Raw genomic sequence first — 55,194 nt, 5'->3', positions numbered from 1 at the left:
TGGTCGCGTGGCGCGACAAGTTCAAATATGGCTGCGCATTCGCCAAGCCGCTGCATCCGGCGGTGTTCGATCATATCGTGGCGTTGTCGCAGCGCTGAGTCGCGCCGCCGTCGTGACAGTCCCGCGCGGGATTACGCCGTAAACCGCTGCCGCAACGCCAGCATTGCCAATGCCGCCTGTGCCGCGCCGCCGCCCTTGTCGCCCTCCGTCGGACGGGCACGGGCGAGCGCCTGTGCTTCGTTCTCGGTGGTGAGGATGCCGTTGCCGATGCACAGCCCCTCCATCGTCAGCGCCATGATGCCGCGCGCGCTTTCGCCGGCGACGATCTCGAAATGATAGGTCTCGCCGCGGATCACGACTCCCAGCGCGACGTAGGCGTCATACGCTTCGCTCTCTGCGGCGAGCACGATGGCGCCCGGTACTTCGAGCGCACCGGGTACGGTGATGATCTCGTGGGTATGCCCCGCGGCCTCGATCGCAGCGCGGGCGCCCTCGACCAGCAGGTCGTTGAGATGGTCGTAGAAGCGGGCTTCGACGATCAGGAGATGTGCCATCAGAGGTCCTCGATCTTGCGTTCGCCGACGATCGACAGGCCGTAGCCGTCGAGCGCGACCAAAGTGTGATGCGTGTTGGTGAGCAGGATCATGTCGTGGACGCCCAGTTCGGTCAGGATCATCGCGCCGACGCCGTAGTCGCGCAGCTCGTCCATGTCAGGGGTCGTCTCGCCCGCCTTGTGCCGGATCGCGGCGGCGACGCCGTCGGGACGCGGCTTGTTGATCACGACGATTACGCCTGAGCCCTCGGCGGCGATCTGGGTCATCGAGCGCGCCAACAGCTGGCCGCGATCGCCGGTCTCGCCGAACAGATCGGCGAACGGCGACATTGCGTGCATCCGCACCAGCGTCGGCTTGGCGGGATCGACCTCGCCCTTGACCAGCGCGACCTGTTCGGTGCCGGTCGCCTTGTTCCAGAAGGTGTAGGCGGTCCATTCGCCGCCCCATTGGCTGGTGAACCTGGCTTCCGCGCGGCGCTCGACCAGATGGTCATGGCGGCGGCGATACGCGATCAGGTCGCGGATCGTGCCGACCTTGATATTGTGGAACTGCGCGAATGGCAGCAGATCGTCCATCCGCGCCATCGTGCCGTCATCGTTCATGATCTCGCAGATCACGCCCGAGGGGTTGAGCCCCGCCAGCCGCGCAACGTCGACAGCGGCCTCGGTATGCCCGGTGCGGACCAGCACGCCGCCGTCGCGCGCGACCAGCGGGAAGACGTGGCCGGGCGAGACGATCTCCGACGCGCCGTTGTTGGCATCGATCGCCACCGCGATCGTCCGCGCGCGGTCGGCGGCGGAAATCCCGGTGGTGACGCCCTCGCGCGCCTCGATCGAGGTGGTGAACGCGGTTTCGTAGACGGTGCCGTTGTTGCGGCTCATCAGGTCGAGGCCGAGTTCGTCGACGCGGCCCTTGGTCAGCGCCAAGCAGATCAGCCCGCGGCCGAACTTCGCCATGAAGTTGATCGCGTCGGGCGTCGCCATCTGCGCGGGGATGACCAGGTCGCCCTCGTTCTCGCGATCCTCGTCGTCGACCAGGATGAACATCCGGCCGTTGCGCGCCTCGTCGATGATCTCTTCGGGCGACGACAGGAACGCGTGTTTCAGGCGCGAGAGTTCAGCCGGCTTTGGCACGATAATGCTCCATGCGTTGCAGATAGCGGGCGAGCACGTCGATCTCGATATTGACCGACTGGCCCGGCGCCAGCGCGCCGAGTGTCGTCGCGCCCTGCGTATGCGGAATGATGTTGACCGCGAAATGGGTGACGTCGCCGTGATCCACAACCGCGTTGACGGTCAGCGATACGCCATCGACGGTGATCGAGCCCTTTGGCGCGAGGAACGGCGCGATCGCGGCGGGCACCGCGAAGCCGATCCGGAGCGAATCGCCGTCGGGGTCGACGCCGAGCACGTCCGCCACGCCGTCGACATGGCCGGTGACGATGTGGCCGCCGAGCTCCTCGCCGAGCTTCATCGCGCGTTCGAGGTTGAGCTTGCGGCCCTGCGTCCACTGGTCGGTCGCGGTGCGGCTGATGGTTTCCCCGGACACGTCGACCGCGAACCAGTTGGGGCCCTTATCGACCACGGTAAGGCAGACGCCCGAACAGGCGATCGACGCGCCGAGATCGATGGTCGCGGTATCATAGGCGGTATCCACGACGATGCGGGTGTCGCCGCGCGTCTCGACGCGGGCAATGGTGCCGATATCGCTGACAATTCCGGTAAACATTAATCGCTCCTCGCGCGCTCGTAGACTTCGAGACGGTCACTGCCAAGTTGCCGCGCGTCGACCGCCGTCCAGCGGCCATGCGCGGCGGCAAGGTCGATGCCGATGTCTCCGATCGCGGGCTTGCCGCCGCCGATCAGGATCGGGGCGCGGTAGAGCAGCAGGCGATCGACCAGGTCCGCGGCGAGGAAGGCGGATGCGGTCTGCGCGCCGCCTTCTACGAGGATGTGGTCGATGCCGTCCAGGGTGGCGATGTCGGCGGGGGATGCAATCACCGTCCACCCCGGTTCGGTGCCGTCATGTGGCGTCTCGGATTCGCGACCTTCCCTCGACCCGTCACCCCAGCGAAGGCTGGGGTCTTCCGGTTGGCGAGAGCGACGCTGTTCCACGGGGAGACCCCAGCCTTCGCTGGGGTGACGGATGGGGGTGGGGGCTGGGCTGAGTGTTCCGAGCGTTGCCGACAGCATCACCCGGTGCGGCGCCCGTGCCTCGAGTCCGGCGAGTCGGACATCGAGCAGCGGGGCATCGGCGTCGTAGGTGCCCCGCCCGACCAGAATCGCCTCGTGGCGGCTGCGCTCCAAATGCGCATGTGCGCGTGCTTCGGGACCGGTGATCCAGCGGCTGGTGCCGTCGGCCATCGCGATGCAGCCGTCGAGCGAGGTGGCGAGCTTCAGCGTCACCTGCGGTCGTCTGAACCGGCGGCGGGTGAGGAATCCCGCCATCGACCGCCGGGCTTCGGCTTCGCGAAGTCCGGTATCGACCGTGATCCCTGCCGCCCTCAGCCTTGCCAAGCCTGCGCCCGCCGTCCTCGGATCGGGATCCTGGATCGCCGCAACGACTCGCTTCACGCCCGCGGCGACCAGCAGGTCCGAGCACGCCGGTCCGCGCGGCGAGACATGCGCGCAGGGTTCGAGCGTCACATACGCCGTCGCATCGCGCGCCGCGGCGCCAGCCTGCGCAAGTGCCATCGCCTCGGCATGCGGGCGGCCGCCGGCTTGCGTCCAGCCGCGCCCGACGACGCGGCCGTCGCGGACGATCACGCAACCGACATTGGGGTTGGGCGCGGTGCGGCCGCGGGTCCGTTCGGCCAGTGCCAGCGCGACACCCATCCAGCCCACGTCGATTTGCGTGTCGTTCAGAGCCCCATCGCCGTCATCTTGTCGTCCAGCCGCTTGAACGATGCGCGGGTCTCGTCCTCGCGCTTCTTCTGTTCGGCGAGCGCCTTTGTCTTGGCCGGGGCGTCGATCTTTTGCTGCGCGACGATCTGAGCGTCGGTGCGATCGGCCGGCCATTGCTCGACGTACACGATGTTGCGCCGATAGACCGGCTCGACATAGGAATCCCTGACGAACGCGTAGATCAGGAAGCTGGTGACGCCCAACGCCGCGATCATGAACCAGAGTTGGTGCGGCTGGCGGTTGCCGAGGAAGAACCGCAGATCCCGGTAGGCCGCTAGCGGCGAAAAACGACTGAACATTCCCATCGCCACAAGATAGGCGCGCGGAGCGGCACAGGCCAGCCCCGCGCACCAAACTCAGTTCTCGCTGAGCACGAAGCGCAGCGTCATGCTCCGCCATGCCTCGACGGCGACGCCGTCGCGGGTGCCGGGGGTGAACCGCCATTTGCCGAGCGCACGATCCAGCGTGGCGCGGTAGAAGGCGTCGTTGGTCGCGCTGACCCGCTCGACCTGCTTCACCCGGCCATCGGCGCCGATCAGCACGCGGACGACGACTCGGCCCTCATGTTCGGCGCGACGTTCGCCGGCCGGATAGCTGGGCTGGAAGTCGGCGGCGTAGCGCGGGTCGATTCCCGGCTGCACCATCACCGGTGCAGGCTTTGGCGGATCGAAGGGCAATGCGACCAGTCCCGTGCCGGTGCCGGCGGAGCCGTCGATCGTCGGCGGGGTATAGGGCGTGGGATCGACGGTGACGCCGCGGTCGATCGTCGGGGTAAGGACCAGCGGGGTCGGTGTGCGCAGCCGTGGCGTCGGGCTCGGCTCGGCGGCGATCTGCGGTTCGGGGGGCGGCGGCTTGGGCAGATCGACCTGATAGGTGACGAGCGGGGGATCGGGCCGGAGAATCGTCGGCACGACCCCCGGCGCGGCGTAGAACAGCGCACCGATCACGATGCCGTTGACGCCCATCGCCACCGCGAAGCTTCCGGGGTTGAACCGCCCGGTCCGTCTCTCTGCGTACATGCTCGCTCTCCTTCGCATCTCCTCGAGGATGGCGGCGTAACGATGATACCGCCTGGCCAGATGCTACGCCGATGGAGGGGCGTAGCAAGCGGTGTTTTCGAGAGATCGGAGGCGGTTAGCGTTACCTTTGGCGTAATCGTGCCAGTGCGCGGTCGCGGCCGATCAGCGGGAGCAGCGCGGCCATCTCCGGACCATGATCGCGGCCGGTCAGCGCGCGGCGCAGCGGCAGGAACAGCGCCTTGCCCTTGCGTCCGGTGGCGTCCTTCAGGCGGCCGGTCAGCGCGTGCCAGGGGTCGCCGGTCCAGTCGATTTCGGCCGCGATCGTCACCGCCTGATCGAGATACGCCGCGTCGAGGTCCGCATCGACCGGCACCGGCCCTTCGATCACCTGCCACCAGTCCGCCGCGTCGGCGACGATGGCCAGGTTCGGGCGGACCGCGGCCCATTCCGCCTCGCCCATCCCCGCGGGCACGCGGTCGGCAACCGTCGCATAGTCGAGCGTGTGGAGGATCCGCGCGTTCAGCTGCGCCAGTTCCGCCTCGTCGAACCGCGCCGGCGCGCGTCCGAACCGCGCGAAATCGAAGCCTGCGATCAGCGGCGCGGCGTCGGCGATCGGTTCGACCGGGTCGCTGGTGCCGATCCGCGCGAGCAGTGCGCGCACCGCCTGCAGCTCGATCCCCACGTCGCGGAAATGATCGACGCCGAGCGAGCCGAGTCGTTTCGACAGCTTGCCCTCCGCACCGGTCAGCAGCGCCTCGTGCGCGAACCGCGGCGGGGTCACGCCGAGCGCGTCGAACATCTGCAACTGGAGCGCGGTGTTCGAGACATGATCCTCGCCGCGCACGACATGGCTGACGCGCATCTCGGCATCGTCGATCGCGGAGGGCAGCATGTAGAGCCACGACCCATCGGCGCGCCGCACCACCGGGTCGCTCATCGTCCGCGCGTCGAACGCCTGCGGCCCCCGGATCAGGTCGTCCCACGCGATCGGGGCGTCGTGATCGAGTTTGAACCGCCAATGCGGGCGCACCCCGTCCGCCTCCAGCTTCGCGCGGTCGGCATCGGACAGCGCGAGGGCGGCGCGGTCGTAGATCGGTGGCAGCCCGCGTCCGGCCTGGATCTTGCGCTTGAGGTCGAGTTCCTGCGTGGTTTCGTACGCAGGATAGACGTGCCCGCTCTCGGCCAGCGCCGCGAACCGCGCCTCGTACAGCGCGAACCGTGCCGACTGCCGCTCCTCCGCGTCGGGCGTCATCCCGAGCCAGTCGAGATCGGCGCGGATCGCATCGACGAACCGCTCTTCGCTCCGTTCGGGATCGGTGTCGTCGATCCGCAGCACGAACCGCCCGCCGTTCGCGCGCGCGAACATCCAGTTGTGGAGTGCGGTGCGGATGTTGCCGACGTGCAGCCGGCCGGTCGGGGAGGGCGCGAAACGGGTCAGGATTGTCATGTTGGCGCTTTAGGTGGCGCACGCCGCAGCGGCAAACCTCTTCCACCAACCCGAGTCGCAGCCTAAGGGCACCGCGTTAGCGGGAGCGCACCAATGAAACTGATGACCGGCAATTCGAACCTGCCCCTCGCGCAGGAGATCGCCGCCTATCTCGAGACCCCGCTGACCGATGTCAGCGTGCGGCGGTTCGCCGACGAGGAGGTGTTCGTCGAGATCAACGAGAACGTCCGCGGCGAGGATGTCTTCGTGATCCAGTCGACCGGGTACCCCGCCAACGACAATCTGATGGAATTGCTGATCATGATCGACGCGCTGCGGCGGGCGTCGGCGCGGCGGATCACTGCGGTGATCCCGTATATGGGCTATGCGCGGCAGGACCGGAAACCGGGTCCGCGCACGCCGATCTCGGCCAAGCTGGTCGCCAATTTGATAACGGTCGCGGGCGCCAACCGGGTGCTGTCGGTCGACCTGCATGCCGGGCAGATCCAGGGCTTCTTCGATATCCCGACCGACAACCTTTATGCGGCGCCGGTGATGTCGGCGGATATCCAGGCGCGGTTCAAGGGCCGCAACCTGATGGTGGTATCGCCCGACGTCGGCGGCGTGGTCCGCGCACGGCAGCTGGCCAAGCGGCTCGACAACGCGCCGCTGGCGATCGTCGACAAGCGCCGCGAACGCGCCGGCGAATCGGAAGTGATGAACATCATCGGCGAGGTCGAGGGGCGGTTCTGCATCCTGATCGACGATATCGTCGATTCGGCGGGGACGCTGTGCAACGCGGCCGCCGCGTTGAAGGAAGCGGGCGCGGAGGACGTCGTCGCCTATGTCACGCACGGCGTGCTGTCGGGCGGCGCGGTGGCGCGGGTCGAGGGATCGGAACTGCGCGAGCTGGTGATCACCGATTCGATCGGCAACCACGAGGTGATCAAGGGCGCCGGCGGCAAGATCCGCCACCTGCAGATCGCGCCGCTGCTGGGCGAGGCGATCAAGCGGATCGCCGACGAAACCAGTGTGTCGAGCCTGTTCGACTGACGCTTTGCTTCAGTTCGCTGCGGGGTCTCGGTCGAGAGGCCGCGCTTCCTCGGCCAGCATGACGGGCACGCCGTCGCGGACCGGGTAGGCGAGGCCCGCCGCGTCGGAAATGAGTTCCTGCGCGGCGTCGTGATAGCGCAGCGGTTTGCGTGTCACCGGGCAGACCAGGCGTTCGAGCAGCCAGGGGTCGATCATGGCCGGCCCCTCACTGCAGCGTCACCTGTTCGTCGCCGTCGTGGCGGCCGAAGAACTGCATGAGCTGGATGATCAGTTCGGCGCGAGTCTCGACATCGCGGGCTTCGAGCAGCGCCTGCTTGGCGGCGGCATCGAACGGCGCGATCTGGGCGATGCCGTTGACGAGGCTTTCATCGTCGAGCCGACCGACGGCGTCCCAGTCGACCGCATAGCCCTGAGAGTCGGCGAAGCGGCGCGATTCGAGTTCGAGCGAGGACCGGCGGCCGAGCGACAGTGTGTCGTCCGCGATCATCGGCAGCAGATCGGCCTCGACCTGGCGGAACGCGGTGGTGACGTCGAGTTCGCGGACGATGCGGTAGAGCGCGACGCCCTCGAGCACCAGATTGTAGCGGCCGTCCTCGAGCGCCTCGACCTCGGAAATCTTGCCGATGCAGCCGATGTCGTAGAGCGCACCCGCCTCGTCATGCGGGCCGTTGCGGGGCTGGATCATGCCGATGCGACGGTCGCGCGCCATCGCGTCGCTGACCATCGCGCGGTAGCGGGGCTCGAAGACATGCAGCGGCAATTGCATGCCGGGGAACAGCAGCGCGCCGGGCAGCGGGAAGATCGAGAGGCGGGTGGTCATCCGAACAGGATCGCGGACAGGCGCCGGCGCTGTGCCGAGACCCAGGGATCGACCAGCCCGACGACTTCGAACAGCTTGAGCAACTGGGCGCGGGCGGCGCCTTCGTTCCAGTCGCGTTCGGCGGCGATGATCCCGAGGAAACCGTCGGCGGCAGCGTCGCGGTCGTTCGCGGCCATCTGCGCGTTGGCGAGCGCGAAGCGGGCGGCGAGGTCGTCGGGATTGGCCTGGACCGCGGCGATCAGCGGGGTGAGGTCCTCGACCGGCGGCGCGGACTGCGCGAGCGCGAGCGCGGCCTGGGCGCGGGTGACGGCGGGGTCCTGTGCGATCGCGGGGTCGAGATTGGCGAGCCAGTCGGCGGCCTCGTCGAGCTGGCCGGTCATCACCAGCGCGCGGACGAAGCCGGCATGGACTGCGGGATGGTCGGGCGCCATTTCGGCGATCTGGCGGAAGATGCCGAGCGCGCGCTCACCGTCACCCTCGGCCAGTACCTCTTCGCCCATCGCGATCAGCGGTTCGACGTCGGCCGCGGGGTCGGCACCGGCGGGTTCGATCGGGAGTTGCTTGAGCAGCTGATCGAGCATCACGCGGATCTGCGATTCGGTGCGCGCAGGGGTCAGATCGGCGACCAGCTGGCCCTGAAACATCGCATAGACCGTCGGGATCGACTTGATCTGGAATTGCGCGGCGATGAACTGGTTCTTGTCGGTGTCGACCTTGGCCAGCACCACGCCCTTGTCGGCATAATCGGCAGCGACTTTTTCGAGGGTCGGGGTCAGCGCCTTGCAGGGGCCGCACCATTCGGCCCAGAAATCGATGATCACCAGGCTCGTCATCGACGGTTCGACGACGTCGCGACGGAAGGCTTCGACGGCGTCCTTCTCGGCAGGTGACATTCCAAGCGTGGCCAAAACAGACTCCTTCGTGGCGTAGGCACCTATTTGGGCGCGCGTAGCCGGTAATGCCAGCCTCCGGCAGCGGGCTCAATGAAAGTCCCGCGACTTCGGTAGCACGCGAACGTTCCGGGGATGGGAGGCGCGGGGATCCGGACCGCGGGGTAGGACAGGGCGGATCACCTCGTCGACGCGTGCGAGCGGCGGGTCGAGTACGTGATCCTCCGACAGCAGCCGCAGCATATCGCTGCGATCCTGGACGCGGGTGGTCATCAGGTGGGTGACGCCCTCTTCGCTGCGCTGGATCACGCCCTCCAGCACCATGAGCCGCGAGGCCATCACCGCGCGGCGGTTGGCCTCGAAATCGCGCGCCCACATCAGGCCGTTGGTGACCCCGGTCTCGTCCTCGATCGTGACGAAGATCGCGTTGCCCTTGCCGGGACGCTGGCGGACCAGCACCACGCCGGCGACTTTCGCGCGACGGCCGTCCTTGGTGGCGTTGGCTTGCGCGGACGACAGGATGCCTTCTGCGGCGAAGTGGGGGCGCAGGAACGCCATCGGATGGCCCTTGAGCGACAGCCGCGTGGTCTGGTAATCGGCTGCGACCTCTTCGCTGAGCGGCATCGCGGGCAGGCGCGCGTCGGGTTCGGCGCCGAGTTCGGGCGCGTCGGCGGCGGCGAACAGCGCGAGTTGCTTTGGCGGCGTGCGGCGGACATCCCACAACGCCTCGCGCCGGCCCTTGTCGATCGATCGGAACGCATCGGCATCGGCGAGCAGGTTCATCGCACGCTGGGGCAGGTTGGCGCGGCGGGCGAGGTCTTCGATGGACGCGAAGGGGGCGGCGTTGGCCATTTCCGTTGCCCAGTCCTCGCGGAACCCGTCGATCTGGCGGAAGCCGAGGCGGATGGCGAGGCTGGTGGTAGGGGGGGTGCCCTCAAGCGTGTTGTCCCATTCGCTCGCGTTGACGTCGATCGGCAGCACCGGGACATCATGCTCGACCGCATCGCGGACCAGCTGCGCCGGCGCGTAGAAGCCCATCGGTTGCGAATTGAGGATCGCACAGCCGAACACCGCGGGGTGGAAGCATTTGATCCACGACGACACGTAGACGAGGCGTGCGAACGACAGCGCGTGGCTTTCTGGGAAGCCGTACGAGCCGAAGCCTTCGATCTGCTTGAAACACCGTTCCGCGAACTCGCGGTCGTAGCCCCGCGCGGCCATGCCTTCAACCAGCTTGGTATGGAGGTTGCCGATCGTGCCGACGTTGCGGAACGTCGCCATCGCGCGGCGCAGTTCATTGGCTTCGTCGGGCGTGAACTTGGCGGCGACGATCGCGAGCTTCATCGCCTGCTCCTGGAACAAGGGCACGCCGAAGGTCTCGCCGAGCAGGTCGCGCAACTCGTCCTTGTGGCCGTGTTCGGGGGCCGGGGAGGGGTATTCGACGACCTCCTTGCCAGACCGGCGCCGCAGATAGGGGTGGACCATGTCACCCTCGATCGGACCGGGGCGGACGATCGCGACCTGAACGACGAGGTCGTAGAGTTTGCGGGGGCGCAGCCGGGGCAGCATGTTGATCTGCGCGCGGCTTTCGACCTGGAACACGCCGATGCTGTCGCCCTTGCAGAGCATGTCGTAGACCGCCGGGCTCTCGTCGTTGGCGATCGTATCGAGACGATAGTCGCCAAGCCCGTGACGCTGCATCAGGTCGAAGGCCTTGCGGATGCAGGTCAGCATGCCGAGCGCGAGGATGTCGACCTTCATCAGGCCGAGCGTATCGATGTCGTCCTTGTCCCATTCGATGAAGGTACGGTCGGCCATCGCGCCGTTGTGGATCGGCACCATCTCGTCGAGGCGGCCATGGGTCAGCACATAGCCGCCGACATGCTGCGACAGATGGCGGGGGAAATCGAGCAGCCTGGCGACCATGTCGCGCAGCCGCGCGATTTCGGGATTGTCTGTGTCGAACCCGGTCTCGGCAAAGCGCCGCTCCTCGAACCGTCCCGAGAAGCTGCCCCAGACGGTGCTGGTCAGGCGCTGCGTCACGTCTTCGCTGAGACCCAGGACCTTGCCGACTTCGCGGACCGTGCTCTTGGGCCGATAATGGATCACGGTCGCCGCGATCGCCGCGCGGTCGCGGCCATAGCGGCGATAGATATACTGCATCACCTCTTCACGCCGCTCATGCTCGAAATCGACGTCGATGTCGGGCGGCTCACTGCGTTCGGTAGAAACGAATCGCGAGAACAGCAGGTCGTATTTCATCGGATCGACCGAGGTCACGCCGAGCACGAAACAGACGGCGCTGTTGGCCGCGGAGCCACGGCCCTGGCACAGGATCGGCGGATCGCAGCGCCGCGCGAACCGCACCACGTCGTGCACCGTCAGGAAATAATAGGCGTATTGCTGCTTTCGGATCAGGTCGAATTCGACGTGCAGGGCGGCGACGACCTTGTCGGGAACATAGCCTTCGTAATGGTCGATCGCCGACTGCCAGGCGAGATGCTCGAGCCAGTTCTGCGCGTCCCAGCCTGCGGGTACGGGCTCGTGGGGATATTCGTAGCGGAGATCGTCCAGGGTGAAGTCGATGCGCTTGAGCAGCGTCGCGGCATTCGCCACGGCATCTGGACGGTCGCGGAACAGCCGCGCGATTTCGGTCGCGTCCTTCAGGTGACGCTCGCCATTGGCGGCCAGCGTGCGCCCGCCTTTCTGGATCGTCGTGCCCTCGCGGATGCAGGTGACGATATCGTGGAGCGGGCGATCGTCGGCATACGCGTAGAGCGCGTCGACGGTCGCAAGCAATGGCACGCCGGCCTGATCGGCGATGCGCGCAAGCCGTGCCAGCCGACGCCGGTCGCGACCGCCATGCGGCATCGTGACGCCGAGCCACAGCGATCGCTTCGCCAGCGGCTTCAGGATGGCGAGCGTCGCGGCCAGACCCTGGTTCGGTGCGCCGGGTTCGAACGGATCGCGCGCATCGGTGTCGCCGCGGCGCGGTGCGGCGGCCACCCGCGCGCTGCCGTACGGCATCACGATCAGCAGCATGTCGGTGAGATGCGCGATCAGGTCGGGCAGTTCGAGAATGCAGCCGCCCTTTTCGGCACGACGATTGCCAAGCGTGAGCAGGCGGGTCAGCCAGCCCCAGCCCAGCCGCGTCGTCGGATAGGCGACGATATCGGGCGTGCCATCGGCGAAGACCAGGCGCGCACCGACGACGAGGCGGAAATCGATCGACGGCATCCTGGCGCCAAGCAGCGCATGCTGCGCCTTCTTGAGGGCGGCATGCGCGCGCACGACGCCTGCCACGGTATTGCGATCGGCGATGCCGATGCCGGACAGGCCCAGTTCGATCGCGCGGCCGACCATGTCGCTGGGTGCGCTGGCGCCGTCGAGGAACGAGAAATTGCTGGCGGCGACCAGTTCGGCGAAGCTCATGGCGTCACGCGAACAGCCCGTGGAGGTACCAGCGCGGCGTTTCCAGTTCGGAATAGAGGCCGTGGCGGAAGATCCAGAAGCGACGGCCCTTGCGGTCCTCGATGCGGAAATAGTCGCGGGTCGGGATGTCGTCGCGGCGCCACCATTCGCCGGCGATCCGTTCGGGTCCTTCGGCGCGCGCGACCTCGTGCACGGTGCGGCGCCAGCGGAAGCGGTTGGGGGGACCGTCGGGAACTTCGGCCATCATCGAATCGATCGGCTGGGGCGGATCGAACAGATAGATCGGCCGGAGCGGCGGTTCTCCGGTCTCGGGTGGGATCCAGGGCGCGGTGGGGACGGGGTCGCTGGCCGGCAGCATCAGTTCGGCCTGTTCGGGGATGTGGCTGTCGCGCGCCGAAAAGCGGCGGACGCGGGTGCGGCCGAGGCGGGTGCCGAGCTGGTCGAGGAGTTGGACCACCTCACCCTTTTGCGCCTCGCCGCCCTCGAGCTTGAGCTGGCTGGCGTCGAGCTTCTCGGCGAGCGCGATGTCGAGGCGGATCAGGTCGTAGCCGAACCCGGGATCGAGCGGGTCGGCGAGCCTGTCGATGCGTTCGCGGAACAGCCGCATCAGCAGCGCGACGTCGCGGGTCGGTGTGCCGGTCTCGACGCGGAGTCGCTGGACCAGGCCGTCGGCGCGGAACAGCCGGGCCTCCCAGCGGCGGCCGCCTTCGTGGCGCTCGGCGAGCGTCTCCGCGGCTTCGGTCGCAAGCTCGGCCAGCACCTCCAGCGCATAGTCGGTGCGCGCGATCGGTTCGGCGAAGCGGCGCTCGACACCGATCCTGGGGACGGTGCGGCGCTGGACGATCGGGCCCTTCACGTCGCCGTTGAGGCGCCGGACCATCATCGCCGCGCCCTCGCCGAAGCGCGCGGCGATGACGCTGAGCGGACGCGCCATGACGTCGCCGACGGTCTTCAGCCCGGCGCGGACCAAGGCGGTGGTGGCGTCGTCGTCGAGCCCGAGCGCGGCGACCGGCAGGCGCTTTACCGCGCGGCGTTCGTCGGGGGCGGGTGCGCCGGCGAATCGGGCGAGCGCGCGCGCGGCCTCCGGAGTGTCGCCGAACGCGTGGCGGACCAGCAGACCGCGGCGCGCGAGCCGGTCCTCGAGATCAGCCGCGAGCCGTCGTTCGCCCTCAAATTCATGGACGCAGCCGGCGATGTCGAGAACCAGCCCGTCGGGGGCGTCGAGCGCCACCGACGGGGTGTAGCGCTGGCAGCCATCGGCCAGCCGCTCCAGCCAGGCATGATCGGCATGCGCGTCGTGGGGATAGACTTCGAGGTCGGGCACGCGCGCGCGGGCGTCGGCGAGCGTCAGTCCGACGGTGAGCCCGGCACGTATCGCCTCGCGGTCGAGCGCCTTCAGGCGGATGCCGCCAGCGACCGATTCGACGAACGCCAGCGGGGCTTCATCCCGTCCGACGAACAGATGCGGGCGCTCGGTCCGCAGCCGCTCCACCGGAAGCCAGGGAAAGACCAGCGCAAGATAGCGCCTGGGGATCGAAGATTCGCGTGTCACGGTTCCACTCCACGCACCAGCCAAGGCCGGCATGGCCTCCGCGACGGCGCAACAATTCGACTTGGAAGGCAGGGCCCCCCGGCGCGTTCGCCTCGAGCGCGCGCGATGGCGCGGCGGTCACCTGCCAGCGGGTGGCGGCAGCACTCGGCACCGGTTGGGCGGCGATGCGCAGGCTGAGCACGGTGACGCCCGACGATTCGGCGGCGAGCATCAGCCGCCGCGTGGCGGTCAGGTCCAGCCCCGGCGCACGGCCCCAGGATTCGATCAGCAGCGTGCCGAGGCCGGGGCAGCGCGCGGCATCCGCGGCGGCGCGCAGCAACGCGGCCTCGTCGGCGACCAGCACCATCAGCAAGGTGGACGCGTCGACCCCGAGTTCGGCGAGACCGGTCGCGTGCAGTCGCCCGCCCTGTCGCTCGCCGGCTTCGGTGCGGAGCCACAGCAACGGCATCGCGTCGGCCGCCAGCGCGGAGGCAATCGCGAAGCCGGCGCCGCTGGGGCCGTCATCGGCCTCGACCGCGAATATCTCGTGCAGTTGCGCAGGCGCCAGGCCATCGGCGAGCCACGCCTCGACCGGGCGCGAATCGGCCTGGCGTGGTACCGCAGGGGCGGCAAGGCTGCGCAGATGCGCAAGCAGGGCGGTCGAGTCGGCCATAGATGTTCTTGTAATGTTCTATTGGTCGAGTCGCCAAGCAGGAAATCTCTGAACTTGGGGGTTGCGGTGTCCGGCATGTCGGGCTAGTGCCGCGCCTCACCCAGCCCCTAGCGAGCTTCGCTAAGGGCATAGGCGCCAGAGCGGGCGTAGCTCAGGGGTAGAGCACAACCTTGCCAAGGTTGGGGTCGAGGGTTCGAATCCCTTCGCCCGCTCCAGTTTTCTACAGTTTTGGGTTCAGGATGGCCGCGCAAGCGGCCATTTCTGCGTTCAGGGTCGCGTCAGCTGGCGATCATGGACCCGGGACAGCAGCGCCAGCGCGGCGATCGCGCCGACCAGGCACATCAGCATGTCCCATTGCGTGTCCCACGGATCGCCCTGCGTACCGAGAAATTCGTCCGCGCCCTGGCCGAGCATCATCGCCGCGCCGAATTCGATCAGTTCGTAGCTGGCGCTGACGGCGAGGCAGCAGGCGAGCACCAGGCTGCTCAGCAAGGCACCGGGACGCAGGCCGCCGCGGCGAATCAGCAGTTCGCGGAACACGATCGCGGGGACGAAGCCCTGCATGAGGTGCCCGAACCGGTCATAGGGGTTGCGCGCCAGCCCGAGCAGATGCTGGACGTCGAAGCCGATCGGGACGCGCGCATAGCTGTAGGCGCCGCCGATCATCAGGACGAGGCCGTGCAAGCCGATCAGCAGTATCGCGAGCGGTGTCAGCGGGAACCGGCGTGCACTCGCCCATAGGACCGGCAGCACGATCAGTACCGGCGCGATCTCCATCCACCAGGTCGCACGATCATAGGGATCCCAGCCGGACAGGATCAGCCCGCCGACCCAGATCAGCGTGAGCGCGGCGACGGCCGATATCGAACCGCCCGATATCGAGCGGGGCGGGATCAGGCGAGTCGGGGTCAGACGGACTCGCGCGCCAGCAGGTCGTGGACGTCCAAGCCCAGCAAGTCGATATGGCTGCGGATGCGCGGCCAGTGCGTCATCACGAAGGTCTCGCGTTCGGCGACGCGCAGTGCTTCGGCGGCACCGGGCAGCACGAACATGCCGACGCCACGACGGACCTCGACATAGCCGTCGTCCTGGAAGCTCTGATAGGCCTTGGCGACGGTCAGCGGGTTGGCGCCGTGTTCGGCGGCGAATGCGCGGACCGAGGGAAGCTGGTCGCCGGCACGATAATCGCCGCGCAGGATTCCTGCGGCGATGGTCCCGCGCAACCGGATGTAGACCGGGCTGTCATCACTGCTTAGCGCTGTCATGCTGACTTAATACAGCAATTGGCTGAAACGTCGAGTCCCGCGCTGGATCACGGGTGCCAGGTCGAGACCAGACGCGCCATATCCGGGCGGGGGCGTTCGTCGAGCGGGCGCGAGGGGGTGCCGATGAACATGAAGCCGGCGATACGCTCTGGCGCGGTGCCGAACGCGTCGCGGACTTTATCCGAATAGCTCGGCCAGCCGGTCAGCCATCCGCCGGCGAACCCCTGGGCGTGGACGGCGTGGAGCAGGTTCATGCACGCTGCACCCGCCGACAGCTCCTGTTCCCATAGCGGGATATGGCTTTCGACCTTTGGCGCGGCGATCACGACGACCAGCGTCGGGGCCTGATGCGCGAACTGGTCGAGCGCCTCGATCTCGGTGCGCGACGCCTGCGGCCGTTCGCTGCGATAGGCGTCGATGATCAGCGCGGCGAGCGCCGCCCGCTGATCGGTGCCGACGACGACGAAACGCCAGGGTGCGAGCTTGCCGTGATCGGGGGTGCGCGCGGCGATCAGCAGGATGCGCGCGAGCTGGTCGGCATCGGGCCCCGGCGCGACGAGATCGCGTGGCTTGCCCGAGCGGCGCGTGGCGAGCAACGCGAGCGCGCTTGAGGTGTCGTTGAGCATGGTGCGGCAGATAGGCGCAGGGGCACGGTTTTTACAGGGCGCGCCCTGCCGCGAGATTTACAGGGCGCGCTTTGCCGCTAGGTTGCGCGGCAATGACGTCGCCGTCGTTCAAGGCGCGTTGCGTATCAGGGAGCGTATGAATGGTGGACACCCCGACCGCGGATACCCCGCGCGAACCGGATATCACGCATGTGAATCCGGCGCACGGCGAGACCTGGTTTGGTCATCCGCGGCAGCTGGCCCGGCTGTTCACCACCGAGATGTGGGAGCGGTTCGGCTATTACGGCATGCGCGCGCTGCTGACGCTGTACCTGACGAAGCATTTTGTGTTCGGCGACCGCGAGGCGACCGGTCTGTACGGTGGCTATACCGCGCTGGTGTACCTGACGCCTTTAGTCGGCGGGTATCTGGCCGACCAGTATCTGGGATCGAAGCGTGCGGTGAAATTCGGCGCGATCATCATGGCGCTGGGCTATCTGCTGCTGTGCTTCGGCGGGGAGACCGCCAAGCCGTATGCGACGATCGCCAACCAGCGCTACGCGATCCAGGTCATCGACCAGGCCGACAGCGAGGTCCGCTATCTGGTCGATGGCGCGAACAAGCTGAAGATCAAGGGTAACGACGACGGCACCGTCTCGCTGCTCGCGGCAGACGGATCGACCGCGCGGACGGTCGAAAAGGGTGGCTTCGAATCGGGCGCCGAACGCAGCGACTTCTACGTCACGATCATGCTGCTGGCGTTGTGCATGATCTCGGTCGGCAACGGTTTCTTCAAGCCCAACATCTCGACGATGGTCGGCGAGCTGTATGCGCAGGGCGACAAGCGCCGCGATGCCGGGTTCACGATCTTCTACATGGGGATTAACCTGGGGTCGCTGTTCTCGCAGCTGCTGTGCCCGTTCCTCGCGGTCGCGTTCGGCTGGTGGGCAGGGTTCGGGTTGGCGGCGATCGGCATGCTGTTCTCGTGGACGCTGATCCAGTTCGATGGCGGCAAGCTGAGCGGATATGGCGAGCCGCCGGTGCGTAGCGGACCCGATCGTGCGCTCGGCATCTATGCCGCCGCGCTGCTCGGCATCCCGATCTTCTACCTGCTGTTCGTCAATTTGATGAACGCCGAGCCGCCGGTGCCGGGGTCGGGGATCGTCGGCTACATCGTCTCGCTGTCGCTGATGGGTAAATTGCTGTTCGGGACGTTCCTGATCGCGGTGCCGGGCATCCTGATCTGGTCGTTCGCAAACGGCGAGCGTCGCGAGTTCCAGATGATGCTGGCGGCGATGGTGTTGATCGTGTTTAACGTCGTGTTCTGGACGCTGTTCGAGCAGGCCGGGTCGAGCCTGACGCTGTTCGCGGATCGCAACACCGACCTCAGCGTGTTCGGGCTGTTCAGCATCTCGGCGGGGCAGACGCAGTTCTTCAACGCGTTCTTCATCGTCGCGCTGGCGCCGGTGATGTCGATCCTGTGGACCAAGCTCGCCGCCAAGGGCCTGGAGCCGTCGATCCCGGTCAAGTTCGGCATCGCGCTGATCGGCGTCGGTGTCGGCTTCCTGTTCCTCGTCTGGGGCGCGAGCATGGTCGGGCCGAGCTTCAAGGTCGGGATCTGGTGGCTGGCGGGGCTGTATTTCATCCACTCGTTCGCCGAACTCTGCATCTCGCCGGTAGGCCTGAGCATGATCACCAAGCTGTCGATCGCGCGCGTCGTCGGGCTGATGATGGGGGTGTGGTTCCTGTCGATCTCGGTCGCGCAATATGTCGCGGGCGTGGTCGCGCAGGTGGCGAGCGTCGAGACCGTCGGCGGCCAAGTGACCAATCTGAAGGTCAGCCTGGATACCTATTCGGGCGTGTTCTGGACGATCGGGCTGGTGTCGGCCGGGATCGGCGTGGTGCTGTTGCTGGTGTCGCCGTTGATCAAGCGGTGGATGCACGGGGTTCAGTAAGGCTCGGTATTCCTCCCCTGCAAGGGGAGGTAGCTGGCATTGCCAGACGGAGGGGTATCGCCCTTTCGAGCGGGTCTCGGTGTCGATACCGGGCTACCCCTCCGTCAGCCCTGCGGGCTGCCACCTCCCCTCAAAGGGGAGGATCAGGTTCTTGAGCGGTTCAGATGCGCGTCATCGACATTGCCTTTTCGCCGTAGCGTGGCCCGGCGGTACCGCCCCTTGGCGCAGCGGCATCCAGTTTCTTCAGGTCGTCGGCAGAGAGCGTGACGTCCGCCGCCTTCATGCTGTCTTCCAGCGTGACGCGGCGCTTGGAGCCCGGGATCGGGACGATGTCGTCGCCTTGCGCGAGCAGCCAGGCGAGCGCGACCTGTGCGGGTGATGCGCCATGGGCGTCGGCGATCGTCTTGACCACCGCGACCATTTCCATGTTCCGGGCGAAATTCTCGTCCGAATAGCGCGGATCGTTGCGGCGGTAATCGCCTTCGGCAAGGTCGTCGCGACTGGTGATCTGGCCGGTCAGGAAGCCGCGGCCGAGCGGGCTGTAGGGGACGAAGCCGATGCCGAGTTCGCGGCACAGCGGCAGGATCGCCTCCTCGACGTCGCGTTCCCACAGCGAATATTCGCTTTGCAACGCGGCGATCGGGTGGGTGACGGCGGCGCGGCGGATGGTGTCGAGGCCGGCTTCGGACAGGCCGAGATGGCGGACCTTGCCCTCCGTCACGAGCTCGGCCATCGCGCCGATGGTATCCTCGATCGGCACGTTCGGGTCGACGCGGTGCTGGTAGAGCAGGTCGATGGTCTCGACGCCGAGGCGCTTCAGCGAGCCTTCGCAGGCGCGGCGGACGTTGGCGGGGGTGCTGTCGACGCCGGTCATGCCGGTGTCGTCGTAGCGGAAGCCGAACTTGGTCGCGATCACGACGCCGTCGCGCTTGCCCCGGATCGCCTTGCCGAGGAGTTCCTCGTTCTTGAGCGGGCCGTAGATCTCGGCGGTGTCGAACAGTGTCACGCCAAGGTCGATCGCGCGGTGGATGGTGGCGATGCTCTCGGTCTCGTCGGCCTGGCCGTACATGCCCTTGCCGATGCCGGCCATCGGCATCAGCCCCAGGCCTAGCGTGGAAACCTCGAGGTCAGGGCCGAGCGTGCGATATTTCATCAAGAGTCTCCTGGCCGGCCCCGGTCGCTTGGGTGCGGGCTGCAACGGAGATGGTAACGGCGGTGTCCATCGTCACGTTCCCGACGGTACGAAACAGGTCGGGCACGGTCTCGACCGCGATGAGCAGACCCAGCACCTCGAGCGGAATCCCCATCGCGAGCGCGACGGGCGCGACCGAGGCGATGAAGCTGATCGTGCCGGGCAGCGAGATCGACCCCATCGTCGTGATCGCGGCGGTTGCGACGCCCGCCGCCATCTGAGCAGGACCGATCGGCAGCCCGAGCCAGTGCGCGACATAAAGTGCGACCGCGAGGTTCATCGCCGGGCTGGTCGCGCGGAACACCGCGACCGAGAGCGGAAGGACGATGCCGGCGGTCGAGGCCGATGCGCCGAGATCGGTGGAGGCCTTCAGCATCGCGGGGAGCGAGGCGAGCGACGACTGCGTGCTGATCGCGACCGCCTGTGCCGGGGCGACCGCGCGCGCGAACCGGCCGAGGCTGACGCGGCCGCCGATCATCCCGATCGGATAGGCCGAGAGCAGGACGATGAAGCCGATCGCCGAGACGCAGACGATGTAGTGCAGCAGCGCGCCGAACGCCGCGGTGCCGGTCCGCGCGCCGACGCCGTAGGCGAGCGCGAAGATGCCGATCGGGGCGAGCTTCAGGACCCAGTTGATGATGATCAGCAGCGCATCGACCACCGCCTGGAAGAAGCCGGTGAGGATGCGGCGGCGGTCGTCCGGCAGCTTGGTCACCGCGAACGCGAAGGCGAGCGAGAAGACGGTGAGCGGCAGGAAGGCGTCGCCGGATGCCGCCGCAACGATGTTGGTGGGGACGATAGTGTCGAAGAACGCGCCGATGCCGGGGACCGGGCCGACCGGGGTCGCGCCAGTGAGGGCTTCACGCAGGGCGGTGCCAAGGCCGGCTGGCAACGGGAAGGCATCGAGGATCAGCGGCATGACGAATGCCGACATCAAGGTGGTGCTCCACAGGATGACGACGATCATGATCATCGCGCGTGCGGTGATCCGGCCGGCGCGCGCCGCTTCGGTGGTGGCGCCGATCCCGGTCACGAGCAGCCCGACGACGAGCGGCACGATCACCATCTGCAATCCGTGCAGCCATGCCGCGCCGATCGGCTGGGTGACCGCGGTCGCCGCCAGCGCGTGGCCGGGCGCGAACCGCGCCGCGAGGATGCCGAGCGCGATGCCGCCGATCAGCGCGGACAGGATTCGTGTAGTCTGCGACATGCTCGCCCTTGTTGCTAAGCCGCGCTAAGAACGACCAAAGTGCGATAGCGGAACAGGACGGCCCCGATGGCAAGGAAATATTTTGGTACCGACGGGATTCGCGGGGCCACCAACGTCTCGCCGATGACCGCGCAGATGGCGATGAAGGTCGGAATGGCGGCCGGCGCCTATTTCCTGCGCGGGGGGCACAAGCACCGTGTGCTGATCGGCAAGGATACCCGCCTGTCGGGCTATATGCTCGAATCGGCGCTGGTCGCAGGGTTCACCAGCGTCGGCATGGACGTGGTGATGGTCGGGCCGATGCCGACGCCCGCGGTGGCGATGCTGACGCAGTCGATGCGCGCCGATATCGGCGTGATGATCTCTGCCAGCCACAACCCGTTCGCGGACAACGGGATCAAGTTGTTCGGGCCCGACGGCTACAAGCTGAGCGACGAGGCAGAGGCGGCGATCGAGGCGTTGATCGACAGCGACGTCGACCTGGTCCCGTCGGCGCAGATCGGGCGGGCGCGGCGAATCGACGATGCGCAGGGGCGATACATCCACTTCGCCAAGTCGACGTTTCCGGAGAATCTGCGGCTCGACGGGATGCGCATCGTGATCGATTGCGCGAACGGGGCGGCGTACAAGGTCGCACCGTCGGCGTTGTGGGAACTCGGCGCGGACATCGTCGCGATCGGCGTGACTCCGAATGGCACCAACATCAACGACGGCGTCGGATCGACCGCGCCGCAGAGCCTGGCCGAGACGGTGGTCGCGAGCGGTGCGGACATCGGCATCGCGCTGGACGGCGATGCCGACCGGCTGATCGTGGTCGACGAGAAGGGCGCGGTGGTAGACGGCGACCAGTTGATGGCGACGATCGCGGCGAGCTGGGCCCGCGCCGGGCGGCTGGCCGGCGGCGGGCTGGTCGCGACGGTGATGTCGAACCTGGGGCTGGAGCGGCATCTGGCGGCGCAGGGACTTGGGCTGGTTCGGACAGCGGTCGGCGATCGCCACGTGCTCGAGGCGATGCGCGCGCGCGGCTACAATGTCGGTGGCGAGCAGTCGGGGCACATCATCCTGAGCGACTATGCGACCACCGGCGACGGTCTGGTCGCGGCGCTGCAGGTGCTGGCCGAGGTCAAGCGCGCGGGGGCGCCGGCGAGCGAGGTGCTGCACCGTTTCGAGCCGTTGCCGCAGCTGTTGAAGAACGTGCGGTTCGCGGGCGGCAAGCCGCTCGAGGTCGAGAGCGTGAAGGCGGTGATCGCGGCGGCGGAGGCCGAGCTGGAAGGGCGCGGGCGGCTGGTGATCCGGCCGTCGGGGACCGAGCCGGTGATCCGCGTGATGGCTGAGGGCGATGATCCGGCGCAGGTCGAGCGCGTGGTCGACCGGATCTGCGATGCAGTGAGGGCGGCGGTGTAACGGAGAAATCCGCTCTCACACTGTGGCAGGCGAGTGTCGCAGGGGGAGAGCCGATAACAGCGTATTACATTTTACGTTTCTGCGACCTGGTCGAGAGAACGTAAATGTCTGGGTTTGGTGGAAAGCGGACTGGTCGCTTGTGGGAAGTTATCAGCGAGGCGGACGTCACGCATGATCTGCTTTATGAAGCTCGAAAAGTTGTTCGACCGTAGCCCCCAAAGTTTTTGCGAGCTTTAGCGCAAGAACCGTCGATGGTACGAATACGCCGTTCTCGACAGTATTGATGGTCTTTCGCGAAACGCCGATCCGTTCCGCCAGATCCTGCTGGGTAAGCCCCGCCTCGATCCGCCAAGTTTTCAGATGCGCAACAAGCTCAGTCATGACGTAGCTGGAGCCATGCGAAGAATAGCGCGGTCACAACCACTGTTCCGCTGGTCGCAGCAGGCACTGCCCATATCGGCAACTCGATGCGAAAGAATTCCCCAAGCGACAGAAGCACAAGTCCGATCATCGCACATAGCAGCCCGACTTTTGCCGCTGCGGCCTGATGTGATCTTGCAAGCTCGTCGTTGACAACACCGCGCTCGGCTTTTGAAAAGCCCGCGCCTCCGGGCACACCGAAAACCCAGATTAATGTGACGATCATCCACAGTGCCCAGAGCACGATGTAGGCCGGCGTTCGGGTCGGATGCTCGTAAGCGTTGCTTATCGCCACAAACGAAAAGCAGGCACCGGCAAGCGCATTTAATAACGTTGATCTGCCTCGTTGAGATACGATCTGATGCGGCGATCGAGCAGTTAGCTTCATGATACCCTCTTTGCAACCTCAAGGTTACACGTAACCTTTGAGTTACATCATGTCAACGGTGGCTTATCTCGGGTGAGCGGCTGCAATTGGGCGTTAGCGGACGATCAGGCCAGGAACGGTGCGGCTATGTCGGGGCGGACGCGGAGGAGGCGGCCGGTGGCGCGGTCGAGGAGGGCCCAGGTGGAGATCGCCTCGACTACCGGCTTGCCGTCGGCGCCGATGAAGCGGACGTGGCGGTTGAAGCGGGCGCCTTTGGGGGGTTCGGGTACCCAGGTTTCGCCTGTGACGGTTTCGCCGGCCTGAACGTTGCCGCGATAGTCGATCTCGTGGCGGGTCACGACCCAGACATAGGCGGCGCGGTGCTCGGGGGGCGCGACCGCGTCCCAGTGCGCGGTGGCGATATCCTGGATCCAGCGGACCCAGACTGCATTGTTGACGTGGCCGAGCTCGTCGATGTCGGCCGGTGTCGCCGTGATCGAGAGCGTGAAGGGCGTCACCCAGCGACGCCCAGCTGCCAGAGCACGAAGGCGTGTTCCTCCGCGGCTTCGCGCAAGCTTTCGAAACGACCGGACTTGCCGCCGTGGCCGGCGCCCATGTTCGTCTTGAGCAGCAGCAGGTTGGCGTCGGTCTTGGTCGCGCGGAGTTTGGCGGCCCATTTGGCGGGCTCCCAATAGGTCACGCGAGGGTCGTTGAGGCCGCCGCTGATGAACATCGGCGGATAGGCGTGGGCGCTGACATTGTCGTACGGGCTGTACGAGCGGATCAGATCGAAGGCTGCCTTGTCCTCGATCGGGTTGCCCCATTCGGGCCATTCGCCGGGCGTCAGCGGCAGGCTGTCGTCGAGCATGGTGTTGAGCACGTCGACGAACGGCACGTCGGCGATCACCGCGCCCCAGAGCTCGGGGTCCGAATTGACCACCGCGCCCATCAGTTCGCCGCCCGCCGAGCGACCCGCGATCGCGATCTTGCCGGCTGCGGTCCAGTTCTGTGCGACCAGTCCCTTTGCGACATCGACGAAGTCGTTGAAGGTGTTGGTGCGCTTTTCGAGCTTGCCATCGAGATACCATTGCTGGCCGAGATCGTCGCCGCCGCGGATATGCGCGATCGCATAGGCGAAGCCGCGGTCGAGCAGGCTCATCCGTCCGGTCGAGAAGCCGGGCGGGATCGCATAGCCATAGGCGCCGTACGCGTAGAGGAAGAGCGGCTGCGTGCCGTCGCGCTTGAAGTTCGCGGGGTAGACGATCGAGACCGGGATCTCGGTGCCGTCGCGCGCGGCGATCTTGAGGCGCTCGGTGCCGTATTGGGCGGCGTCGTAGCCGCTCGGGATTTCCTGGACCTTGAGCAGCGTGCGCTCGCCGGTGTCGACGTCGTAGTCATAGACCGAACCCGGCGTGACCATCGATTCATAGCCGAGGCGCAGGACGGTCATGTCGTATTCGGGGTTGTCGCCGAGCCCGGCGACGTAGCTCGCCTCGGGGAAGGCGATGCGGCGCCCTTCGAGCGGGGTTTCGTAGCGGTGGATCGCGATCTGATCGAGCCCGTCCTCGCGGCCGTCGACGATGAAGAAGTCCTGATAGCATTCGACGCCGGTCATATAGAAATCGGGCGAGGGCGCGATCAGTTCGGTCCAGACGCCGGGTTCCTCGAGCTGCGCGGTGCAAAGCCGGAAATTGGGGTCGGTGTCGTTGGTGTGGATGAACAGCGTGTTGTCGTGGTCGTCGACATCGTATTCACGCCCGACTTTCCGTGCGGAGACGAGGATCGGGACCGCGAGCGGTTCGTGCGCGGGAAGGAGGTAGATTTCGCTCGTCACATGGTCGCTGGTCGCGATCGTGATCCATTTGCGCGAGCTGGTTTCGCCGACGCCGACCCGAAAACCTTCGTCCTCTTCGTGGAACAGCACGACGTCCTGGTCGATCGGGGTGCCGAGGCGGTGGAAGCGCGCATTGTCTGTACGCCATTGTTCGTTGGCGAGGCCGTAGAGGAACCCGGCATCGTCCGCGGTCCAGACGATCTCCGACAGCATGCCGGGGATGACCTCGGGCAGGTGTTCGCCGGTCTGCAGATCCTTGACGCGGACCTCGAACCGTTCGGAGCCGTTGTCGTCGATCGCATAGGCGAGGTAGCGGCCGTCGTTGCTGATCGAGAAGGCGCCGAGGCGGAAATATTCATGACCCTCGGCGAGCGCGGGTTCGTCGAGCAGCAGTTCGTCGGGGCCGCCGGCAACCGGCTTGCGCCACCATTTGCGGTATTCGCCGCCGGTTTCGTAGGCGGTCCAGTAGAGCCAGTCGCCATCCTTTTGCGGGACCGAGCTCTCGTCCTCCTTGATGCGCGCCTTCATCTCTTCGTAGAGCGTGTCGACCAACGGCGCATGCGGGGCCATCGCGGCCTCGAAATAGGCGTTCTCCTCGGCCAGATAGGCGAGGATGTCGGGATCGGTAACTTCGGGATAGCCGGCGTCCTTCAGCCAGGCATAGGGATCGTCGATCGTGACGCCGTGCGTGGTGAAGCTGTGATCGCGGCGCTCCGCGACGGGCGGCGCGGCGGGGGGACGTGTTGCGGAAGCGGCTGCGGAAGCGGGGGGCGTGCTGGTCATGCGCCCATGTACCGCGACGCGCGACGGGTGTCGAAGCCGTAAAAGGTGCGGCGGGCCGGATACGCTGGCCCGCCGCGGTACACTCAGCGCAGCCGGCGACGGGTTGCGGCGGTTGCGCCGAACCCTGCAGCGGCGGCACCGATCAGAAGCGCCAGCACGAGGACGAACGAGGTGCCGGCAGCGGCACCGGCAGCCTGGTCGGTGGCCGACTTGGCGGTCGCAACGGCCTGGGTCTTGGTCTGCGCGAACTGCTGCTTGGCGCGCGTCACCTGGGCCTGCGCCTCGGGACGGCTGATCTTGCGCTGGGCGGCGACGATGTCGACGATGCGGCTCTCGGCCTGGCGTCCGTCAGTGCCGCCACGGGCGAGCGCCGGCAGCGACTTGGCGATTTCCTTCTGCGCCTGCTCCGGCGTCATCTGGGCGGGATCGCTGGGTGCGTCGGACAGATATTCCATCGCCTCGCTGCGGACGTCGCCTTCGTCGATCCCGGCGATCGAGGCGGCCTTGGGGGCTGCGGCACCGACCGTGGTTCCGGCTGCACCGGCAACCGCGCCGACGGTGCGGAATGCGCCGCCGATGATCCCACCGACCGCCGAGGTCAGGAGATAGAGCGTCAGGATCAGCGTCACGCCCCAGACCACCAGGCCATGGACCAGCGCGTCGAAGCGCTCATGCACGCCAGCGACGCGGGCCGCCGCATAGCCGCCTGCGCCGAGTGCGACGATCGTGGTGATCAGCCAGTAGATCCCTGCACCGATGCCGAACCCGGTCGCGCCGGGCGTGGTGCCGGCCACCGGATCGACCATCGTCAGGCCGATGCCGGCGCCGAGGATGCCGAGCACGAGCTGGACCGCGACAGCGATGACCACGCCGGCAAAGATCGAACCCCAGGACAGCCGGGTCGGGGTCTTGTCGAGATATGCGTCGTCGATCGGCGCATGGCCTGTCGCCGCGCCGGTTGTGAAGGTCGTCATAGTCACTCCTGTTGAAATGGGATCGCTGCGGTTCAGGACCGCGAGGATTTCTTTGTGCGCGTCGCTGCTTCGGTGGCGGCGTCAGTGCCGGCCTGCTTCTCGGCGGTGCCGCGCTCGCGCGCCGCGTCGTCGCCGATGAGCTTGCCGATCGCTTCCTGGACCGAGCCCTTGCCGGTGCGGACCGCGGCGGCCTTGGCGGCGGGATCGTCAGGCGTATCGGGGCTCGAACTGGGTGTTCCGGAGCGGGGCGTTCGGGACGCGGTCATGCCGCCACCTTCTGCCGGGCGCGCGGCGCGGGTTTCTCGGCCATCACGCCTTCGCCGTCGAAGCCGCGTGCGCGTGCCCAGGCGACTGCCGCGATGCGCCGGTTGACGCCGATCTTGGCATAGATCCGCGCGACATGGTTGCGCACGGTATTGCCCGCGACATTCAGGGTGCGCGCGATGGTCTTGTCGTCATGGCCGCGACAGATCAGCGCCAGCACCTCGCGTTCGCGCGCGGTGAGGTCGTCGAGTCCGGGGCCCTCGATATCGGTCTGGGGAGCGCGCAGGCGCGCCAGCTTGTCCATGATCGAGCGGCTGAACCAGCTGGTATCCTTCATCACCGCGGCGATCGCCTCGACCAGTTCGAGTTCGGTCGCCTTGCGCTGCGTGATGTCCTGGAACGCCCACAACACGCAGGCGTCGTCGCCGAGCCGGATCGCCTCGGTCGAGACGAGGCAGTCTATCGTCGCGCCGTCCTTGGCCTGGATCCGCGCTTCATGCCCGCGCAAATCACGCCCGCCGTCGATCGAGGCCTCGATCGCGTGGCAGACCGCGGTGCTTTCCCACAGGTTTACCTCGCCCAGCGGCCGGCCGATGATCTCGGTCGCGGCATAGCCGGTCATTTGGGTGAAACTGGCGTTGACCTCGCACAGCCGGTGGCCGTCGCGCGCGCCGATCGCCATCGGTACCGGCGCGAGCTGGAAGGTGCGGGTGAAGCGTTCCTCGCTGTGGCGCAGCGCCCCCTCCGCCTTTCGCCGCGGTTCGAGATCGGCGAAGGTGAACAGCATGCACGGCTGGTCGCCCATGTCGATCGGCTGGCCGGCGACGATGACCAGCTTGGTACCGCCCTCGGGCAGCTCGAGCTCGGCCTCCATCTGCGGGATGGTGCGGCCCTCTGCCAGGCGTTCCTTGGCGAGATCGCGCCGGTCCGCTTCGCGCAGCACGTCGATATCGTACACCGTCTTGCACAGGACCTGGTCGCGCAGGTGGCCGGTCATATCCAGGAACCCCTGGTTGACCTTGACGAAGCGCAGGTCGCCGAGCCGACAGATCACCGCGGGTGCCGGGTTGGCGTTGAACGACTGTTCGAAGCGGTCCTCTGCCTCGTAGCGCGCCGAGACGTCCTGGAGGATGAGGACCAGACAGGCGGGTTCGCCGTCGTCGTCGTCATTGAGCACCAGGCTGCGGACCTGATGGACCCAGCGCGGGCTGTCCTCGCCGGCGACCGTTACCTCGACGACGACTTCGGAAAAGGCGTCGCCCGCGACGACGCGTTCGATCGGATAATCGTCGGCGTCGAGGCGGTGGTTGTTGCGATAGCGCAGCCGGAACCGGTCGCGATATTCGTCGACGGTCGCACCGAGGTCGGCGATATCGCCGACGCCGTGCATCGCCAGTGCGGCATCGTTCGCCCAGAGCAGGCTCTGGTCGGGATCGATCAGGATCACGCCCTCGTCGAGACCGACGATGATCTGGCGCAGATGGCGCAGATCCGCGGTCTCGCGCAGGGATTTGAACGATGCCGTTGTCATCGCGCGATCAGACGCGGCGGCCGTGGACGAGCCAGGCGATCGCATAGCCGGTGAGCCCTGCGGCGAGCGCCCACAGCATCGGCGTGTCCTGGACCGTCTGCGCCGCGATGGTGCCGTTCTTCTGCGCGGAATCGGCGATCCGCTCGCCGGCCGCCTTCAGCCGGTCGCGGGCTTCTTCCGCCAGTTCGGGAGCGCTGTCGATGGCATCGCCGACGATCGACTTGGCGCGGCCATAGGCGTGCTGCGCACCGCCTGCGACCTGGTCGACGACGCCGTCGACCTGCCAGTCGCGACTTTCCACTGTGTCGCCGATAGTCTTTTCGATCTTGCCGCCGACATAGCGGGCGCCGCCCTTGAATTCGTCTTTATTCATGATCGTTTCCTTCGCGGAATGAAGATACGTTGCGTTATCGGGGATGGATGCCACCGAACGAGCTGACGATCGCCAGTGTCCCGTTCGTGGACGATGATTGCCAATCGGCGCGCCATTAGCGTTAATGTCGTTCGTGCTGCAGGCAGTGCGGCCGGATTTGCCAAGCGTAGAAACTACCACGGCACCCGGTTGTTCCTGGTAGTGTTGTCAGCGGATATGGTCCGAATATACTACGTCTATGAGTGCCGCCTGGTTGTGATACAACTCGCTGAGCCGCAGGTGGATGTTGCGGGACGACGTGTCGGCCGCGTTGTCGGCGGCGTGGCGGTGGTGCTCCGCGCGCTTGAACATATACTTCCGCTCTTCTTCCGGAGACCGGGTGACGATGTCGTGATTACACTGTTCGCTCATGGTCCGGCGCTACCAGCCTGCACCATGCCGCGATATCGTGCAGATGCACCCCTGCGGTAGTAGATTTACGCCAGTCGGTATGGGGCGGGCCGCCGGGGGACGAGCGACCCCGCCGGGCGAGGCATCGGCTCGCTTTGCGACAGAATTGCAACAATCCGTCAGAACTATTCCCGTAGCGGACGTTTTCGATTGTCAAAATGGAAATGATGTGGCGACTTGTTGCGTAGCGGCGATGCACTCGCAACGACATCGCCGCACATCCACAGGGCCCAGCAAGAAGCGTTCAGGTCGACCGAAGTTTCGGCGATCGAGGACGGGAACATATCGGAAGGAACGCGGAAAGTCGTATTATCAAGGGGGCTTAGATGATCAAATCCACAACTTCGACCGTTGCGCTGGCAATTGCCTTTCTGTCGGGCTCTGCAGCCTATGCGGCCGATCCCGATCCGGCCGCGCCGCTCGCGGTAGCGATCCAGGATGGCTCCGCTTCACCCGTTCCGGCCGACGATATCGTCGTCCTCGGCACGCGCCGCACCGATCGCACGCTGACCAATTCACCGTCGCCGGTCGACGTGATCAGCGCCGCCGACCTCGCCGTACAACCCGCCGCGAACATGATCGACCAGCTGAAGAACATCGTTCCGTCCTTCTATGCGGGACAGAACTCGATTTCCGACGCGTCGACCTTCGTGCGATCGCCGTCGCTGCGCGGGCTGTCGGGCGATCAGGTGCTCGTGATGATCAACGGCAAGCGCTACAATCGCTCGGCGCTGGTGCAGGTCTATGGCGGCAGCGACACCGGTCTTGGCCGCGGCGCGCAGGGGCCCGACATCTCGGCGATCCCGTCGCTCGCGATCGGCAGCCTGCAGGTGCTGCGCGAAGGTGCCACCGCGCAATATGGATCGGATGCGATCGCCGGCGTGCTCAACTACGGGCTGCGGCAGGATCAAGGCATCGAACTGGTCGGGCGCGCCGGGCAATATTATGCGGGGGACGGCGAAAGCTATCAGATCGCGGGGAATGCCGGGATCAAGGGCAGCTGGGGGTTCGTCAACGCCACCGGCGAATATACCGACGAAGGCCAGACCAGCCGCGGGCGGACGCGGCCTTCGGCGGCGAACTTCGCGCAGAACTTCCCGGCGCTGGCGTCGCAGCTTCCGAATTACCCGCTGCCGGTGCAGATCTGGGGCAATTCGCCGTCGCACGGGTTCAAATCGGTGGTCAACGCAGCACTCAACGTGACCAGCACCAGCAAGCTCTATTTTTTCGGTAACTATGCGGAAAACAAGGGAAATCAAAGTTTCAACTACCGGCCTTCGGTGTCGAGCACGGCGGTCGATACCAATGGCGTGGTGCGTAACCAGGGGGCCAACGGGGCGTTCAACAACACCTTCTTCCTGACGCTGTGCCCGACCGGCAGCGCGACCTGCAAGGCAGGCGGGTTCGTCCGCGACGCCAACACCTTCCAGTTCTCCAAGCTCTACCCCGCCGGCTTCACGCCGCGGTTCGTCGGCAAAACGCAGGAAATCTACGGCGTGGTCGGCTACAAGGGCACCGCGGGCGACTTCAGCTACGACCTGTCGGGCACCCGTGCGCGCAACAAGCTGTCGCTGTCGATGTATAACTCGGCCAATTTCTCGTACGGCCCGGCGACCCAGACCAGCTTCGACTTCGGCGACCTGATCCAGAAGGAGACCAACCTCAACGCCGACTTCACCTATGCCCTCGACGCCGGCCTGGCCGCACCGCTGACGCTCTCGGCCGGCGGCGAATATCGCAAGGAAACCTACCAACAGACCGCGGGCGACCTGCAATCCTATGCCGCGGGACCCTATGCGGTCGCGCAGCAGCTCTTCACCCAGACCGCACCCGGCGTGTACGTCGCATCGGGCACCACCGCGGCGCAGGGCGTCGGCGCAAGCGGCTATGCCGGCACCAGCCCACAAACCGCGGGGAAATTCAGCCAGACCGCCTATGCCGCCTATGTCGGGCTGGAAACCGACATCACCGAGGCGCTGACGGTCGGCGCCGCCGGACGCTATGAGCATTACAACACGTTCGGCGATGCCTGGGTCGGCAAGGTCAACGCGCTGTACAAGTTCGCCGAAGCCTTTTCGGTCCGCGGCAGCTTCGGCACCGGCTTCCACGCGCCGTCGCCCGGCCAGTCCAACGTCTCGATCGTGACGACGTCGTTCAACAACGGCGTCGCGTTCCAGAGCGGCACCTATCCGACCAACACCGCGGTCGCGCAGTATTTCGGCGCGACCGAGCTGGGACCGGAGAAGTCGACCAACTACGGGCTCGGCTTCATCCTCGAGCCGGTGCCGGGGCTGACCTTCACCGTCGATGGCTATCAGATCGGCCTGCGCAATCGCATCGGGCTGACCTCGCCGTTCATCGTCACCGCGGCGAACCTGGCGGCGCAGCCCGCGCTGCTTGCGGTCGGGGTCGACGGGCAGGTGCAGTACTTCACCAACGGCTTCAAGACCCGCACCCGCGGCGTCGACGTGGTCAGCACCTGGCGCACCAAGCTGAGCGGCGCGCAGCTGAACTTCTCGCTGGCGTACAACTACAACGACACCAAGGTCACCGATTACGACGCCCGCGTGGTCGGTCTCGCGCAGCTGATCGATGCCGAGAACCTGGCGCCCAAGCACCGCATCGTCTGGAACGGCAACTGGTCGCTGGGAAATCTCAGCTTCAACGTCCGCGAGAATTACTACAGCTCGTGGACCAGCGCGCAGGATTACGGCGTGACGGTCACCAAGGCGGCAACCGCGACCACGCCCGCCGAGGGCTATGCCAACCAGCGGTTCGGCGGCAAATACACCACCGACCTGGAGCTGAGCTACATCTTCGCCGATCACTTCACGCTGTCGGTGGGCGCGCAGAACTTCACCGACGAGAAACCGGACCGGCTGAAGCCGACATCGACCGTGCAGATCTATCCGCTGACCGGCGGCACGTCCGACGGCCAGGTCTATGCGCGGAACGGCGGACCGTTCGGGTTCAACGGCGGGTTCTATTACACGCGGTTGCGTGTGAAGTACTGAGGGGGAGGGGGCGCTTCGGCGTCCCCCTGTTCTGGATAGAGCGCGCTTTGATTATTCAGGTGTGTGTCGCGTTGGTAGCGGCAATCGCCGAACGGCAATCCGTAATGCGTACCGCAATCTGGCATCGGTCCGGCAGGACGCCTTTCGCGGTATCTAATGTCCGATTGCGGACGTTAGCGATATACTCTCGTTATGCTGAGATCGGCCGCTCGTTCATGGACAACCTTCGGCGTGGCTCGAAAGTCGTCATCGAGTATTGCGGCAGGATGCTTTGAAATCTGGCAACAAAGTCAGACCGGTCCAGCTCAAGGCGCACGCCGTAACCAGCGTATGTCCGACCGACCGTGGGGTAGATCAGCCGCGCTTGCGCCATCACGGCGACGTCACCCCTCATTAGCGTCGGCCATTGCAGCCGGAGCGGTACCATTTGCGTTAGACGTGCTCTACTTGTGCGTATCTGGAAGATCGTCTACGAAAATTTGGGTATGATTAAGAGGTTGCTCTCGGTTGTTAATGGCTCGCTGAAGGTTGACAGCGAGAACCAGGCCGTCACCCCGATCGAAGCTCGCGACAGCGAGGCGCAGATCGTCGGCCGCGTGGTCAGCGTCTTCCAGCCTTTATGATACCTCGGCCGCGGCCCTCATTTCTGGACGAGTGCGAGAAGCTCGGATATGTCTACGGAGCTGATCGGTGGCGAAGCTGGTGCGGAGCATATCTATATACCTGGGACAGCCTCCACGGGGAGATAGAGGTTTTCACCAGTCGAGGTCGGCATTTCGGCGTGGCCCATGCAATGACTGGGGTTTTGGTTAAGCCTGCGGTGAAAGGTCGACGGATCAATGTCTGAGCCGACGAAATTCATAGATCGCTATGCGCTCGGTTTTGCTGAAGCCGAGGACATTAACGACTTCATCGATTATTGGCATGACTCCGACTCGATCGCAGAGTTGCACGATTTCCTCGGACTAAGCTGGGAAGAGTATACGCTGCTGGCGGCCGACTCGTATGCACTCCCGATCATCGTAAAGGCGAGAATGGAGCGCGTGCCTATCGCGAGGGCTGTCAATGACAACATACGATCTTACGAGCGCATCGCGGCGCGTTCTGATGACGCTGGCAAAATCAGTGCTCTCCAGCGATGGATTGCAGCTCAACCTGACCGTTGATTTGGAAACTCCCGAAGAGCGCCACGCGGCCCTGCTTGTACAGCGTCGTGGGCTTGAGCCGCCCATCGATGTAGAGGCGCTTGCCGCCTCAATGGCCACGGTGGCCAATAAGAAGTTTCCGCTGAAGATTGATGGCCTCTGCCTCGACCTAAAACTTAGTGGCGTCAGACCGAAGATCTGGATATCTGACGGCTTGCATCGAGTTCGGCGCAGGTTCACGCTCGCTCATGAGATCGGGCATATCCGCATTCCGTGGCACACCGGCACGATCGTCGACGAGGTGGACGTTCCGCATTCGAGAGAGCGGGGCAAATATGTAGAGATGGAGGCCGAGGCGAACCGCTTCGCTGCTGAGTTGCTCATGCCCACAGTATGGGTGCTTCGTTGTATCGAGCGCACCCATCACCCGACGGACCTAATGCGTTTGATCATCAAAGTAGCCGACGTCTCCTTCGATGCGGCCCTTTTTCGCGTCCAGAAGCTTTGCCCAACTGGTTACGTGGGAGCGGCCGTCCGGGACGGTTTCATTGCTTGGTCCGGTAGAACCCGGGGAACCAACGCCAAGCCACCCGCGGTTGGGAGCCGCCTAGACGAGTTCGATACGCTCGTCGTCGAAGCGCCACGGGAACTCAGTAGCTCAACCACCACGTACCTATGGTGGAAGGTGCGGGACACGGTTCGCATTCCAGGCGAGCCAGAAGAGCCATGGCGAGAGATACTCGGCAGAATGCTCTTGAGCATCCCAGAAGAGCAGCGGTTCCTGACGCAACAGCGGGTCAATGCGGTGATTGGCGCCGCGTTCAGTCGGGCAAGAAATGCGCAGACTGCAGATGAGTTCTACCTTGCCGCGCTCGAACAGTGCCAGAACAGGAACGATCGGGATCGTTGGCTTAAGGCGATTGTCGATCATCCCGACTTCCCCAGCTACCTCATTGCAAGATGCCACCAGCAGGCGAAGAAGCGTTTGGCTCCGTAGATTTCGCGCTGCCTCAAGCTCACTACCGCGATGAACCCACGGCCGCCGATCGTGCAGGCCACCTCGCTGACCAGTTACCGGGTCTTGCCAATCTTCACCTTAAAGCCTGAGGCGGTCCCGCGCTAGTCGGTGTGGAGAACTTCGTCACCGGGCGTTCGCGCCTGGGTACAACCAAGCCGCGGTCCCCCGCGCTTACAATGGCATCGCTGGTACGAGAAGCAGTGAAGCGCCTAAGATCGCACGCGCGCTTCTTGGCTGACTCTGTTCGCGGCCAGGAACTCTGCAGGATTTTTGAGAACAACTCGGCAAGGCGACTTCGGCTACCGTTCTGCTAACAAGCGTCCGGTTACCGACCCGAGCGTTCGAAAGCCGCCAGGCTGCTTTCCACCAAGTCGGACATTCGAGACCTTACGCGAGGCATGGGCTGTCCGTTCAAGCTAAGGTCGTCGGCGATGGCGGCGATCGAACCTGCACCTTTGGATGTGAGTCGAGAATAGCAGGCGCACGGGTCAAACCCATCTGGTACATTCTGCTTGACATCGTCACGCTGTTCAGGTACATATCAGGAACGCTGAAGAATTGCGGGTCGGGGTGGTGAGCGTGGGTGCCGGGGGGCTCCCGCGCTTTTTTCGTTCCGGTCGGCTGGGTCGGGGGGATGGCATGACGAACACGCGCGGAAAAGGTGTCGGGAACGGCGCCGAGAACGGTGGCGAGGACAGGAACGCGGCTGGGAACGCTGACGTGATGGTGACGGCGCGGAAGCGGGGTGGGACCAAATTGAAGAAGGCGCCGGAGCAATCGTGGAGCCAGGCAAGGCGCGGACGCTTCCTGGATGCGCTGGCGGCGACCGCGAACGTGCGGATGGCGGCGGACGCGGCGGGGATGGGATTGGCGGGCGCCTATAAAGCGCGCCAGCGCGACGCCGCGTTCGCCGAACTGTGGGAGGCGGCGCTGGAGCAGGGCTATGGGCGGCTCGAATCCGAATTGCTGAGCAGCGCGCTCGGCGAACGACGGGATGGCGAGGGTCATGTGATCGCGGACGTCAACGCGATCGAGCCGAATGGAGATCGAGCGGTTGTGGGGCGGCTCGACCAGACGCTGGCGCTGCACCTGCTGGCGCTGCGTCGGCCGTCGGCGATCGCGGGGCGGGCGGCGCAGAAGCGCACCTACAAGGCCGTGCCGATCGGCGACGTCGAACAGGCGCTGATGAAGCAGCTGGCGATCGCCGAGCAGCGGTTGCGCCGGGTCGCGCAACTGGCGGGGGCTGGCCTGGTGGAGGCTGGCGGTGCGGATGCGCAGGAGGACGGAACTGGTGCGACTGGCGGTGATGTAGACGGGCCGGAGGACGCGATCGGGGATGCGGCGTGAGCGCTTCGCTGTTCGCGCTGCGCGCGCGGCTGGCGGCTTTGCCCGAGCACGAACGGCTGGGGGTGCTGCGGAAGCTGACCACGCCCGAGCGGCGGGCGCTGGCGGATCACTGGCCGTTATGGGCGCATGACGGGCAATGCGTCGCGCGCGACGACTGGCGGGTGTGGCTGATCCGGGCGGGGCGCGGATTCGGCAAGACCCGGGCGGGGGCGGAATGGGTCAGCGCGATCGCGCGGGCGCGGCCCCACGCACGGATCGCGCTGGTTGGCGGCACGCTGGAGGATGTCCGGCGGGTGATGATCGAGGGCAATAGCGGGCTGATCGCGGTGGCGCGGGCGCACGAGGCCTATGCGTGGCGGCGGCATGACGGCGAGTTCCACTTTGCCAGCGGGGCGCGGGCCTACGCCTATTCGGCGGAGGTGCCGGAGTCGCTGCGCGGGCCCGAGCACGAGGCGGCGTGGTGCGACGAGATCGGCAAGTGGCGGCGCGGCGATGCGGCGTGGGACAATCTGATGCTGGGGCTGCGGATCGGCGAGCGGCCGCAGGTGCTGGTGACGACGACGCCGCGGCCGACCAAGCTGATGCGGCGGGTGATGGCGATGCCCGACTGCGTCGAGACGCGCGGGCGGACGCACGACAACCTGCACCTGGATGCGGGGTGGGTCGGGCAGATGGACGACCTGTACGGCGGCACGCGGCTGGGGCGGCAGGAGCTGGACGGCGAGATGATCGACGAGCTGGTCGGTGCGCTGTGGAGTCGCGCGGGGCTGGAGGCGCGGCGGCTGCGGACGATGCCGGTGCAGCGGGTGCGGGTTGTGGTGGGGGTCGATCCGCCGGCCGGGACCGCGAAGGGCACCGGCGGCGATGCGTGCGGGATCGTGGTGGTGGCGAGGGGCGACGACGACCACGCCTATGTGCTGGAGGATGCCAGCGTGACCGACCTGTCGCCCGAGGGATGGGCGCGCGCGGTGGCGGACTGCGTCGCACGGCACCGGGCGGACCGCGTGATCGCCGAGAAGAACCAGGGCGGGGCGATGGTCGAGAGCGTGCTGCGCGCGGCGGACCGCGTGATGCCGTTGACGTTGGTGCATGCGTCGCAGGGGAAAGTGGCGCGGGCGGAGCCGGTGGCGGCGCTCTACGAAAGTGGGCGGGCGTGGCATGTCGGCGGGTTCCCCGAGCTGGAGGACGAGCTGTGCGGGCTGGTGGTCGGTGGCGGCTATGAGGGGCCGGGACGATCGCCGGACCGCGCCGATGCGCTGGTGTGGGCGATGTCGGCGCTGATGCTGGGGCCGGCGAAGGATGTGCGGGTGCGGCTGGTGAAGTGAGCGTGCGGCGGGGCTGAAAGGGGGGGCAGACATGAAATTGTTCGGATGGAGGGCGCGCGACGAAGCGCGGCCGGCGTTGTCGCGCGCCGGATCGGGGCCGGCGGTGGGGGACTGGCCGCGGAGTTACGAGGCGCAGGTGCGCGAGGCGTATCTGGGCAACGCGATCGCCCAGCGCGCGGTCAAGCTGGTGGTCGAGGGGGTGGGGAGCGCGCCGCTGAGCGCGTCGGATCCGGGGCTGATCGCGCTGGCGACGAAGCGGTCGGGCGGGCAGACGCTGGTCGAGACGGTGACGGCGCAGCTGCTGCTGCACGGCAACGCCTATGTCCAGGTGCTGCGCGATGCCGAGAGCGGCGCTGCGGAGTTGTTCGCGCTGCGGCCGGAGCGCGTGTCGGTCGAGGTCGATGCGGGCGGGTGGCCGGTGGCGTATCGCTACAAGGTCGGCGAGCGGGTGACGCGGCTGCAGGCCGACGTCGTGCGACCCGAGGTGATCCACCTCAAGACGTTCCATCCGGTCGACGATCATTACGGGCTCGGCTGCCTGGGCGCGGCGGCGGGGGCGGTGGCGATCCACAACGCCGCGGCGCGGTGGAACAAGGCGCTGCTCGACAATGCGGCACGACCGTCGGGGGCGCTGGTCTATGATCCGGGCGATGGATCATTGCTGTCGACCGACCAGTTCGACCGGCTGAAGGGCGAGCTGGAGGCGTCGTTCGCGGGCAGCGGCAATGCGGGGCGGCCGATGCTGCTGGAGGGCGGGCTGAAGTGGCAGGCGCTGTCGATGAGCCCGGCGGACATGGATTTTGCGGGGATGCGGGGCACTGCGGCGCGGGAAATCGCGCTGGCGTTCGGGGTGCCGCCGATGCTGCTCGGGCTGCCGGGGGACAACAGCTACGCCAATTACCGCGAGGCCAACCGGGCGCTGTGGCGGCTGTCGGTGCTGCCGATGGCGCATGCGGTGCTCGACGGCATCGCGCAGGGGCTGCGGGGGTGGTTCGAGGGGGCGACCCTGGCGGTGGACCTGGACCGGGTGCCGGCGCTGGTCGAGGATCGCTCGACGCTGTGGGCGATGGTCAGCGCGGCGGATTTCCTGAGCGATGCGGAAAAGCGGGTGATGCTCGACGTGCAGGAGCCGGCGGCGTGACGCTGCGCTTTGCCGGCTATGCGGCGGTGTTCGACGTCGTCGACCGCGCCGGCGATGTCGCGCGCCCGGGAGCGTTTGCCGGGGCGGGACTGGTGCCGTTGCTGTGGCAGCATCGCGGGGGCGCGGTGGGGGTGCTGTCGGCGGTTGCCGAGGATGCTCGGGGGCTGCGGGTCGAGGGGGTGATCGAGGATCCGGCGCTGGCGGACGCGGTGCGGTGCGGCGCGGTGGCGGGGCTGTCGGTTGGGTATCGCCCGGTGACCGTCCGGCGCGGCGCGCGGCGGGAGCTGCTGCGGGTGATGCTGGTCGAGGTGAGTTTGGTGGCGGTGCCGATGCAGCGGCTGGCGCGGGTGGAGACCTGCGGTTCCCCGGCGGAGGCCGGGGCCCAGGCGGGATAGCAGGGGTAACGTAGGGGAGCGGTCATCATGATCGTCCCCCGACTGGGCCCCGGCCTTCGCCGGGGAACACAGAATTTCGAGAGGTTTGGCTGGCGTCCTTCGGGGCGCCTTTTTTGTGGGAGAGCGACATGGACGTTATCGACAGGCCGGTGCTGGATGGCGCGGCGCAGGGTGTGAGTACGGCGTTCGCGGGGTTCGTGCGGAGTGGCGCGACGATCGAGATGAAGGCGTTCACCGGGGTGACCGGCGATGCGGGCGGGTTTGCGGTGCCCAAGGAGATCGACGCGCAGATCGATGCGGTGCTCAAGAGCATCTCGCCGATCCGCGCGATCGCCAACGTCGTGAAGGTCGGCTCGGCGGGGTATCGAAAGCTGGTGACGACCGGCGGTACGCCGTCGGGCTGGGCGGCGGAGACCGATGCGCGGCCGGGGACGGCGACGCCGACCTTCACCGAGATCGCACCGCCGATGGGCGAGCTGTACGCCAATCCGTCGGCGAGCCAGGCGATGCTGGACGATGCGGCGTTCGACGTCGAGGACTGGCTGGCGAGCGAGATCGCGGTGGAGTTCGCCAAGGCCGAGGGTGCGGCGTTCGTCGGCGGATCGGGGGTCGGGCGGCCCAAGGGCTTCCTGACCCAGCCGACCGCGGCGACCGGCGATAGCGCGCGGGCGTTCGGGACGCTGCAGTACCTGGCGAGCGGGGCGGCGGGCGATTTCGGCGCCAACCCGCAGGAACGGCTGATCGACCTGGTGCAGGCGTTGCGCGGGCCGTACCGCCAGGGCGCGAGCTTCGTGATGAATGCGAGCACGCTGGCGCGGATCCGCAAGTTCAAGACGAGCGACGGTGCGTTCGTGTGGGCGCCCTCGCTGGCGGCGGGGCAGCCGGCGACGTTGCTCGGCTATCCGGTGATCGAGGCCGAGGACATGCCGGATATCGCGGCCAACGCGCTCGGCATCGCGTTCGGCAACTTCAAGGCGGGGTACATCGTCGCCGAACGCAACGAGACCGCGATCCTGCGCGATCCGTATTCGAACAAGCCGTTCGTCAATTTCTACGCGACCAAGCGGGTCGGCGGCTGCGTGACCAATTCGGAGGCGATCAAGCTGATGAAGTTCGCGGTGTCGTAACGGCCGGGGGTGTCGCGCTGCGGAGAGGACGACACCCCTCCACCGGCTTCGCCGGTCCCCCTCCCCTTGCAGGGGAGGATTTCGAGATTGGAGAATCGTGATGAGCGGATCGATTCCGCCGGGCGTGATCGCGGATGCGGTCGCGGCGGCGAAGCTGTGGTTGCGCGTGGACAGCGACGAAGGGGTGCTGGCGGGACTGGCGGAGACCGCGATCCTGACCGCGGAAGCGTTCGTCGGGCGCGTCGTCGTCCTGCGCGAGGGCGGGACCGAGGGGGCGGCGAGCTGGGCCGCGGTGCCGGGGCCGATCGCGCAGGGGACGGCGATGCTGGTCGCGCATCTGTTCGAGGCGCGGAGCGGCGACGTCGTGCCGCCGGTCGCGGTCGCGGCGTTGTGGCGACCCTATCGACAGGTGCGGCTGTGAGCGTGGGGGCGAGCGCGGGGACGACGTTGCAAGCGACGATCGTGGCGCGGCTGGGCCTTACCGTCGGCGTGCGGGTGTTCGATGCGCCGCCGGTGCGCGGGGGGCTGCCCTATGCAGTGGTCGAGGAGCCGGTGCTGCAACAGGCCGACGCCGCGGGCATCGCCGGGCGCGCGGGGACGATGAGCGTGTCGTGCCATGACGCCGGCGAGCGACCGGTGCGGCTGCGGACGCTGGTGGGATCGATCGAGGACGCGATCGAAGGTTTGTCGGGCGATGTCGGCGAGGGGTGGCGGCTGGTGGGCGTGCGGCTGACACGGAGCCGGCTGACGCGGATCGGCGACGATCGCTGGCGGGGCATGAGCGAATTTGCGGTGCGACTGTATCGGGAGAGCTGAGCGGCGCGTGGCGTCCCGCGCGCGTCATCCCAGCGTAGGCTGGGATCTCGTGCGGCGGGTGGCGCGCAGGAGCCGCGGGAGACCCCAGCCTGCGCTGGGGTGACGGATTCGGGGAAGGGGAGAGCTGAGATGGCGGTGGAAAAGGGAAGTGCGTTCCTGCTGAAGGTCGGGAACGGCGAGGCGTCGGTGGCCTATGCGACCGTTGCTGGGCTGCGCACGACGCAGCTGAGCGTGAACGGCGAGGGCGTGGTGGTAACGACCAAGGATTCGGGTGGCTGGCGGCAATTGCTGTCGGGCGCCGGGGTGCGGAGCGTCAGCGTGTCGGGGGCGGGGGTGTTCACCGGGTCCGCGGCGGAAACCCGGATTAGGGGCAACGCGCTGAGCGGGGTGCTCGACGATTATCGGCTGAGCTTCGAGAGCGGCGAGACGATGACCGGGCGGTTCCTGGTGTCGCGCCTGGACTATGCCGGGGATTTCAACGGCGAGCGATCGTACACGCTCAGCCTGGAGAGCTCGGGCGCGGTGGTGGCGGCATGACCGCGTCATTGGCGGGGGCGGGGGCGGGGGCGAACCCGGCGCGCGGGGAAGCGGCGGTGCGGGTGGCGGGCGAGATGCTGGTGCTGCGGCCGAGTTTTGCGGCGTTGGTGGCGGCGGAGGCGGCCTTGGGGTCGCTGTTCGCGCTGGTCGAGCGGGCGGCGGATGGGCGGATCGGGATCGGCGAGATGGTGACGCTGTTCTGGCATTGCCTGCGCGATCCGCCCGAGGGGCTGACGCACGACGCGCTGGGCGAGGCGGTGGCGGAGGCGGGGATCGCCGCGGCGACCCCGGTGCTGCGGGTGCTGCTGTCGCAGATTTTGCAGGGGCGGTGATGATGTTCGGCGACATGATGTTCGTCGGGGGCGCCGCGCGGTTGGCGGGGTTTGCCGGGGCGGTGCTGGGGTGGACCCCGGATGCGTTCTGGCGGGCGACGCCGGCGGAACTGGCGGCGGTCGTCGGCGCGCTGGCAGGGGGGCAGGCGGCACCGCTCGATTCTGGGCCCGATGCTGGGCTGGTGGCGCGGTTGAGGGAGGCGTTTCCGGATGGATGATCCAATCGACAGGGACGTGCTGATCGGCGTGCGCGCCGACACTGCGGGGTTCTCGCGCGACCTAGGGGTGATGCGCGGCGAGCTGGAGGGCGTGCTGGGCGTCGGCGCGGAGCGGGCGGCGGCGCGGATGGAGACCGCGCTGTTGCGGGCGGTGCGCAGCGGGAAACTCGGATTCGAGGAGCTGAAGGCGGTCGGGCTGGCGGCGATGGATGCGATCGCGCGGCGTGCGGTCGATGCGGGGGTGCAATCGGTGCTGGGCGGGCGCGACACCGGCACGGTGCTGGCGGGGATGGCCGGGGGCGAGCCGGGGCGTGCGACCGGCGGGCCGGTGTCGCCGGGGCGGGCCTATGTGGTCGGCGAGCGCGGGGCGGAGGTGTTCGTGCCGACGTCTTCCGGGCGAATCGAGCCTTCGGCTTCGGGGGCGCGCGAGGTTCGGGTGTCGATCACGGTAAGCGCCAGCGGGGAGGCGGCGCCGGCGATGCTGGCGCAGTCGAGTCGGCAGGTGGCTCGGGCGGTGCGTGCGGCTTTGGCGGAGTAGGGTTTGATCACGCCAAGCCACGAAGACGCAAAGAGAAGGGTTTCACGCGGAGACGCGGAGACGCGGAGGAGACTCTTCCGCGGCAGCGGTGTGGATCATCTTGCGGTGGAGATTGCACACCGCTGTGCGGCGGGACTCTTCTCTCCGCGTCTCCGCGTCTCCGCGTGAACCATTCTTGGGCGGCCACTTATCCCGAAGTGGGAGAAGGGGTTTTCGCGCAGAGGCGCGGAGGACGCTGAGGTGTGGTGGCCGGGGCGGCGGTTCGATCTTTCATGGCGTTGGAGGGAGGGCGCTTTGCGCCTTGCTGCTTCTCTGCGTCCTCTGCGCCTCTGCGCGAATGATTCTTCAGCTTGGGAGACGTCCGATGGCGCATTGGTTGTGTTCGGCGCGGACGGTGCAGGTGGCGGGGACGGTGTCGCGGTTCGATCCGCGGTTCTGGACGGTGAATTTTCCGCGGCCGATGATGGCGTCGATGGTGACGACCGGGCCGGATTCGCTGCGGGTCGACGCGGTGTTCTACAAGGCGGACGACCTGGCGGGGCTGATCTGGGAGGCGGACGATCGGTTCGACCATCCGTTGTTGCGGTACCAGACGGTGCGGGATTTCCGCGATTGCCGGCTGGCGTTCCGGTGGCGATCGGCTGGCGTCATGGCGCTGGATGCGATCAACGGCCCGACGCTGACGATCGAGGGGCGCGATGCCGCGGGCGTGGCGCGGTCCTGGTATGTGCGGCTGTGGAACTATGCGGTCGGCACGCCCGAGGATGCGGTGGTGGCGATCGACTTTGCCGATCTGGTCGGCGGGTTCGACCTGCCCACCGACAGCGATCCGGTGTGGGCGGGGGATATCGACCGGATGTTCGTGTCGCTGGTGCCGCCCGAGTATTCTGGCGTGGATGCGGCGTTGGCGGCGGTGCGCGAAGGGTGGGTCGAGCTCAGCGGGATCGCCTGCGAGGGACCGGGATCGGTGATCGCGATCGGCGATGTCGTGGTGCCCGAGCACGGTATCCGGATCGCAGGCGGCTATGACGACAGCTATAACCTGACGCCGGCGCGGCTGCTGCGCAATGCGCTGCATCTGGGGTATCGCGGCGACATCACGCATTACGTGGGGATGAGCCATTATTTCCGGCTCGAGGCGCTGTACGGCGGCTATTACATCAGCCTGGCGGGCGGTGTGCTGAACGCGGCGTGTGCGGCGTGGCACCGGGATTTCGCGGAACGGGCGCAGGCGCTCGGCTTCGGGGTGATCTGGTCGCTGAGCTACGAGCTGTTCGATGCGCATTGCTGGAACGACTGGAAACAGCGTGCGGCGGATGGCGCGCCGGCGCTGACCGGGTGGGTGCCGCCGTCGACCTTGCTGTCGCCGGCGCATGGTGGCGCGATGGGGTATCTGCAGGCGGTGGCGCGGGCGTTCATGGCGATCGCGGTCGCGGCGGGGCTGGCGCCGAAATTCCAGGTGGGGGAGCCGTGGTGGTGGGTGATGCCGGACGGGCGGCCGTGCCTGTACGATCCCAGCGCGGTGGCGGCGTTCGCGCCGGTGGCGTTGCCGACGATCAGGGGTGCGATGAGTGCGGCGCAGACCGCGACGCTCGACCGGGCGGGGGCGTGCCTGGCGGCGTCCACCGCGGCGCTGGCGGGGGCGGCGAAGGAGGCTGCGTCGGGGTGCGTGACGCATTTGCTGACGTATCTGCCGACCGTGCTGGATGCGGCGGCGCCCGAGGCGAAGCGCGCGAACATGCCGCTGGGGTGGGCGTTGCCGGCGTTCGATGTGCTGCAGCTCGAGGATTACGACTGGGTGACCGCGGGGGACGCGGGGTCGACGGCGCACGGGATCGCGGCGGCGGAGGCGCGGCTGGGCTATCCCGCGGCGCGGCAGCATTATCTGTCGGGGTTCGTGCTTCAGGCGGATCAAGCGGCGGAATGGGGATTGATCGAGGCGGCGGCCGAGCGCGCGCGGGACCGCGGCGTGGCGGCGGCGGTGCTGTGGGCGCTGCCGCAGGTGATGCGCGACGGCTTCGTGCATTTCGACACGCCGGATACTTTGGGGGAGCAAGACATGGATGCGTTCGACGACGTGCTGTTCCCGCTGGCGCTGGGCCGCGAGGCGGCGGTGACGCCGGGCTTCTCGACCGCGATCCTGACCAGCGCGGGCGGGGTCGAGACGCGCAGCGCGGCGTGGGCCGAGGCGCGGACATCGTACGATGTCGGACCGGGTCTGCGCAGTGCGGCCGATATCGCGGTGCTGCTCGCGTTCTTCCGGGCGCGGATGGGGCCGGCGCGGGCGTTCCGGCTGCGCGATCCGTTCGACAGCGCCGGCGTGGGCGAGCGGATCGGGGTCGGCGACGGCGTGATGCGGCGGTTCGCGCTGGTGAAGCATTACGGATCGGCGGCGCGGCGGATCACGCGGCCGGTGGCGGGGAGCGTATCGGTTGCGGTCGACGGGACTGGGGTCGGGTTCCTGGTCGAGAGCGGGGGCTGGGTGCTGCTCGACGCGGTGCCGGCGGTTGGTGCGGTGGTGACGGCGGGGTTCAAGTTCGACGTGCCGGTGCGGTTTGCGGAGGATCGGTTGCGGGTGAACCTGGCGTCGTTTTCTGCGGGCGAGGCGGCGTCTGTGCCTTTGCTCGAGGTTCGAGAGAAATAGGGTTTCACGCGGAGGCGCGGAGACGCGGAGGTGTTGCGTCCGCGGTAGCGGACTGGATTCCGATTGGTCTGAGATCGAAGGCCGCTGCGCGGCAGGGGCGACATCCTCCGCGTCTCCGCGTCTCCGCGTCTCCGCGTGAAACCCTTCTGCCGAGACAAGGCATTGTATTCACGCAAAGGCGCGAAGGCGCGAAGGTGTTGCGGTTGGGGGCTTTCGCGCCCTTCTCTTCGTGGCTTCGCGGCTTTGCGTGAAAACCTTCTTCGGGAGACTCGTATGACGTGGCTGAGCGAAGAGCTGGCGACGATCGCGCTGTGCTGGCGGATCGAGCGGCGGGATGGGGTGGCGATCGGGTTGACCGCGCATGACCGCGACCTGGTGATCGACGGGCTGGTGCACCAGGCGGCGCCGGGGATGACGCCGTCGGCGATCCAGCGGTCGGACGGGCTGGACGCGGATACGATGGATGTCGCGGGGGCGCTGACGAGTGCGGCGATCGGCGAGGGGGATCTGCTGGCGGGGCGCTGGGACGGGGCGCGGGCGGCGGTGTTCGCGGTGGACTGGACCGATGTCGGCAACCGCGTCGCGCTGGGCGAGGGGACGATCGGCGCGGTCGAGCTGAGCGAGGGCGGGTTCACTGCGGAATTGCGTGGCGCCAGCGCGGCGCTGGACCGGGCGGTGGTCGAGGAGACCTCGCCCGAGTGTCGCGCGACGCTGGGCGACCGGCGGTGCCGGGTGGCGATGGCGGGGCGGCGGCGGTTCGTGCTGGTCGTGGCGTGCGAGGGGCGGGTGGTGACCGTGGATGCGGTCGAGCCGGTCGCGGATGCGTATGGCGGCGGGGTGTTGCGCTGGTTCGGTGGCGCGAACGGCGGGATGGAGAGTGCGATCGCGCGGTCCGACGGCGCGGTGGTGACGCTGAGGACGGTGCCGGGGTTCGTGGTCGCGGCAGGCGTGCTCGTCGAGCTGGTCGAGGGCTGCGACAAGAGTTTTGGGACATGCGGCGCGCGGTTCGGGAATGCGGTGAACTTTCGCGGCGAGCCGTATCTGCCGGGGATCGACCTTCTCACGCGCTATCCCGGGTGAGCGCAGTCGCAGACGCTGCGCTGGCGGCGGTGGGCGCGCGGTTCAGGTTGCATGGGCGCGACGTTGCGCATGGGCTGGACTGTGTCGGGGTGGTGGCCGTGGCGCTGCGCGGCGGCGGGTACGGGGGTGCGGTGCCGAGTGGCTATGCGCTGCGCGGCGGCGATCCCGCGCGGGTCGCGGCGTTGCTGGATGCGGGGCTGATGCGGTGCGACGGTCGGGCGGCCGGTGACGTGCTGGTGATGACGACGGGGCCGGGGCAGCTGCACCTGGCGGTGCGGACCGCCGGCGGGTTCGTCCATGCGGATGCGGGGTTGCGGCGGGTGGTGGAGCGTGCGGGCCTGGAGACGGGCGTGCCTTGGCCGCTGATCGGCGCGTGGCGTTTACGGGGGAATTGCGATGGCGACGTTGGTGCTGACAGTGGTCGGGACGGCGGTGGGCGGTCCGGTGGGCGGGGCGATCGGCGCTCTAGTCGGGCAGGCGATCGACCATGCGGTGTTCCGGCCGAAGCGGCGCGAGGGGCCGCGGCTGACCGAGCTGGCGGTGCAGACCTCGTCCTATGGCAGCCAGATCCCGCTGCTGTTCGGGACGATGCGGGTGGCGGGGACGGTGATCTGGGCAACCGACCTGGTCGAGAGCCGGTCGACCGCGCATGGCGGCAAGGGGGAGGCGAACACGACGGTCTACGGCTATTCGGCGTCGTTCGCGGTGCTGCTGTCGGCGCGGGCGATCATCGGGGTCGGGCGGATCTGGGCGGAGGGGAAGTTGCTGCGCGGGGCGGCGGGCGACTTCAAGACCGCGACCGGATTCCGGCTGCACCTGGGGGATGAGGAGCAGGCGGTCGATCCGCTGATCGGGTCGGCGGAAACGGATGCGCCGGCACATCGCGGGTGCGCCTATGCGGTGTTCGAGGGGATGCAGCTAGCCGATTACGGCAACCGCATCCCGTCGCTGACCTTCGAGGTGGTCGCCGATCCGGGGGCGGTATCGGTCGGGTCGATCGCGCGGATGCTGGCGGCGGAGGTCGGCGGCGATGCGGCGTTGACGCTCGACGGGTTCGCGGCCTCGGGCGGTAGCATCGGCGCGGTGTTGGCGACGCTGGGGCAGGCGAGCGGGGCGTGGTTCGCAGCCGATGGCGGCGGACTGGCGATGCGCGACCACGTAGGCGAGCTGGTGCAGGTTGCCGATGCGGGCTTCGGTACGCAGGGACGGCGGGCGCGGACGGTGGCGGCGATCGATACGGTGCCGCGGACGGTGAGCGTCGGGCATTATGACCCGGCGCGCGATTACCAGGCGGGGCTGCAGCGTGCGACGCGGCCGGGGGCGGGATCGCGCGACGAGCGGGTCGAGGTGCCCGCGGTGATCGACGCGGGGACGGCGAAGACGATTGCCGAGGCGCTGCTCGCGCGCGCCGAGGCTGGGCGGGTGCGGCGGACCGTGACCTGCGGGTTCGAGGGGTTGGCGATCGCGCCGGGCGCATGCGTCGCGGTCGCCGACGAGCCGGGGGTTTGGCGGGTCGCAGAGGTGATGGTCGAGGGAATGGTGACCAGGCTGACGCTGGTGCCGCTGGAGATCGCGACGCTGCCGGCGCGGGCGACCAGCGGGCGTGTCGCGGGGGCGGTTGATGCGACGATCGGCGCGACCATTTTGGCGGTGTTCGAGACGCCGGGGCTGGACGACGTGCCGTTGTCGGCGCCGCGCCTGACGGTTGCGGCGGCGGGCGCCGGGGCAGGGTGGCGACGTGCGGCGCTGCTCTACAGCCTGGACGATGGCGCGAGCTGGACCGCGGGCGGCGCGACTGCGGATCCGGCCGTGATCGGGGTGGTCGAGGTGGTGCCGCTGCGGTCGGCGCCGGCGACGCTGATCGACCTGGACGGCGCGTTCGTGGTGGCGCTGGCGCATGACGGGATGGTGCTGGGCGATGCGGACGAGGCGGCGCTGGACCGCGGCGTGAACCTCGCCGTCGTTGGCAGCGAGCTGGTGCAGTTCGGTTCGGCGGCGCCGTTGGGCGGCGGGCGGTGGCGGTTGACGCGATTGTTGCGCGGGCGGCGCGGGACCGAAGCTGCAGTGCCGGTGGTGGGGGATCGGTTCGTATTGCTGGAGCGCGAGGCGGCGCGGGCGATCGAACTGCCGGTCTCGGCGATCGGACGCGAGGTGCGGGTGATGGCGTCCGGAGTCGGGGACGACGACCCGGTCGAACTGCGCTGCATGATCGGCGGCGCATCGGTGGTGCCGCCATCGCCGGTGCATCTGCGGATCGAGGGGGCGACCTTGCGATGGGTGCGGCGGAGCCGGGCGGGCTGGCGCTGGATCGACCGCGTCGATGCGCCGCTGGGTGAGGAGAGCGAGGCGTACCGCGTGGCGATCGCGGGCGCTGCGGGCGCGCGAGTGGTCGACTGTGCAGTGCCGTACCTCGATCTGGCCGCAGGGGACCGTGTCGCGGGCACCACGATCGAAGTCCGGCAGGTTGGTCAGTTCGGGGAATCGATCGCGGCGACACTGGTTCTCGGCACCGAAATTCTAGGCAGGGGAGCGACGACATGAGCGATCTGAGTGCGCGGCTGGGATTGCCGCTGATGCAGCCGGGACAGGCGCAGAAGGAACTGACGCACAACGAGGCGCTGACGATGCTGGACCTGGCGGTGCAGGCGAGCGTGGTTGCGCTCGGGCTGAACGATCCGCCAGCGGCACCTGCATCGGGACAGGCCTGGGTGGTCGGCGCGGCGCCGACCGGGGCGTGGGTCGGCCAGGCGCAGGCGCTTGCCGGCTGGACCGAAGGCGGCTGGCGATTCGTCGCCGCGCGCGAGGGGATGACGGTGTGGAACCTCGGCGAGACGCGGGGTTCCCGCTTCACCGACGGGGCCTGGCGAGTCGGTGTGCTGACGGGCAGCGCGGTCGCGATCGACGGAATCCGCGTGGTCGGACCACAACGCGCGGCGATTGCTCCGCCGGCCGGGGGTTTGGTGGTAGATAGCGACGCCCGGACCGCGATTTCGGCGATCCTGACCGCGCTTAAGGGGCACGGCCTGATCGCGAACTGACTGTAATAGACTGTTTTAAAACGGCTTAATTCAAATCAGGAAATTTCCCGTGGCGCAGGGGCGATCCGGACTGCTAGCCTGCGCGTTAGAAGTCCCCCTGCTCGCCCCGGTTGCTGCTCGAGCGCGTCATCCGGCATGGACAGCAAGCCAGTTCGCAACTGTGGCGCCAGAGCAACAGTTCCGGTCTTTGTTTGCTTGCGTGGAAACGAACCCGGAGATAGGGAGTTTGCGATGTCCGTGTGACACTCATGAAAGGGGATTTAGTATGCGGAAGCTTGCCGTCGTTCTGGCACTCGCCTCCACCGCACTCGCCACTCCCGCCCTCGCCCGCGACAAGTCGTGGTACGTTGGCGCTGACGGCGGTGCGATGATCGTTGAAGACTCCGATTACGACATCGGTGCACTGAAGAATGCTGGCACCGTCAATCATGACTATGGTTATGATGTCGATGGTGTGATGGGCTATGATTTCGGCGGGTTCCGCGTCGAGACCGAAGTCGGTTACCGCAAGGCAACCGTCGACAGCTATTCGTCGCGCACGACCACTCCGGCGTTCGTCAACGGCGTTCGTGGCAACCGTCCCGTGGGCGACTACGGCTATGCCGGCGGCCACACCTCGGCGCTCAGCTTCATGCTGAACGGCCTGCTCGACTTCGGTCCGGATGATGGCATCCAGGGCTTTGTCGGCGGCGGCGTCGGCGTTGCCCGCGTCAAGGCCAACTACGGCCTGACCACCGGCGGCGACTTCATGAACGATTCGGACACCACGTTCGCCTATCAGGGCCTCGCCGGTATCCGTGCACCGCTGACCGACCATGTCGACGCGACGGTGAAGTATCGCTTCTTCAACGCCGAGAACGTCAAGCTGGTCGACGTTGCGAACCGTTCGTTCAACGGTCGCTATCGTTCGCACAGCATCCTGGGTGGCCTGACCTACAACTTCGGTTCGCCGACGCCGCCGCCTGAGCCCGTCGCTCCTGCGCCGCTGCCGCCCGAGCCGGTCGCACCGCCGCCCCCGCCCGAAGTCGTTTGCTCGCCTGGTCCGTTCATCGTGTTCTTCGAATGGGACAAGTCGGACATCACGCCTGAGGCAGCGTCGATCCTCGACAACGCCGTCACGCAGTACCAGTCGTGCGGCAACGCACAGGTCATGCTGGCCGGTCACGCCGATAAGTCGGGTGCCGCTTCGTACAACGTCGGTCTGTCGCAGCGTCGCGCTGACGGCGTGAAGGCTTACCTGTCGTCGCATGCCATCCCTGACTCGGTCATCTCGACCGAAGCGTTCGGTGAGAGCCGTCCGCGCGTCGACACCGCAGACGGTGTCCGCGAAGTCCAGAACCGTCGCGTGGAAGTCACGTACGGTCCGGGTTCGGGCCAGTAAGCTTTCAATCCTTCGGGATTTGAGCTGCAAGGTTGAAGAGGGAGGTCGGCGCAAGCCGGCCTCCCTTTTTCGTTGTGGCGGCGTGCGATCGACACCGTAAGGTTCGGATCCACGCGGGCGGTAATATTACCCTTCGCTCCAGTTTAGCTCATCGCTCCAGCAAATCTTGTCGTCCCCCCAGCGCAGGCTGGGGTCTTGTGCGGCCACCGCGCGCCCTTGCGTCGGGAGATCCCAGCCTTCGCTAGGATGACGGGTGTGGGCAGCGCGCGTGGGCGGGGTCGCAAATCCGCTGGCATCGTCCGCCGCACGGTTTAGTAGCGAAGCCTCTGGGGGCCGCGCCCTCGCCATGGGGTACCGCGATGCGCATCACGATGATCGGTTCGGGCTATGTCGGCCTGGTGTCGGGCGCCTGCTTCGCCGATTTCGGCCACGACGTGATCTGCGTCGACAAGGACGACGCCAAGATCGCCGCGCTCGAAGCAGGGCGGATGCCGATCTTCGAGCCGGGGCTCGAGCAGCTCGTCGCGGTCAACGCGGCGGCGGGGCGGCTGACCTTCACCACCGACCTGGCCAGCGCCGTCGCCGGGGCGGATGCGATCTTCATCGCGGTGGGCACGCCGTCCAGGCGGGGCGACGGCCATGCCGATCTCAGCTATGTGTTCGCGGCGACCGAAGAGATCGCGGCGGCGGTGACCGGGCCGACCGTGGTCGTCACCAAGTCGACCGTGCCGGTCGGTACAGGCGACCGCGTCGAGGCGATCCTGCGCGAGGCGCGCCCCGACATGGCGATCGCGGTCGTTTCCAACCCCGAGTTCCTGCGCGAAGGCGCCGCGATCGGCGATTTCAAGCGGCCCGACCGGATCGTGATCGGCACCGAGGACGAGACCGCCAAGGACGTCATGCGCGGCGTCTACCGGCCGCTGTATCTCAACGAGAGCCCGATCCTGTTCGTCAGCCGCCGCACCAGCGAGCTGATCAAATATGCCGCAAACGCGTTCCTCGCGACCAAGATCACCTTCATCAACGAGATCGCAGATCTGTGTGAGGCGGTCGGCGCCGACGTCCAGGACGTCAGCCGCGGGATCGGGCTCGACAACCGCATCGGCAAGAAATTCCTCCACGCCGGACCGGGCTATGGCGGATCGTGCTTCCCCAAGGACACGCTGGCGCTGCTCAAGACCGCCGAGGATTATCAGTCGCCGGTGCACATCGTCGAGGCGGTGGTGAAGGTGAACGACAGCCGCAAGCGCGCGATGGGGCGGAAAGTCATCGCCGCGCTGATCGGCGAGGGGGGCGACGAGCCACGCGGGAAAACCGTCGCGCTGCTGGGGCTGACGTTCAAGCCCAACACCGACGACATGCGCGACGCGCCGAGCCTGGCGATCGCGACCGCGCTGGCCGATGCCGGCGTGCGGGTGCGCGCGTTCGATCCGGAGGGGATGGACGCCGCGAAGGCGATGATGCCCGACCTGACCTATTGTCGCGACGCGTATGAGGCGGCCGAGGGTGCCGATGCGGTGGTGATCGTGACCGAGTGGGATGCGTTCCGCGCACTCGATTTCGCGCGGCTGAAGGCGGTGGTGGCGGCGCCGGTGCTGGTCGATTTGCGCAACGTCTATAATCGCGCGGCGATCGAGGCGGCGGGGTTCGCCTATACCGCGGTCGGGCGGTAGTTTCCGCAAACCCGCGACTCTTTGAGGGGCGTGATCGCGTGGCCGTCCATCCCAACGGCCGTCATCCTGACGAAAGTCAGGACCCAGGGTTACGGGCGCTGTGGTTGGTACCCTGGGTCCTGACTTTCGTCAGGATGACGGGAGAGGGGACGGAATGAGGGGCCGGTCAGGACGACGGAGCGGGTTCGGCCAGTGCCGCCGCGAGCCAGTCGGGGACCAGCGCGTTGCCGAGCGCGTCGACGCGGCGGTGTTCGATCATCAGGCCGAGCTCCGGATACACCGCTCGCGTGCGGTCGGTCGGTTCGCTCAGGGGGGCAACGACCAGGCGGCGGTTGACCTTCGAGCGGTGATGCATCCGCGCGGTGTTCTCCTGCCCGACATAACATCCCTTGGTGTAGCTGACGCCGTTTAGCTCGCCGGCATTGCATTCGAGCCATAGCGTCTCGCCATTGCCGAGCTCGCCCACGCCTTCGGTAACGCCGAGCGACAGCCGGTGCGCAAGCCAGCCATCGACCGGCGTCGCGGCCGGTCCCAGCCAGCGATTGCCGAGCGCGGCCAGTCGTGGATCGGGAACCCCTGCCGCCCCCGACCGCGACCAATGCACCGCGATATCCGTGAGCGTGATGTCGATCGTGCGGCGTAGGCGGTACATCGACAGGCGGCGCATCAGCGGGTCGGCCTGTGCGGCCTCGACATCGATCAGCACCGAATCGCCGTCCGCCCACAGGATGAAGTCGAACAGCGCCTTGCCCTGCGGCGACAACAGCGCGCTCCAGGCGGGCGCGTCGGGCGCCAGCGCGGCGGTGTCGGCGGTGACGAGACCTTGCAGGAAGCCGCGCGGGTCTTCGCCGGACACCCGCACCACGCTTCGCTCGGTCAGCATCGTTGCGGGCATCGTTGGGGTGTCGGTCATCGCTACCACCTAGTGCAGCGCGGGCGATTTCCAAGCGCCGCGTGGCTGGCGCGGGGCGCCGCGCGCCGATAACAGGGCGGGATGACCCAGAGCCTGACGATCCGCCGCCCCGACGACTGGCATGTCCACCTGCGCGACGGCGCGATGCTGGAGGCGGTCGCCCGCCATACCGCGCGGCAATTCGCTCGCGCGATCATCATGCCGAACCTGACCCCGCCGGTGACGAACGTCGAGGCCGCAAAGGCGTATCGCGCGCGGATCATGGCAGCATTGGGGGAGGGGAGCGACTTCACTCCGCTGATGACGTGCTATTTGACCGACGGCATCGACCCGGCGGAGATCGAGCGCGGTTATGCCGAGGGCGTGTTCGCGGCGTGCAAGCTGTATCCCGCGCATGCGACGACCAATTCCGCGCACGGCGTCACCGATATCCGCGCGCTGACCGGCGTGCTGGAAACGCTGCAACGGATCGGCATGCCCCTGCTGATCCACGGCGAGGTGACCGACAAGACGGTCGACATCTTCGACCGCGAGGCGGTGTTCGTCGAGCGCACGCTGGCGCCGCTGACGCGCGATTATCCTGCGCTGAAGATCGTGCTGGAGCACATCACCACCGCGGAGGCGGCGGCGTTCGTGACCGACGCGGATCACCCGATCGCGGCGACGATCACGCCGCAGCACCTGATGATCAACCGCAACGCGCTGTTCGACGGCGGGCTGCGGCCGCACGCCTATTGCCTACCGGTGCTGAAGCGCGAGACGCATCGCCTCGCGGTGCGCGCGGCGGCGGTGTCGGGATCGCCGCGGTTCTTCCTGGGAACGGACAGCGCGCCGCATGTCGTCGGTGCGAAGGAATCGGGCTGTGGCTGCGCCGGGATCTTCAACGCGCCGTTCGCGCTGGAGGCGTATCTGAGCGTGTTCGACGAAGAGGGCGCGCTCGCGCGTTTCGAAGGGTTCGCGTCGGAACATGGCGCGCGCTTCTACGGGTTGCCGCTCAACGAAGGCACCGTGACGCTGGTGCGTGAGGATGTCGTCGTTCCCGACCGGATCGGCGAAGGCGACGCGTCCGTCGTGCCGTTCCTGGCGGGAGCTACGCTGGGCTGGCGCTTTAAGGGTTAGCCGGCAACCGCTCGAGCCAGGCCTTGGCCTGCTTGCCCTCGCCGACCGCGCTGGCGGTGACGGGCCCGCGGGCGGCGAAGAAGTCGCGGTGGAGCGCGAACGGCTCCATCAGCAGGCGCTCGCGCATCGAGTCGATCGAGTCGCCGAGTTCGGTGAGCGCGTCGATCGTCGGTGCGATCGCGGCACGGACGCGGCGGTCGGTGCCGTGGTCGAACAGCCCGAGCGATCCGCGCGCGGTCTTCTCCAGCGCGGCGATCAGGGTTTCGCGGTATTCGGCTTCGAGGTCCTCACGCTGGGCGTCGAGGCGGGCGAGGCGGTCGGGTTTTGCCATGTCGTGGGTCTAGGGGAGAAGTCTGGGGTCCGCCACGGGCAAAGCCCGTGTCGTCGGACGGCTTTCAGCCGCCGGCCGGGATTGCGCGAGTCAGGCGGGCTTAGCCGCCTGCCGCGCTTCGCCTAAAACGGCAGCCACCGCGACTTGTGCGTAATATTCATATACCCAACGTTCACGCCCGCGCGCCAGCCGACGCCGAGACGGATCGGGATCAGCACGACGTTTCCGCGGCGCAGATAGGTCGCGGCGAATCCGCCGACCAGGTACAGCCGCCCCTCGACCGCGGGGAAGCGCTTGTACAGTTCCTCGGTGTCGTAGAGGTTGTAGACCAGCACGAAGACCTTGTTCGCGTCGCCGCCGACGTCGAACCCGACCGATGGTCCGGTCCAGTAGACCGGCTGCTGGCCCTCGACCTTGTGGCTCATGATTCCCGAACCGTAGCGCACGCCGAGGATGAACGCGCCCGACGCCTCGCGCCCGGCGATATAGGCGTTGGGCTGGCCCTGGTCCTTGAGGATGTTCTCCAGGATCCCACCGAGTCCCGCCGCGCCCTGGCCGAACACGCCTTCGCCCGCCGCGAGCAGGTCGTCGCGCTGATAGGTGTCGGCGGCCTGAGTCGTCGCCTCGGCGCGCTGTTCCTGCGACGTCCGGTCGGCAGGCGGTGGCGTCGGTGCGGGCTCGGACTGGGCCTGCGATTGGGCCTGCGATTGGGGTTGCGCCTCGGAATAACGCGGCGACGGCTGCGATCGCGGCGCGACTTGCGGGCGGGGCGCGGGCGAGAGGTCGGCATCGATCGCCTGGTTGGGATCGATCGTGCGGACCTGCGCCGACGCGCTGCCATTTGCCTGCCCGATGAATGCGAGGGCGGCGAGGCCCAGCCAGAATTGACGCATAACCTGATCCCCAAACCCGAACCCTCACTAAATCAACGTCGGGGTTGCCGTGCAATGAACGAGTGTAGGGTCGGTGTCGAATTCGTGCCGAGCCGTGCGCGCAAGCCGCCGACCGCGGTGCACGGGCTAATCATTACTGGCTGGTGATCGGCCGCTTGCGCACGATCGCGATCAACTCGCGGACGGCTTGGCGCGAGAACACCAGCATCCAGCCGCAATAGACCAGCGCCCCGACACCGAC

58 protein-coding genes and 1 tRNA gene (2 of these 59 cut by a window edge) are annotated in these 55,194 nt (G+C 67.4%); 28 read left to right on the top strand and 31 right to left on the bottom strand.

Features of this window, described 5'->3' with window-relative positions; genetic code table 11:
- Positions 1-98: the 3' end of a pilus assembly protein PilZ gene (locus SJY20_RS00325; RefSeq protein ID WP_380784619.1), read on the top strand. Its footprint begins 247 nt before the window's first position; only the last 98 of its 345 coding nucleotides appear in the window; the start codon falls outside the window, past its left edge; it ends in the stop codon at positions 96-98.
- A 33-nt stretch (positions 99-131) separates the two neighbouring features.
- On the opposite strand, the gene ribH is transcribed toward SJY20_RS00325, so the two are convergent.
- From ribH to SJY20_RS00290, 7 genes are all read right to left on the bottom strand, one after another.
- Positions 132-554: a 6,7-dimethyl-8-ribityllumazine synthase gene (gene ribH / locus SJY20_RS00320; protein WP_380784618.1), complete on the bottom strand. Its 423-nt coding sequence runs from the start codon at positions 552-554 to the stop codon at positions 132-134.
- On the bottom strand, positions 554-1,687 hold the full coding sequence (ribB, locus tag SJY20_RS00315; RefSeq protein ID WP_380784617.1) for a 3,4-dihydroxy-2-butanone-4-phosphate synthase: 1,134 nt from the start codon (positions 1,685-1,687) through the stop codon (positions 554-556). Before ribB ends, ribH begins: the two co-directional genes overlap by 1 nt.
- Positions 1,671-2,282: a riboflavin synthase gene (locus SJY20_RS00310; RefSeq protein WP_380784616.1), complete on the bottom strand. Its 612-nt coding sequence runs from the start codon at positions 2,280-2,282 to the stop codon at positions 1,671-1,673. The genes ribB and SJY20_RS00310 overlap by 17 nt, the downstream gene beginning before the upstream one ends.
- Positions 2,282-3,388, bottom strand: a complete 1,107-nt coding sequence (ribD, locus tag SJY20_RS00305; RefSeq protein WP_380788499.1) for a bifunctional diaminohydroxyphosphoribosylaminopyrimidine deaminase/5-amino-6-(5-phosphoribosylamino)uracil reductase RibD — start codon at positions 3,386-3,388, stop codon at positions 2,282-2,284. Before ribD ends, SJY20_RS00310 begins: the two co-directional genes overlap by 1 nt.
- A gap of 26 nt (positions 3,389-3,414) precedes the next feature.
- On the bottom strand, positions 3,415-3,756 hold the full coding sequence (locus tag SJY20_RS00300; protein ID WP_380784615.1) for a hypothetical protein: 342 nt from the start codon (positions 3,754-3,756) through the stop codon (positions 3,415-3,417).
- Between the two features lie 57 nt (positions 3,757-3,813).
- Positions 3,814-4,476, bottom strand: coding sequence for a TonB family protein (locus SJY20_RS00295; protein WP_380784614.1), 663 nt, complete (start codon positions 4,474-4,476; stop codon positions 3,814-3,816).
- A gap of 121 nt (positions 4,477-4,597) precedes the next feature.
- Positions 4,598-5,923: a glutamate--tRNA ligase gene (locus SJY20_RS00290; protein ID WP_380784613.1), complete on the bottom strand. Its 1,326-nt coding sequence runs from the start codon at positions 5,921-5,923 to the stop codon at positions 4,598-4,600.
- A 93-nt stretch (positions 5,924-6,016) separates the two neighbouring features.
- On the opposite strand from SJY20_RS00290, the gene SJY20_RS00285 reads away from it, so the two are divergent.
- A complete protein-coding gene (locus SJY20_RS00285; protein ID WP_380784612.1) occupies positions 6,017-6,955 on the top strand; it encodes a ribose-phosphate pyrophosphokinase in 939 nt (312 codons plus the stop codon).
- Positions 6,956-6,964: 9 nt separating this feature from the next.
- Here the strand turns inward: SJY20_RS00285 and SJY20_RS00280 are convergent, their stop codons facing one another.
- From SJY20_RS00280 to SJY20_RS00255, 6 genes are all read right to left on the bottom strand, one after another.
- A complete protein-coding gene (locus SJY20_RS00280; RefSeq protein WP_380784611.1) occupies positions 6,965-7,150 on the bottom strand; it encodes a Trm112 family protein in 186 nt (61 codons plus the stop codon).
- A 10-nt stretch (positions 7,151-7,160) separates the two neighbouring features.
- Entirely contained in the window at positions 7,161-7,775 is a 615-nt protein-coding gene (locus tag SJY20_RS00275; protein WP_380784610.1) for an LON peptidase substrate-binding domain-containing protein, read from the bottom strand.
- Positions 7,772-8,668, bottom strand: coding sequence for a tetratricopeptide repeat protein (locus SJY20_RS00270; RefSeq protein WP_380788497.1), 897 nt, complete (start codon positions 8,666-8,668; stop codon positions 7,772-7,774). Before SJY20_RS00270 ends, SJY20_RS00275 begins: the two co-directional genes overlap by 4 nt.
- Positions 8,669-8,755: 87 nt before the next feature.
- On the bottom strand, positions 8,756-12,097 hold the full coding sequence (locus SJY20_RS00265; RefSeq protein WP_380784609.1) for an error-prone DNA polymerase: 3,342 nt from the start codon (positions 12,095-12,097) through the stop codon (positions 8,756-8,758).
- Positions 12,098-12,101: 4 nt separating this feature from the next.
- Entirely contained in the window at positions 12,102-13,631 is a 1,530-nt protein-coding gene (locus SJY20_RS00260; protein ID WP_380788496.1) for a Y-family DNA polymerase, read from the bottom strand.
- Positions 13,540-14,301, bottom strand: coding sequence for a hypothetical protein (locus SJY20_RS00255; RefSeq protein ID WP_380784608.1), 762 nt, complete (start codon positions 14,299-14,301; stop codon positions 13,540-13,542). Before SJY20_RS00255 ends, SJY20_RS00260 begins: the two co-directional genes overlap by 92 nt.
- Before the next feature lie 140 nt (positions 14,302-14,441).
- Between SJY20_RS00255 and SJY20_RS00250 the strand changes: the two genes are divergently transcribed.
- Positions 14,442-14,516: transfer RNA gene (locus tag SJY20_RS00250), tRNA-Gly, on the top strand.
- Between the two features lie 52 nt (positions 14,517-14,568).
- Here SJY20_RS00250 and SJY20_RS00245 read toward each other — a convergent pair.
- The 3 genes from SJY20_RS00245 to SJY20_RS00235 form a co-directional block, all read right to left on the bottom strand.
- The gene (locus tag SJY20_RS00245; RefSeq protein ID WP_380784607.1) at positions 14,569-15,078 is read right to left on the bottom strand and encodes a DUF2238 domain-containing protein; all 510 of its coding nucleotides are present in this window, start codon (positions 15,076-15,078) and stop codon (positions 14,569-14,571) included.
- A 131-nt stretch (positions 15,079-15,209) separates the two neighbouring features.
- Positions 15,210-15,566 carry a GntR family transcriptional regulator gene (locus SJY20_RS00240; RefSeq protein ID WP_380784606.1) on the bottom strand — a complete coding sequence of 119 codons (357 nt, stop codon included), beginning with the start codon at positions 15,564-15,566 and terminating at the stop codon, positions 15,210-15,212.
- 47 nt (positions 15,567-15,613) lie between these two features.
- Positions 15,614-16,192 (bottom strand): nitroreductase, encoded by a 579-nt coding sequence (locus SJY20_RS00235; protein ID WP_380784605.1) that lies wholly within the window; start codon positions 16,190-16,192, stop codon positions 15,614-15,616.
- 140 nt (positions 16,193-16,332) lie between these two features.
- On the opposite strand from SJY20_RS00235, the gene SJY20_RS00230 reads away from it, so the two are divergent.
- Positions 16,333-18,126, top strand: a complete 1,794-nt coding sequence (locus tag SJY20_RS00230; RefSeq protein ID WP_380784604.1) for a peptide MFS transporter — start codon at positions 16,333-16,335, stop codon at positions 18,124-18,126.
- 160 nt (positions 18,127-18,286) lie between these two features.
- Here the strand turns inward: SJY20_RS00230 and SJY20_RS00225 are convergent, their stop codons facing one another.
- Together SJY20_RS00225 and SJY20_RS00220 are read right to left on the bottom strand one after the other, a co-directional pair.
- The gene (locus SJY20_RS00225) at positions 18,287-19,279 is read right to left on the bottom strand and encodes an aldo/keto reductase (RefSeq protein WP_380784603.1); all 993 of its coding nucleotides are present in this window, start codon (positions 19,277-19,279) and stop codon (positions 18,287-18,289) included.
- The gene (locus SJY20_RS00220) at positions 19,254-20,528 is read right to left on the bottom strand and encodes a dicarboxylate/amino acid:cation symporter (protein ID WP_380784602.1); all 1,275 of its coding nucleotides are present in this window, start codon (positions 20,526-20,528) and stop codon (positions 19,254-19,256) included. Before SJY20_RS00220 ends, SJY20_RS00225 begins: the two co-directional genes overlap by 26 nt.
- Positions 20,529-20,594: 66 nt before the next feature.
- Between SJY20_RS00220 and glmM the strand changes: the two genes are divergently transcribed.
- Positions 20,595-21,932: a phosphoglucosamine mutase gene (gene glmM / locus SJY20_RS00215; protein WP_380784601.1), complete on the top strand. Its 1,338-nt coding sequence runs from the start codon at positions 20,595-20,597 to the stop codon at positions 21,930-21,932.
- Positions 21,933-22,097: 165 nt separating this feature from the next.
- On the opposite strand, the gene SJY20_RS00210 is transcribed toward glmM, so the two are convergent.
- The 9 genes from SJY20_RS00210 to SJY20_RS00170 form a co-directional block, all read right to left on the bottom strand.
- On the bottom strand, positions 22,098-22,313 hold the full coding sequence (locus tag SJY20_RS00210) for a helix-turn-helix transcriptional regulator (RefSeq protein WP_380784600.1): 216 nt from the start codon (positions 22,311-22,313) through the stop codon (positions 22,098-22,100).
- Positions 22,306-22,740, bottom strand: coding sequence for a hypothetical protein (locus SJY20_RS00205; RefSeq protein ID WP_380784599.1), 435 nt, complete (start codon positions 22,738-22,740; stop codon positions 22,306-22,308). The genes SJY20_RS00210 and SJY20_RS00205 overlap by 8 nt, the downstream gene beginning before the upstream one ends.
- A gap of 104 nt (positions 22,741-22,844) precedes the next feature.
- Positions 22,845-23,237 carry an acyl-CoA thioesterase gene (locus SJY20_RS00200; RefSeq protein WP_380784598.1) on the bottom strand — a complete coding sequence of 131 codons (393 nt, stop codon included), beginning with the start codon at positions 23,235-23,237 and terminating at the stop codon, positions 22,845-22,847.
- Positions 23,234-25,336: a S9 family peptidase gene (locus SJY20_RS00195; protein ID WP_380784597.1), complete on the bottom strand. Its 2,103-nt coding sequence runs from the start codon at positions 25,334-25,336 to the stop codon at positions 23,234-23,236. Before SJY20_RS00195 ends, SJY20_RS00200 begins: the two co-directional genes overlap by 4 nt.
- An 83-nt stretch (positions 25,337-25,419) precedes the next feature.
- A complete protein-coding gene (locus tag SJY20_RS00190; protein ID WP_380784596.1) occupies positions 25,420-26,310 on the bottom strand; it encodes a hypothetical protein in 891 nt (296 codons plus the stop codon).
- A 32-nt stretch (positions 26,311-26,342) separates the two neighbouring features.
- Positions 26,343-26,576, bottom strand: coding sequence for a hypothetical protein (locus SJY20_RS00185; protein WP_380784595.1), 234 nt, complete (start codon positions 26,574-26,576; stop codon positions 26,343-26,345).
- On the bottom strand, positions 26,573-28,105 hold the full coding sequence (locus SJY20_RS00180) for a PAS domain S-box protein (protein ID WP_380784594.1): 1,533 nt from the start codon (positions 28,103-28,105) through the stop codon (positions 26,573-26,575). Before SJY20_RS00180 ends, SJY20_RS00185 begins: the two co-directional genes overlap by 4 nt.
- A gap of 7 nt (positions 28,106-28,112) precedes the next feature.
- Positions 28,113-28,478 (bottom strand): CsbD family protein, encoded by a 366-nt coding sequence (locus SJY20_RS00175; protein WP_380784593.1) that lies wholly within the window; start codon positions 28,476-28,478, stop codon positions 28,113-28,115.
- A gap of 207 nt (positions 28,479-28,685) precedes the next feature.
- Positions 28,686-28,889, bottom strand: a complete 204-nt coding sequence (locus tag SJY20_RS00170; protein WP_380784592.1) for a hypothetical protein — start codon at positions 28,887-28,889, stop codon at positions 28,686-28,688.
- A 365-nt stretch (positions 28,890-29,254) separates the two neighbouring features.
- Between SJY20_RS00170 and SJY20_RS00165 the strand changes: the two genes are divergently transcribed.
- The 22 genes from SJY20_RS00165 (at position 29,255) to SJY20_RS00060 (ending at position 51,697) form a co-directional block, all read left to right on the top strand.
- On the top strand, positions 29,255-31,942 hold the full coding sequence (locus SJY20_RS00165) for a TonB-dependent receptor plug domain-containing protein (RefSeq protein WP_380784591.1): 2,688 nt from the start codon (positions 29,255-29,257) through the stop codon (positions 31,940-31,942).
- A gap of 449 nt (positions 31,943-32,391) precedes the next feature.
- Positions 32,392-32,565: a hypothetical protein gene (locus tag SJY20_RS00160; RefSeq protein WP_380784590.1), complete on the top strand. Its 174-nt coding sequence runs from the start codon at positions 32,392-32,394 to the stop codon at positions 32,563-32,565.
- Positions 32,562-32,789, top strand: coding sequence for a colicin E3/pyocin S6 family cytotoxin (locus tag SJY20_RS00155; RefSeq protein WP_380784589.1), 228 nt, complete (start codon positions 32,562-32,564; stop codon positions 32,787-32,789). The genes SJY20_RS00160 and SJY20_RS00155 overlap by 4 nt, the downstream gene beginning before the upstream one ends.
- Entirely contained in the window at positions 32,782-33,108 is a 327-nt protein-coding gene (locus tag SJY20_RS00150) for a hypothetical protein (protein WP_380784588.1), read from the top strand. The genes SJY20_RS00155 and SJY20_RS00150 overlap by 8 nt, the downstream gene beginning before the upstream one ends.
- Positions 33,050-34,084: an ImmA/IrrE family metallo-endopeptidase gene (locus tag SJY20_RS00145; RefSeq protein WP_380784587.1), complete on the top strand. Its 1,035-nt coding sequence runs from the start codon at positions 33,050-33,052 to the stop codon at positions 34,082-34,084. Before SJY20_RS00150 ends, SJY20_RS00145 begins: the two co-directional genes overlap by 59 nt.
- A 660-nt stretch (positions 34,085-34,744) precedes the next feature.
- Positions 34,745-35,452, top strand: a complete 708-nt coding sequence (locus SJY20_RS00140) for a hypothetical protein (RefSeq protein WP_380784586.1) — start codon at positions 34,745-34,747, stop codon at positions 35,450-35,452.
- Positions 35,449-36,777, top strand: coding sequence for a DNA-packaging protein (locus SJY20_RS00135; protein WP_380784585.1), 1,329 nt, complete (start codon positions 35,449-35,451; stop codon positions 36,775-36,777). The genes SJY20_RS00140 and SJY20_RS00135 overlap by 4 nt, the downstream gene beginning before the upstream one ends.
- Before the next feature lie 31 nt (positions 36,778-36,808).
- Positions 36,809-37,918, top strand: a complete 1,110-nt coding sequence (locus SJY20_RS00130) for a phage portal protein (RefSeq protein WP_380784584.1) — start codon at positions 36,809-36,811, stop codon at positions 37,916-37,918.
- Positions 37,915-38,313 (top strand): HK97 family phage prohead protease, encoded by a 399-nt coding sequence (locus SJY20_RS00125; RefSeq protein ID WP_380784583.1) that lies wholly within the window; start codon positions 37,915-37,917, stop codon positions 38,311-38,313. Before SJY20_RS00130 ends, SJY20_RS00125 begins: the two co-directional genes overlap by 4 nt.
- Before the next feature lie 128 nt (positions 38,314-38,441).
- Positions 38,442-39,440, top strand: a complete 999-nt coding sequence (locus SJY20_RS00120) for a phage major capsid protein (protein WP_380784582.1) — start codon at positions 38,442-38,444, stop codon at positions 39,438-39,440.
- A gap of 100 nt (positions 39,441-39,540) precedes the next feature.
- Complete coding sequence (locus SJY20_RS00115) at positions 39,541-39,861, top strand: head-tail connector protein (protein ID WP_380784581.1); 321 nt, start codon at positions 39,541-39,543, stop codon at positions 39,859-39,861.
- A 2-nt stretch (positions 39,862-39,863) separates the two neighbouring features.
- Complete coding sequence (locus tag SJY20_RS00110; protein ID WP_380784580.1) at positions 39,864-40,256, top strand: DUF3168 domain-containing protein; 393 nt, start codon at positions 39,864-39,866, stop codon at positions 40,254-40,256.
- A gap of 129 nt (positions 40,257-40,385) precedes the next feature.
- Positions 40,386-40,793: a phage major tail protein, TP901-1 family gene (locus tag SJY20_RS00105; RefSeq protein ID WP_380784579.1), complete on the top strand. Its 408-nt coding sequence runs from the start codon at positions 40,386-40,388 to the stop codon at positions 40,791-40,793.
- A complete protein-coding gene (locus tag SJY20_RS00100; RefSeq protein WP_380784578.1) occupies positions 40,790-41,125 on the top strand; it encodes a GTA-gp10 family protein in 336 nt (111 codons plus the stop codon). The genes SJY20_RS00105 and SJY20_RS00100 overlap by 4 nt, the downstream gene beginning before the upstream one ends.
- Positions 41,125-41,343 carry a phage tail assembly chaperone gene (locus tag SJY20_RS00095; protein ID WP_380784577.1) on the top strand — a complete coding sequence of 73 codons (219 nt, stop codon included), beginning with the start codon at positions 41,125-41,127 and terminating at the stop codon, positions 41,341-41,343. The genes SJY20_RS00100 and SJY20_RS00095 overlap by 1 nt, the downstream gene beginning before the upstream one ends.
- Positions 41,336-41,881 (top strand): tail tape measure protein, encoded by a 546-nt coding sequence (locus SJY20_RS00090; protein WP_380784576.1) that lies wholly within the window; start codon positions 41,336-41,338, stop codon positions 41,879-41,881. The genes SJY20_RS00095 and SJY20_RS00090 overlap by 8 nt, the downstream gene beginning before the upstream one ends.
- 364 nt (positions 41,882-42,245) lie before the next feature.
- A complete protein-coding gene (locus SJY20_RS00085) occupies positions 42,246-44,525 on the top strand; it encodes a DUF2460 domain-containing protein (RefSeq protein WP_380784575.1) in 2,280 nt (759 codons plus the stop codon).
- A 273-nt stretch (positions 44,526-44,798) separates the two neighbouring features.
- On the top strand, positions 44,799-45,605 hold the full coding sequence (locus SJY20_RS00080) for a DUF2163 domain-containing protein (RefSeq protein ID WP_380784574.1): 807 nt from the start codon (positions 44,799-44,801) through the stop codon (positions 45,603-45,605).
- A gap of 396 nt (positions 45,606-46,001) precedes the next feature.
- Entirely contained in the window at positions 46,002-48,146 is a 2,145-nt protein-coding gene (locus SJY20_RS00075; protein ID WP_380784573.1) for a phage tail protein, read from the top strand.
- Positions 48,143-48,643 carry a DUF2793 domain-containing protein gene (locus tag SJY20_RS00070; RefSeq protein WP_380784572.1) on the top strand — a complete coding sequence of 167 codons (501 nt, stop codon included), beginning with the start codon at positions 48,143-48,145 and terminating at the stop codon, positions 48,641-48,643. Before SJY20_RS00075 ends, SJY20_RS00070 begins: the two co-directional genes overlap by 4 nt.
- A 265-nt stretch (positions 48,644-48,908) precedes the next feature.
- Complete coding sequence (locus SJY20_RS00065; protein ID WP_380784571.1) at positions 48,909-50,024, top strand: OmpA family protein; 1,116 nt, start codon at positions 48,909-48,911, stop codon at positions 50,022-50,024.
- 359 nt (positions 50,025-50,383) lie between these two features.
- On the top strand, positions 50,384-51,697 hold the full coding sequence (locus SJY20_RS00060; RefSeq protein WP_380784570.1) for a UDP-glucose dehydrogenase family protein: 1,314 nt from the start codon (positions 50,384-50,386) through the stop codon (positions 51,695-51,697).
- A 166-nt stretch (positions 51,698-51,863) separates the two neighbouring features.
- Here SJY20_RS00060 and SJY20_RS00055 read toward each other — a convergent pair whose 3' ends face one another.
- Complete coding sequence (locus tag SJY20_RS00055) at positions 51,864-52,610, bottom strand: YgfZ/GcvT domain-containing protein (RefSeq protein WP_380784569.1); 747 nt, start codon at positions 52,608-52,610, stop codon at positions 51,864-51,866.
- Positions 52,611-52,691: 81 nt separating this feature from the next.
- Here SJY20_RS00055 and pyrC point away from each other — a divergent pair, with 81 nt between their 5' ends.
- Positions 52,692-53,729 carry a dihydroorotase gene (pyrC, locus tag SJY20_RS00050; protein ID WP_380784568.1) on the top strand — a complete coding sequence of 346 codons (1,038 nt, stop codon included), beginning with the start codon at positions 52,692-52,694 and terminating at the stop codon, positions 53,727-53,729.
- Here the strand turns inward: pyrC and SJY20_RS00045 are convergent.
- The 3 genes from SJY20_RS00045 to SJY20_RS00035 all read right to left on the bottom strand — a co-directional run.
- The gene (locus SJY20_RS00045; RefSeq protein ID WP_380784567.1) at positions 53,719-54,060 is read right to left on the bottom strand and encodes a hypothetical protein; all 342 of its coding nucleotides are present in this window, start codon (positions 54,058-54,060) and stop codon (positions 53,719-53,721) included. The two genes, pyrC and SJY20_RS00045, sit on opposite strands and share 11 nt — an antisense overlap.
- 122 nt (positions 54,061-54,182) lie before the next feature.
- The gene (locus SJY20_RS00040) at positions 54,183-54,953 is read right to left on the bottom strand and encodes a DUF1134 domain-containing protein (RefSeq protein ID WP_380784566.1); all 771 of its coding nucleotides are present in this window, start codon (positions 54,951-54,953) and stop codon (positions 54,183-54,185) included.
- Positions 54,954-55,086: 133 nt separating this feature from the next.
- Positions 55,087-55,194, bottom strand: the end of a protein-coding gene (locus SJY20_RS00035; protein ID WP_380784565.1) for a lipopolysaccharide biosynthesis protein. The gene runs 1,407 nt beyond the window's last position; only the last 108 of its 1,515 coding nucleotides appear in the window; its start codon lies beyond the right edge, outside the window; its stop codon occupies positions 55,087-55,089.

The sequence above is a fragment of the Sphingomonas sp. R86521 genome (genome assembly GCF_042466235.1).
In the GTDB taxonomy this organism is placed as follows: domain Bacteria; phylum Pseudomonadota; class Alphaproteobacteria; order Sphingomonadales; family Sphingomonadaceae; genus Sphingomonas.
Note: the sequence above shows the minus strand (reverse complement) of the source record. Positions and strands in the feature narration are given on the sequence as shown.

Bases quoted from the DNA above. Each gene is read 5' to 3' on its own strand.
- SJY20_RS00145 (WP_380784587.1), top strand. From the start codon at position 33,050: ATGACGCTGGCAAAATCAGTGCTCTCCAGCGATGGATTGCAGCTCAAC.
- SJY20_RS00240 (WP_380784606.1), bottom strand. From the start codon at position 15,566: ATGACAGCGCTAAGCAGTGATGACAGCCCGGTCTACATCCGGTTGCGC.
- SJY20_RS00040 (WP_380784566.1), bottom strand. From the start codon at position 54,953: ATGCGTCAATTCTGGCTGGGCCTCGCCGCCCTCGCATTCATCGGGCAG.
- SJY20_RS00060 (WP_380784570.1), top strand. From the start codon at position 50,384: ATGCGCATCACGATGATCGGTTCGGGCTATGTCGGCCTGGTGTCGGGC.
- SJY20_RS00055 (WP_380784569.1), bottom strand. From the start codon at position 52,610: ATGACCGACACCCCAACGATGCCCGCAACGATGCTGACCGAGCGAAGC.
- SJY20_RS00190 (WP_380784596.1), bottom strand. From the start codon at position 26,310: ATGACGACCTTCACAACCGGCGCGGCGACAGGCCATGCGCCGATCGAC.
- SJY20_RS00295 (WP_380784614.1), bottom strand. From the start codon at position 4,476: ATGTACGCAGAGAGACGGACCGGGCGGTTCAACCCCGGAAGCTTCGCG.
- SJY20_RS00245 (WP_380784607.1), bottom strand. From the start codon at position 15,078: ATGGAGATCGCGCCGGTACTGATCGTGCTGCCGGTCCTATGGGCGAGT.
- ribH (WP_380784618.1), bottom strand. From the start codon at position 554: ATGGCACATCTCCTGATCGTCGAAGCCCGCTTCTACGACCATCTCAAC.
- SJY20_RS00090 (WP_380784576.1), top strand. From the start codon at position 41,336: ATGGATGATCCAATCGACAGGGACGTGCTGATCGGCGTGCGCGCCGAC.
- SJY20_RS00285 (WP_380784612.1), top strand. From the start codon at position 6,017: ATGAAACTGATGACCGGCAATTCGAACCTGCCCCTCGCGCAGGAGATC.
- SJY20_RS00210 (WP_380784600.1), bottom strand. From the start codon at position 22,313: ATGACTGAGCTTGTTGCGCATCTGAAAACTTGGCGGATCGAGGCGGGG.
- SJY20_RS00175 (WP_380784593.1), bottom strand. From the start codon at position 28,478: ATGAATAAAGACGAATTCAAGGGCGGCGCCCGCTATGTCGGCGGCAAG.
- SJY20_RS00155 (WP_380784589.1), top strand. From the start codon at position 32,562: ATGATACCTCGGCCGCGGCCCTCATTTCTGGACGAGTGCGAGAAGCTC.
- SJY20_RS00270 (WP_380788497.1), bottom strand. From the start codon at position 8,668: ATGTCACCTGCCGAGAAGGACGCCGTCGAAGCCTTCCGTCGCGACGTC.
- SJY20_RS00220 (WP_380784602.1), bottom strand. From the start codon at position 20,528: ATGTCGCAGACTACACGAATCCTGTCCGCGCTGATCGGCGGCATCGCG.
- SJY20_RS00255 (WP_380784608.1), bottom strand. From the start codon at position 14,301: ATGGCCGACTCGACCGCCCTGCTTGCGCATCTGCGCAGCCTTGCCGCC.
- SJY20_RS00310 (WP_380784616.1), bottom strand. From the start codon at position 2,282: ATGTTTACCGGAATTGTCAGCGATATCGGCACCATTGCCCGCGTCGAG.
- SJY20_RS00300 (WP_380784615.1), bottom strand. From the start codon at position 3,756: ATGTTCAGTCGTTTTTCGCCGCTAGCGGCCTACCGGGATCTGCGGTTC.
- SJY20_RS00070 (WP_380784572.1), top strand. From the start codon at position 48,143: ATGAGCGATCTGAGTGCGCGGCTGGGATTGCCGCTGATGCAGCCGGGA.
- SJY20_RS00185 (WP_380784595.1), bottom strand. From the start codon at position 26,576: ATGACCGCGTCCCGAACGCCCCGCTCCGGAACACCCAGTTCGAGCCCC.
- SJY20_RS00195 (WP_380784597.1), bottom strand. From the start codon at position 25,336: ATGACCAGCACGCCCCCCGCTTCCGCAGCCGCTTCCGCAACACGTCCC.
- SJY20_RS00230 (WP_380784604.1), top strand. From the start codon at position 16,333: ATGGTGGACACCCCGACCGCGGATACCCCGCGCGAACCGGATATCACG.
- SJY20_RS00225 (WP_380784603.1), bottom strand. From the start codon at position 19,279: ATGAAATATCGCACGCTCGGCCCTGACCTCGAGGTTTCCACGCTAGGC.
- SJY20_RS00140 (WP_380784586.1), top strand. From the start codon at position 34,745: ATGACGAACACGCGCGGAAAAGGTGTCGGGAACGGCGCCGAGAACGGT.
- SJY20_RS00080 (WP_380784574.1), top strand. From the start codon at position 44,799: ATGACGTGGCTGAGCGAAGAGCTGGCGACGATCGCGCTGTGCTGGCGG.
- SJY20_RS00115 (WP_380784581.1), top strand. From the start codon at position 39,541: ATGAGCGGATCGATTCCGCCGGGCGTGATCGCGGATGCGGTCGCGGCG.
- glmM (WP_380784601.1), top strand. From the start codon at position 20,595: ATGGCAAGGAAATATTTTGGTACCGACGGGATTCGCGGGGCCACCAAC.
- SJY20_RS00065 (WP_380784571.1), top strand. From the start codon at position 48,909: ATGCGGAAGCTTGCCGTCGTTCTGGCACTCGCCTCCACCGCACTCGCC.
- SJY20_RS00105 (WP_380784579.1), top strand. From the start codon at position 40,386: ATGGCGGTGGAAAAGGGAAGTGCGTTCCTGCTGAAGGTCGGGAACGGC.
- SJY20_RS00165 (WP_380784591.1), top strand. From the start codon at position 29,255: ATGATCAAATCCACAACTTCGACCGTTGCGCTGGCAATTGCCTTTCTG.
- SJY20_RS00235 (WP_380784605.1), bottom strand. From the start codon at position 16,192: ATGCTCAACGACACCTCAAGCGCGCTCGCGTTGCTCGCCACGCGCCGC.
- pyrC (WP_380784568.1), top strand. From the start codon at position 52,692: ATGACCCAGAGCCTGACGATCCGCCGCCCCGACGACTGGCATGTCCAC.
- SJY20_RS00280 (WP_380784611.1), bottom strand. From the start codon at position 7,150: ATGATCGACCCCTGGCTGCTCGAACGCCTGGTCTGCCCGGTGACACGC.
- SJY20_RS00205 (WP_380784599.1), bottom strand. From the start codon at position 22,740: ATGAAGCTAACTGCTCGATCGCCGCATCAGATCGTATCTCAACGAGGC.
- SJY20_RS00150 (WP_380784588.1), top strand. From the start codon at position 32,782: ATGTCTGAGCCGACGAAATTCATAGATCGCTATGCGCTCGGTTTTGCT.
- SJY20_RS00095 (WP_380784577.1), top strand. From the start codon at position 41,125: ATGATGTTCGGCGACATGATGTTCGTCGGGGGCGCCGCGCGGTTGGCG.
- SJY20_RS00130 (WP_380784584.1), top strand. From the start codon at position 36,809: ATGAAATTGTTCGGATGGAGGGCGCGCGACGAAGCGCGGCCGGCGTTG.
- SJY20_RS00120 (WP_380784582.1), top strand. From the start codon at position 38,442: ATGGACGTTATCGACAGGCCGGTGCTGGATGGCGCGGCGCAGGGTGTG.
- SJY20_RS00045 (WP_380784567.1), bottom strand. From the start codon at position 54,060: ATGGCAAAACCCGACCGCCTCGCCCGCCTCGACGCCCAGCGTGAGGAC.
- SJY20_RS00265 (WP_380784609.1), bottom strand. From the start codon at position 12,097: ATGAGCTTCGCCGAACTGGTCGCCGCCAGCAATTTCTCGTTCCTCGAC.
- SJY20_RS00275 (WP_380784610.1), bottom strand. From the start codon at position 7,775: ATGACCACCCGCCTCTCGATCTTCCCGCTGCCCGGCGCGCTGCTGTTC.
- SJY20_RS00085 (WP_380784575.1), top strand. From the start codon at position 42,246: ATGGCGCATTGGTTGTGTTCGGCGCGGACGGTGCAGGTGGCGGGGACG.
- SJY20_RS00290 (WP_380784613.1), bottom strand. From the start codon at position 5,923: ATGACAATCCTGACCCGTTTCGCGCCCTCCCCGACCGGCCGGCTGCAC.
- SJY20_RS00180 (WP_380784594.1), bottom strand. From the start codon at position 28,105: ATGACAACGGCATCGTTCAAATCCCTGCGCGAGACCGCGGATCTGCGC.
- ribD (WP_380788499.1), bottom strand. From the start codon at position 3,388: ATGGGTGTCGCGCTGGCACTGGCCGAACGGACCCGCGGCCGCACCGCG.
- SJY20_RS00100 (WP_380784578.1), top strand. From the start codon at position 40,790: ATGACCGCGTCATTGGCGGGGGCGGGGGCGGGGGCGAACCCGGCGCGC.
- SJY20_RS00075 (WP_380784573.1), top strand. From the start codon at position 46,002: ATGGCGACGTTGGTGCTGACAGTGGTCGGGACGGCGGTGGGCGGTCCG.
- SJY20_RS00170 (WP_380784592.1), bottom strand. From the start codon at position 28,889: ATGAGCGAACAGTGTAATCACGACATCGTCACCCGGTCTCCGGAAGAA.